The sequence below is a fragment of the Streptomyces paradoxus genome (assembly GCF_014202475.1).
Taxonomy (GTDB): domain Bacteria; phylum Actinomycetota; class Actinomycetes; order Streptomycetales; family Streptomycetaceae; genus Streptomyces; species Streptomyces paradoxus.
Window position 1 is genome coordinate 282516 of sequence record NZ_JACHGV010000002.1, and the last position, 57671, is coordinate 340186.

Sequence of the window (57671 nt, forward strand, 5' to 3'; positions counted from 1 at the left end):
CCCCGTCCCCACCTTCGGCCGCTGGACCGACCAGCCCATGGAGACCGGCAAGCGGGTCGACATGTTCCCGCTCCAGGAGTCCAGCGGCTTCGCCCTCGACCTCGCCCAGTACGCCGAGTTCATCCGCGCCCGGGGCACCCGCGTCGCCGTCATCTGCAACCCGAACAACCCCGACGGCGGCTTCCTTCACAAGCACGCCATCGTGCAGTTCATGGACGCCATGGCCGACCTCGACCTGGTGGTCATCGACGAGTCGTTCCTGGAGTTCGCGGACGCCGAGGCCGAACCGTCCGTCGTGCAGGAGGCGATGCTGCGGCCCAACGTCGTCGTGCTGCGCAGCCTCGGCAAGAACTTCGGCCTGCACGGCATCCGCTTCGGCTACCTCGTCGCCAACCCGGCGCTCGCGGGCCGCATCCGCTCGATGCTCCCGAAGTGGAACCTCAACTCCTTCGCCGAGCACGTCGTCTTCATGCTGAAGGAGCACGGCGCCGAGTACGCGCAGAGCCTCCAGCAGGTGCGCCGCGACCGCCTCGACATGGCCGGCCAGCTCTCCTCCCTGCCCGGGCTGACGGTCTACCCGTCGCAGGGCAACTTCCTCTTCGTACGCCTCCCCGTGGGTGCCGAGGGCACCGTCGTCCGGGACCGGATGCTCACCGAGCACCGGATCCTGGTCCGCGAGTGCGGCAACAAGATCGGCTCGTCCAGTCGCTTCCTGCGTCTCGTGGTGCGCCCCCAGGTGGACGTGCGTCGCCTGGTGTCCGGCCTGGAACAGGTGCTCTACGGGACGTCCAGGAGGGGAGCCGCCGTACCCGAGCTGGGCAATGGGACCAGCTACAGCTCGGGTACGGCGGCCGTGGACCGCCTGGTGAGCGAGACGAACGGGTCGGGCATGCGGGGGCTCGCGGCGCAGGCGGTGGGGATGGCCACGGCGCCTGCTGCCGCCGCGGTGGCCGGAGAGCCGGGCCTCGCCCCTGCTCCCGCGGCCGCGAGTCTGGGTGGGCAGGGACTCGCCGCTGCCCCTGCTCCCGCCCCGGCGCCTGCTCCGGCGCCCACTCCGGCCACCGGCATCGGCATGCCGCTCCCCGCCGCCGCGTCCGCCGCTCCGGCGGGTGGGGGCGGCGGGATGCCGATGCCGGCCGCGGCTCAGATGCCGCAGCCGCAGATGCCGCAGCCGGTGCCGCAGCCCGCGCCCCAGCCGATGGCCGCCCCGGCCCCGCCGCTGGCGCCCGCGGCACAGGCCCCGGCGCCGGTTCCCGCCCCCGCCCCCATGCCGACACCGACGCCGGCGCCCATGGCCGCGCCGTTCACCGGGCCCACACCGCCCGGTGTCCCGGCCCGGGGTGGGCTGACGGCCGCGCAGGTGCGGGGCACGAACGGGCTGACCCCGGCGCCTGCCACGGGGTGGCCCGCCGCGCAGAGCTGGCCCAACGCGGCGGGGATGGGTCAGGCCGGGTAGTCCGGGGGGTCAGTAGGCGACCGGCCAACCGCTGCTCCAGTTCAGCAGGTTGATGCCGAGCTTGGGCGTGCCGTTGTCGTTCCCGTCGTAGTAGTGGTAAACGATCAGGTCGCCGTCGGCGTCCTTCAGGATCGACTGGCCGCCGGGGCCGATGACGCTGCCGTGCGACTCCAGGACGGGGGTGCCGCCGTTGTTCATCAGGTCGACGCCGTTCTTGTCGCGGTACGGCCCGGTGACGCTGGAGGCGCGGCCGACCTTGACCTTGTACGTCGAACTCGTCCCGTTGCAGCAGGTGTCGTACGAGGCGAAGAGGTAGTAGTAGCCGCCCCGCTTGACGATGAAGGGCGCCTCCACGGCCTTGGTCCCGGTGGGGCGGGAGGCGAGCGAGTAGCGGGTGGTGTTGGAGGAGAGCTGCTTCCCGGTGGCGGGGTTGATCTGGATCATCTTGATCCCCGTCCACCAACTGCCGAACGACAGCCACCACTTGCCGTCGTCGTTCACGAAGAGGTTCGGATCGATGGCGTTGAAGTCGCTGACGGAGTTCGACGTGTAGACCGTGCCCTGGTCGGTCCAGCTGCCCGGCTGGCCGGTGCTGGAGGTGGCGAGGCCGATGGCGGAGGTGTTCGAGCCGAACTTCGAGACGGAGTAGTACATCAGGTACTTGCCGCCGTGGTACGAGATGTCCGGCGCCCACGCCTCCGGCACGGAGGAGTAGTTCCGCCACCAGCCCGGCCGGCCGGCGAAGGCGTCGCTGCCGTTGCGGAAGGCGGTGCGGTCGCCGGAGGCCTTGCTCGCGATGCCTCCGCCGGTGGCGTAGAGCAGGTACTGCCCGGACGAAGTGCGGATCATCGACGGGTCGTGGGTGACGACGTCGCCGGTGACGCGGCCCGGGTTGGGGTACGCGGACGCCGTACTCGGGATCAGTGCCAGGAGAGCGGCGGCGGGGAGGGCGAGCAGGGCGGTGCGCCGGCGGAGCGTACGGGGACTGCGGCTCATGCGGGTCCTCTCCTTGCGGTGGGGGTGAACGGTTGCCCGATATCTCGGACAACGATCGCAAGTTCGAACGGACCGTAGAATCGAACCCCTTGCGCGTCAATGGTCCGCGCAGCAACAGCCGTGCGGACCACGGAAGTTCGACCGGAACGCGGACGTGTCAACCGGTCGGGAGTCCCAGCCCGTAGTACCTGACGTGGTAGCCGTCCACGAACTCGGCCTCGCCGCCGACGATCAGGCCGGCCGGCTCGCTCACCCCGGCCGCCCTGGCCGTCGCCACGAGCATCTCCGCGAGGGCGCTGCCCTTGGGTTCGCCGGGGCCCCCGCGTCCACGCGCCACACCGGATCGTCGTCGCGCCAGACCGAGGCCGTAGCCGGGTGCTCGGCGACGGTGCCCCAGACGAGGGAGGCCGCGTCGACGCCGTCCGGGGCGAAGCAGCCGATCGACAGCCGGTCGCCGCACGCCACGTCGAAGAGGAGGGGCGCGCCGCCGCTGGTCCGCCCGGACCGGCCGGTGATCAGGACAGGACGGTCCGCCGTGCCGCCCCGGGCCCAGCCGAGCCCGTCCGCCAGGGCGTTCACCCCGTCCGGCGTCCAGCCGCCGGTGTCCGCGGCGAGGAGTCGCCGGGCGAGGTCCGCGAGCGATTGTTCTTCAGTGCTGCCCCGTTGTGCGTTCATGCGCTCATCGTGCCGTGGCCCTATCCCTCGATGTCGAGCGCGGTCCCGTACAGCCGGTCCACCTTCAGCCGGATGACGACGCGCCGCTCGTCGACCAGTTGCCGGAGGAAGGCGTCCTCGTCCTCCGGTTCGGCGCCGGCCGGGATCATCGCGAGCAGCTCCCGGCCGACCGTGTCCCCGGGGACCGTCGTGACGTCGGAGACCTCGGCGTCGCCCTCCGCGACGGCGAACGACCAGACGTCCCCGCCCTGTACGTGCAGCGCCGCACGAGGTTCGCGCCGCAGGTGCTTGACCTTGACACGGTCGGCCGTCGTCGAGAACCGCACGGTGCGCGATTCGGCGTCCCAGCTGTACACCATGGTGGTCAGGTGGGGGTGGCCACTGCGCTTGACGGTGGCGAGCGTGCCGAACTGCTGGGCGGAGAGCAGGTCGGAGAGGGCTGCGTCGGACAGGAGGCGAGGTGCCGGTCTCTGTGTCATGACATCGCCAACACCGGTCGGCCGCCTGTCATTTCGGGTCCAGCCCGGAAATCCACTCCGGCAGATGGATCTCCGCCCGCACGGTCTTGCCGGGCGGCTCGCGGTCGAGCACCTCCCAGCGGTCGGCGAGCGCGTCGACCAGGAGTGCCCCTCAATACTGGCGGGGCAGCGCGGCTGCCGAAGGGAAACGCCTATACGAGGCTGCGGTCGGCGTTCGTCGCGTGCGCGGTACGGCCGCGCAGGGTGAGGGCCGCGAAGCAGAGGAGGGCCAGGACCACCGCCGCGTTGAGCCAGGCGTAGCCCGCCTGGGCGACGACCACACCGGCCACCGCCGTGCCCAGGGCGGCCGCGGAGCTCATCACCAGGTCCGACAGGCCCTGGGCCGCCGCGCGCGCGGCGGCGGGGACGGAGTCGGTGAGCAGGGCGGAGCCCGCCACCAGGCCCGCCGACCAGCCGAGACCCAGGACGAAGAGGGCCACCATGGACTGCGTGTGGCTGGTGCCGGCGGTGGCGGCGAGCAGGGCGGCCACCGCGAGGAGCGCCACCGACAGGCAGATCGCGGTGATGCGGCCGACGCGGTCGGCGAGCCATCCCATGGCCGGGGAGAACGCGTACATGCCGAGGACATGGGCGCTGACCACCAGGCCGATCAGGTTCATGCCGGCTCCGTGGTGGGACATCTCCAGGGGCGTCATCGACATCACCGAGGCCATGGCGGTGTGCACCACGGCGACGGCGATCAGCGCGATGCGGCCCAGGGGCGTGGCGCGTACGGCCCGGAAACCGGACCAGACCGAACCGGAGCGGCCGGTGGCCGGGGTGTCCTGGGCGAGAGTGCGGGCGGTGAGGAGGGGATCCGGGCGCAGTCCGGCCACGATGATCACGGCGGCGGCGGCGAACGCGGCGCAGGCCCAGGCGAACGGACCGGCGGCCGCCGGTATGCCCCAGGCGGTGACGCTGCGGGACGCCGGGGCGGCCAGGCTCGGACCGAGCACCGCTCCGATCGTGGTCGCCCACACCAGCAGGGAGATGGCGCGGGCCCGCCGGTCGGGCGGGGTGAGGTCGGCGGCGGCGAAGCGGGCCTGGAAACTGGCGGTGGAGCTGCCGCCGAACGCGGTCAGGCCGATCAGTAGCAGGGGGTAGCTGGAGACAACGGCGGCGACCACGGTCAGGGCGGCGCCGGCCGCGCCGGCCAGGTAGGCCAGGGCAAGGCCGGGACGGCGTCCCCGGGCGCTCATCAGCGGAGTGAGCGGCACGGCCACCACCGCGGTGCCGACGACGGTCGCGGTCGCCGCGAGGCCGCCCAGCGCGTCGCCGCCGACCCGGGCGCCGACGACGGTCGCGAACGCGATGCCGATGCCGATGCCGATACCTCCGAGGACCTGGCTGGCGAGCAACACCGCGGTGGTCCGGCGCCGCAGGGCAGGCAGGGGTATGGCGGCTGTCCTCATGCGGCGAAGACCTTCCCTGGGTTGAGGATCCCCGCAGGATCCCAGACCTGCTTGATGCCGCGGTGCAGGTCCAGCACGGCCGGGCTCAGCTCCCGGGTCAGACCGCGCATCTTCAGCAGGCCCACGCCGTGTTCGCCGGTGACCGTGCCGCCGAGCTCGATCGCCTGATCGACGACCTCCTCGAACACCTCGCGGCCCCGGGCCAGCTCACGCTCGTCGCCGCGCGGCACGACCAGCATCGGGTGCAGGTTGCCGTCCCCGGCGTGGGCGAGGCCGGCGATGTGCACGTCGTGCCGCTCGGCGGTGCGCTCCAGGCGAGCGAGCATCTCGGGGACCTGGGTCCGGGGCACGCAGATGTCCTCGCTGAGCACCATGCCCTGACGTTCCAGCGCGGGGTAGACGAGACGGCGGGCGGCGAACAGGGCGTCCGCCTCGGCCGGGTCGCCGGAACGGGCGCTCCAGGCGGCCCCGGCGGCTTCGAAGCAGGCCAGCACCGTGTCGGCCTCCTCGACACCGGCCGCTCCGGGCGCGTCGCAGCGGGCCAGCAGCAGGACGTTGCCGCCGTCGGTGAGCCCCATGTTCTTCCACTCGTCGACGGCGCGCAGGCAGTAGCGGTCGACGAGTTCGAGGGCGCTGGGTACGACGCCGGAGGCCACGACATGGGCGACGGCCCGGCCGGCGCTCGGCAGGTCGTCGAAGTAGCCGACAACGGTGTGTTCCTGGGCCCGCTCACCCCGCAGCCGCAGGGTGATCTCGGTGACCAGTCCCAGAGTGCCCTCGGACCCCACCAGCAGGCCGGCGAGTTCGAAGCCGGCGGAGCTCTTGGCGGTCTGCCGGCCCAGCCGGACGACCTCGCCGCGGCCGGTGACCGCCTCCAGGCCGAGCACGTAGTCGCGGGTCACGCCGTACTTCACACAGCACACACCGCCCGCGTTGGTGGCGACGTTCCCGCCGATCGTGGACCACGGCGCACTCGCCGGGTCGGGCGGATACCACAAACCCTTGTCGGCACACGCGGCCCGCAGCCAGTCGTTCACGACGCCGGGCTGGACCACGGCCAGGCGTTCGTCCGGGTCGATGCGCAGGATGTGGTCCATCGCGGCGAAGGAGACGACGACGCAGCCGTCGACGGCGTTGGCGCCGCCGGACAGGCCGGTGCCGGCCCCGCGTGCGACCACCGGCACACCCCGTTCGGCGCAGTACGCCACCACGGCCGCGACCTCGGCGGTGTCGCGGGGCTGCACCACAGCCGATGGGAGGCCGAAGGGGGCCCCGGCGGCCTCGTCGTGGGCGAAGGACGCGAGCCGACCCGAGTCGGTGATCACCCGTCCGGCCGGGAGGAGCCCTGCGGGATCGAAAGGTGTCGTGGTCATCTCCGTGAGGCTCGCAGTGGGCCGGCCGGCGGTCAATTGGCCCTTCGTACACGCGCCCGGCATCCGCGCCATCGGGTGTACCAAGGGTCAATTGCCCGGCTGACCTGCCGTCGGGAAGCCTGTTTGACGCCAGGTCAGGCCGCAGCGGCCATCAGGAGGGTGAGTCAATGACGGCGGTACTCACGGGACTCGGAGGCTTCCTCCCACCCAGGGCGGTCACGAACGACGGCCTCTCGCGCACGCTGGACACGTCGGACGAGTGGATCCGCACCAGGACCGGTATCCGGGAGCGCCGGATGGTCTCCGACGGCCTGTCGACCGGGAGCCTGGCGGTGGAGGCCGGAGCCCGGGCCATGCGGTCGGCCGGGGTAAGCGGGGTGGACGCGGTGGTCGTCGCGACCACCTCGCCCGAGCGGCTCTGCCCGGCGGTGGCCCCGGAGGTCGCGTCCCGGCTGGGACTCGGCACGGTGGCCGCCTTCGATCTGACCTCGGCGTGCAGCGGGTTCCTGTACGGGCTCGCCACCGCGGCCGGTCTCATCGACTCCGGCACCGCCGACACCGTGCTCTTCATCGGTTCGGAGGCGTTCACCACGCTGGTGAACCAGGAGGACCGGGCCACGGCGCCCATCTTCGGCGACGGGGCGGGCGCGGTGGTGCTGCGCCGCGGCGAGCCGGACGAGCCCGGCGCGCTCGGCCCGTTCGACCTCGGCAGCGACGGCGCGCTGGCCGACCTGCTGGCCATCCCGGCCGGCGGTTCCCGGCAGCGCTCCGCCGACGCCGGGCTCGGGCACGGCACGGTGCCGGCCGCGGACTGGTACCTGCGGATGGAGGGCCGCCCCCTGTACACGCAGGCCGTCGAGCGGATGACGCAGTCGGCGCTGACGGTCCTCAAGCGCGCCGACTGGCCGGTGGCGGACGTCGACTGGTTCGCCGGCCACCAGGCCAACCTCCGCATCGTGCGGGCCGTCGCCGAGGAGCTGGAGCTCCCCGAGGAGCGGGTGGCGGTGAACATCGACCGGGTGGGCAACACCCTGGCCGCGTCGGTGCCGCTGCTCCTGAACGACTACGCCGCCCGCGGTGCGCTCCGGCCGGGCCAGCGGGTGCTGCTGTCCGCCTTCGGCGCCGGCCTGTCCTGGGGCTCGACCGTCCTGGTCTGGCCGGACATTCAGGCCGAGCCCGTCAACTGACCTTCGTTCCCCGACCGTTGCCGAACCGGCACCGTTGTCGTCCCAGCCCTGTCGATCCAGGAGGAAACCCCATGAGCTCCGTGCACGACTCTGTCGTCGAGGTCTTCGTCGCCCGCTTCGGTCTCGACCCCGAGACGGTGGTGGCCGACGCCAACTTCGACGACCTCGGCCTCGACTCGCTGTCCCAGATCGAGCTGGCCACCGCCCTGAAGAAGCGCCTGGGCATCGTGATCACCGACGAGGAGCTCTCCGAGATCTCCGTCGTCGGAGACATCGTCGCCCTGGTCGAGCAGAAGGGCGCCGCCGTCCGATGACCGGGTTCGCCGCCGCCATCACCGGGATCGGCATGGTCACGCCCGCCGGCATCGGGGTCAAGGAGAGCTGGGACCGCGTGGTCGAGGGCAGACCGACGGCGGCGCACCACTCCGATCTGGACGGCCTGCCGGTCACCATGGCGTGCAAGGTGCCCGACTTCGGCCCGGCCGCCCTCGGGCTGCGCGGCGCATGGCAGTGGGACCGCTACTCCCAGTTCGCCATCGCCGCCGCACGCGAGGCCCTGGACCAGGCCGGGCTCACCCCCGGCTCGTGGGTGGACAGCGCGCGGGTGGCGGTGATCGTCGGTTCGGGCGCCGGTGGCACCGCGACGCTGGAGGAGCAGCACAGGACGCTGATAGAGGAGGGGCCCTCGGAGGTCTCCCCGATGACGCTGCCGATGGGGCTGCTGAACATGGCGGCGGGCCAAGTGGCGATCGACATCGGCGCCAACGGGCCCTGCATGGCGCCCTGCACGGCGTGCGCGGCCGGGGCGAGCGCGATCGGCCTGGGCCGGGACCTGATCCGGTCGGGGCTGGCCGACATCGTCGTGGCCGGCGGCGCCGAGGCGCCCATCACGCCGCTGTACGTGTCCTCGTTCGCCCGGATGCGGGCCCTGTCCCGGCGGCTCGACAGCCCCGGGACCGCGTCCCGCCCGTTCGACGCGAGCCGTGACGGGTTCGTGCTCGGCGAGGGCGCCGGGATCGTCGTCCTGGAGTCCGAGGAGCACGCACGGGCCCGGGGCGTGGCGCCGGTGGCCCGGGTGATCGGGTACGGCGCCTCCGCGGACGCGCACCACGTGACGTCCCCGCACCCCGAGGGCAAGGGCGCCGAGCTGGCGGTACGGGCGGCCCTCGCGGACGCCGGGCTCACCGGCCGGGACATCGGCTACGTCAACGCCCACGGCACCTCCACCCCGCTCAACGACGTCATCGAGGCCGGCGTGATCCAGCGCGTGGCCGGAACGGACGTGCAGGTCAGCTCCACCAAGGGCGTCACCGGGCATCCGCTGGGCGCGGCCGGGTCCATCGAGGCCGCGTTCGCGGCGCTCACCGTGCACCACGGGGTGATCCCGCCGTCGGCGAGCACCACCGAGGTCGACCCGAGGGTGGAGGTGGACGTCGTGCACGGCGCGGCCCGCCGGGGCCGGGTGGACGTGGCCCTGAGCAACTCCTTCGGTTTCGGCGGCCAGAACGCCGCCCTGCTGATCGCCTCCGCCTGACCGTGGCCCGCACCCTCCGCCGGTCCCCGCGAAACGAACCGCAGGAAAGGATCTACAGATGACCCTGTCGGCCTCCGCCGACCTGTCCCGGCTGCTCTTCGACGGCAGGTACGAGCAGACCCACCAGGACCTTCACGACCTGCTGCTGGACCCCCTGTTCGACCCCCGCGAGGGGCTGACCATGACCGAGGCCGGGAAACTTGCCTACGAGCGGTCGCGGGCCGTGCACGCCGGGCTGGAGCGCCCGCGGGAGATCCTGGCCGACCCCTGGCGGCTGTTCGCGCTGGCCGAGTGGCCCTCGCTGGTGGACGTCTCCACGTTCTCGCTGCTGATGGTGCACTACAACCTCGCCTTCGGCACGGTCGTGGAGCACGGCGCCCGGGACGACCTGAAGGACCTGTTCGACGAACTCGACCGCCTGGACTCGTTCAGCCCGTACATGGCCACCGAGCTGGGCTACGGCAACAACGTGGCGGCCCTGCGCACCGAGGCGGTCTACGACGCCGAGACCGAGACGTTCGTGCTGAACACGCCCGACGCGCTCGCGCAGAAGTACATGTCGTACAGCGGGTTCCAGGACGTGCCGAAGCTGGCCATGGTGATGGCCCGGCTGAAGGCGGACGGCAAGGACCACGGCGTGTTCCCGTTCCTGGTCCGGATCAGCGACGGGAACGGGCTGTGCGAGGGCGTTCACGCGGCTCCGTGCCCGGAGAAGCCGGTGCAGGGCCTGGACAACGGCCTCACCTGGTTCGACCACGTGCGCATCCCGCGCCGCAACCTGCTCCACGGCGACATGGGCGGCTTCGACGAGAACGGCGTGTTCCGCCCGGCCTCCGGCAACCAGCGCAAGCGGTTCCTGCGCGCGATGAGCCGGATCCTGCCCGGGCGGCTCTGCGTCTCCAGCGCGGCGACCGGGGCAGGCAGGGCCAGTGTGTACATCGCCCTGCGCTACGCGGCACAGCGGCTCACCAACGCGCCGGGCCGCAACGACCTGCCGGTCATCGAGTACCGCAGCCACCAGCGCGCGCTGTTCACCGCGCTGGCGAAGACGTACGCGATGACGCTGCTGCTCAACCACGCCAAGGCAGAGTTCACGGGAGCCCCGCAGGACGCCGTGCCGGCCGAGCTCAACCACCTGGTGTCGATCACCAAGGCCCTGTCCACCTGGGAGATGACCGAGGTCATCGCCACCTGCCGGGAGCGCTGCGGAGCCCAGGGCATCTTCAGCGTCAACCGGATCGCGGACTACGGGTCGTTGCTCCAGGGCCTGGTCACCGCGGAGGGCGACAACCAGGTGCTGCTGGCCACCACGGCGGGGCAGATCATCGCGCAGGGCGGCGACGACGAGGAGCCGGGCACGGCGCCCGACCCGCAAGGCCGCGACCTGCGGGACCCGCGGTTCCTGGTGGAGGCCCTGCGCTACCGGGAGCAGGAGCTGCTCCGCACGGCCCGGGCGTCCATGGCGGACGACTCCCGGGACCGGACGTACTTCGAGGCGTGGAACGGCACCATCAACTCCGGCCTGGAGATGGCCCGGGTGCGCGGCGTGCGCACCGCCCTGGAGAGCTTCGCCGCCGCCGTGGACGAGGCGCGGGAGGAGACGGCGCGGGCGGCCCTCGGCCCGCTGGCCGCGCTGTACGGGCTGACCGAGGTGGGGCGGGACGCCGGCTGGTTCCTGGCGCGCGGTGCGCTGACGGCCGAGCAGGTGGAACGGCTGGATGCGGAGGCGGAGGCGCTGTGCGCGGAGCTCCGGCCGTACGCCGACACACTCATCGGCGGGTTCAACCTGACCCCGGAGCTGCTGCGGGCGCCGATCGCGGCGGACGACTACGTGGCCGCCTTCCAGCAGCGGACCGGCGCCTTCGGCCCGGCCGCCGCCCGCACACCCGATGGGAGCTGACACGGCGATGGCCCGGCACAGCTACTACTGCCCGATCCGCTGGTCGGACATGGACGTCTACGGGATCGTCAACAACGTCTCCTACCTGCGCTACCTGGAGGAGGCCCGGGTCGACTTCATCTTCCGGATGGCGCCGACCGAGGGAGATGCCTTCTTCCGGGACGGCTCGGTGGTCGTCGAGCACGCCATCCGCTACCGGCGGCAGCTGGTGCACCGGCACGAGCCGGTCGAGATCGAGATGTGGGTCTCCGACCTGCAGTCGGCGACGGTGGCCATCGACTACGCGGTCAAGGACGGCGACACCGTGTACGCCACCGCCTCGACCGTGATGGCGCCGTTCGACTACGCGGCGGGCCGGCCCCGGCGGCTCACCGACGAGGAGATCCGCTTCTTCGAGAAGTACGCCGACGGCACCCCGGCGGCAGGCTGACATGCGGCTGCTGCGGATCGGTCCGCCGGGCGAGGAGCGGCCCTGCGCCATGGGCCCCGGCTCGGTCGTCCGGGATCTGTCGGCGTGGGTGCCCGACTGGACCGGCGCGGCTCTGGACCCGGACGTGCTGCGGGAGCTGGGCCCCCGGCTGGAGCGGGAGGCCGGCGCGCTGCCGGCGGTCGACCCGGATGCCGAGCGGCTCGGTCCGCCCGTCCGCCCGGGCGGGCACCTGCTGTCGATAGGGCTCAACTACCGCATGCACGCCGCCGAGGCCGGCCTGGACCTGCCCGACGAGCCGATCGTCTCCAGCAAGGCGCCGACCACGCTGGTCGGCCCGTACGACGACCTGCTGTTGCCGCCGGGCGGGGAGAAGACCGACTGGGAGGTCGAGCTGGCGGTGGTGATCGGCCGGCGCGCCCAGTACCTCCCGGACCCCGCCGCCGCGCTCGCCCATGTCGCGGGCTACGCCACCGCCAACGACGTATCGGAGCGGAGCTGGCTGCTGGAGCGCGGCGGCCAGTGGGTGAAGGGCAAGTCGTTCGAGTCGTTCAGCCCGCTGGGCCCCTGGCTGGTCACCCCGGACGAGGCGGGCGATCCGCAGCGGCTGCGGTTGACCTGCCGGGTCAACGGCCGGCTGATGCAGGACGGGTCCACCGCCGACATGGTCCACGACGTGGCCCACCTCGTCTGGTACCTGAGCCAGTTCATGGTGCTGCACCCCGGCGACGTGGTGCTGACCGGGACGCCCGGCGGGGTCGCCCTGGGCCGCCCCGACCAGCCGTTCCTGCGGTCCGGTGACGTGGTGGAGGCGGAGGTGGCCGGCCTGGGGGCGCACCGTCAGCTGTGCCGCGCGGCCGTACCGGTGAAAACCGCGCTGTGAGACCGGCCGGCGCACCTGCCGGCCGGCCGGCCCCGGAAGGAGAGCGAGAGCAGATGACCGTCCAGCAGGAACTCACCGGCCAGGAGCCGGTTACGAGCGCAGGGGCGCGGGTGGCCGAACTGCACGCGGCCAAGGAGCTGGCGCGGCGCGGCCCCAGCGAGCGAGCGACCCGCGCGCAGCACGCCAAGGGCAAGCTGACCGCCCGTGAGCGCATCGACCTGCTGCTGGACGCGGGGTCCTTCACCGAGGTGGAGCAGCTGCGCCGGCACCGGGCCGTCGGTTTCGGGATCGAAGAACGCAAGCCGCACACGGACGGTGTGATCACGGGCTGGGGCACGGTCGAGGGCCGTACCGTGTTCGTCTACGCGCACGACTTCCGGATCTTCGGCGGGGCGCTCGGCGAGGCGCACGCCGAGAAGATCCACAAGATCATGGACATGGCCATCGCGGCCGGTGCGCCCCTGGTGTCGCTCAACGACGGGGCCGGGGCGCGGATCCAGGAGGGCGTCTCGGCCCTGGCCGGCTACGGCGGGATCTTCCAGCGCAATGTGCGGGCCTCCGGGGTGATTCCGCAGATCTCGGTGATCCTTGGGCCGTGCGCGGGCGGTGCGGCGTACTCGCCCGCGCTGACCGACTTCGTGTTCATGGTGCGCGGTACCTCCCAGATGTTCATCACCGGCCCGGACGTGGTGAAGGCCGTCACCGGTGAGGACGTCACGCAGGAACGGCTCGGCGGCGCCGACGCGCACGCCGAACTGTCCGGCGTGGCGCACTTCGTGCACGACGACGAGTGGACCTGCCTGAGCGAGGTGCGCTACCTGCTGTCCCTGCTGCCGTCCAACAACCAGCAGGTCCCGCCCTTCACCCCGGGCACGGACCCGGCCGACCGGCGCGGCGAGGCACTGCTCGACCTGGTCCCGGCCGAGGGCAAACTGCCGTACGACATGCGCCGGGTGATCGAGGAGGTCGTTGACCACGGCGACTTCCTGGAGGTCCACGAGCGCTGGGCCCCCAACATCCTGTGCGGACTGGCCCGGATCGCCGGCGAGGTGGTCGGCATCGTCGCCAACCAGCCGATCGCCCTGGCCGGGGTGCTGGACATCAGGGCCAGTGAGAAGGCCGCCCGCTTCGTGCGGATGTGCGACGCCTTCAACGTCCCGCTGCTCTCCCTGGTGGACGTGCCGGGCTTTCTGCCCGGGGTGGACCAGGAACACGGCGGGGTGATCCGGCACGGGGCGAAGCTGCTGTACGCGTACTGCGAGGCCACGGTGCCGCGGGTCCAGGTGATCCTGCGCAAGGCGTACGGCGGGGCGTACATCGTGATGGACTCCCGCTCGATCGGCACCGACCTGTCCTACGCCTGGCCGGCCAACGAGATCGCGGTGATGGGTGCCGAGGGCGCCGCGAACGTCATCTTCCGCAAGCAGATCGCGGAGTCCGACGACCCGGAGGCCCTGCGGGCCCGGATGGTCAAGGACTACCGGTCGGAGCTGATGCACCCCTACTACGCGGCCGAGCGCGGGCTGGTCGACGACGTGATCGACCCCGCCGAGACCCGGTCGGTGCTGGCCCGCACCTTCCGGATGCTGCGGACCAAGCACGCGGAACAGCCGTCCCGCAAGCATGCCAACACCCCGTTGTGACCTCGATTCCTGCCTCGGAGCACACCCATGACCATCACCTTCACCACCGAGCCGGCCGTACCGCTGTCCGCCGAGAAGCGGGCCGCCCTGCTCGATGCGCCCGCCTTCGGCGAGGTGTTCACCGACCACATGATCAGCATCGACTGGGACCGGGAGCGCGGCTGGCACGACGCCCGGCTGCACCCCTACGGGCCGCTCATGCTCGACCCGTCGGCCCAGGTCTTCCACTACGGCCAGGAGGTCTTCGAGGGCATGAAGGCCTACCGGCGCCCGGACGGCACGGTGGTGACCTTCCGCCCGTACGACAACGCGGCCCGGCTCAACCGCTCCTGCGCGCGGATGGCGATGCCGGAGCTGCCCGGGGAAACCTTCGTGGAGGCCCTGGAACTCCTGGTCACCACGGACCGGGACTGGGTCCCGGACCGCCCGGGGCACAGCCTGTACCTGCGGCCGTTCATGATCGCCACCCAGCACACCATCGGCTTCTACGGCCCTTCCGCCTCCTTCCGGTTCATGGTGATCGCCTCTCCGGCGGCCTCCTACTTCAAGGCCGGGGCGAAACCGCTCACGGTGTGGCTCTCGCAGGACTACACGCGGGCGGCTCCCGGAGGCACCGGCGAGGCCAAGTGCGGCGGCAACTACGCGGGCACCCTGGTGGCCCAGGCGCAGGCCCGCGAGAAGGGCTGCGACCAGGTGGTGTGGCTGGACTCCGCGGAACGCCGCTGGGTGGACGAGATGGGCACCAGCAACCTGTTCTTCGTCTACGGCGACCGGCTGGTCACCCCCGAGCTGTCGGGGACGCTGCTGGCCGGTGTCACCCGGAGCTCGGTGCTGGCGCTGGCGGCCGACCTCGGCTACCGGGCGGAGGAGGGCCGGATCAGCGTGGAGCAGTGGCGGGCCGACGCCGAGTCGGGCGCGCTGACCGAGGTGTTCTCCTGCGGCACCTCGTCGATGGTCACGCCGGTCGGCTTCGTCAGGAGCGTGGACGGCGACTGGACGATCGGCGGCGGGGTGCGCGGTCCGGTCACCTCGCGGCTGCACGAAGAGCTGACGGGCATTCAGACCGGCACCCTACCGGACCCGTTCGGCTGGGTTCACAAGATCGCCTGACCGGCGCCGGGCCGGGTCCGGGTCACCGTGGAGAAAGGGTGAGTGGGAATCATGAGCCGATCGGTCCTCGTGACGGGAGGCAACCGGGGCATCGGCCTCGCGGTCGCCCAGGCCTTCGCACAGGCCGGCGACGAGGTCGCGCTGACCTACCGTACGGGCGAGCCACCGCGGGCCGCGACTGAGCTGGGCTGCCTCGCCGTCCGGTGCGACGTCACCGACGCGGCGCAGGTGGAGCAGGCGTACAAGGAGGTGGAGACGGCGCACGGGCCGGTGGAGGTCCTGGTGGCGAACGCCGGCATCACCAGGGACCAGCTGTTGCTGCGGATGACCGAGAAGGACTTCGCGGACGTGCTGGACACCAACGTGACGGGCGTCTTCCGGGTGGTCAGGCAGGCCGCGGGGGAGATGGTGCAGGCGCGGCGGGGGCGGATCGTGCTGATCTCCTCGGCGGTCGGCCTGCTCGGCGCGGCCGGGCAGACCAACTACGCGGCATCCAAGGCCGGCCTGGTCGGCTTCGCCCGGTCCGTGGCCCGCGAGCTCGGCTCACGGGGTGTCACCTGCAACGTGGTGGCGCCCGGGTTCGTCGAGACGGACATGACCAAGGCGCTGAACGACAGGCAGCGCGCCGCCATGCTGGGCCGGGTGCCCCTCGGGCGCAGCGCCCAGGCGGAGGAGGTGGCGGCGGCGGTGCGGTTCCTCGCCTCCGATGACGCCGCCTACGTCACCGGCGCGGTCCTGCCGGTGGACGGCGGTCTGGGCATGGGGCACTGAGTGAAAGGACCCCTGAGACCGCCGTGCCGGGACGGGCGGGCGGAGCCAGGCGCTCAGTGGTGCTCGGAGACGAGCACCGCGCGAGTGCCTGGCTCCAGGGCCTGGAAGACATGCGGAACGTCGGCCGGATAGCAGATGTAGTCGCCCGGGTGGAGTTCGACCGGCTCGTCGGCGGTGCCCACCAGGGCCCGGCCCGTGCTGATCGCGACGTGCTCCACGACGCCGGGCATGTGCGGGGCGGAGGAGCGCTGCGGTCCGGGCTCGGCGGTGACGCTGTAGACGTCCCGCCGGGCTCCGGGCGGGGAGGCGGCGAGGAGGGTGGCCCGGTAGTTGCTCTGGGCCGATCCGATGGCCGGCCCCTCCCCCGCCCGGATCACCTGGACCTGCGGCCGGGAGACGGCCAGCAGCCGGGAGAAGGGGATCTCCAGGGCCACGCAGAGCGCCCACAGCGTCTCCAGGCTGGGATTTCCGGCGCCGGACTCCAGCTGGGAGAGCGTGGACTTGGCGAGCCCGGCCCGGCGGGCGACCTCGGTGAGGGAGAGCCCTGCCCGGACGCGTTCCGCCCGCAGGGACGCGGCGATCACTTCGATCGGTGGCTTGAGGGTGGGGGCGGCGTCGGACACGGCGTGTTCGCTCCAATGGTCATTCGTTCGGCTTGACGAACGTCGCTCAGTCCGTTCAGTATAAACGTCATGCGTTCGTTTTGGAGAACTCTGGACGGGGCTCTGTTGCGCGACATCGCGCTGGTCTGCCTGGCCGTCGGAGTGATCGGCCTGTCGTACGGCGCCATCGCGGTCACCTCCGGATTCGCCTGGTGGTTCCCCGTCCTGATGGGGGCGCTCGTCCTGGCCGCCTCGTCCGAGTTCCTGTTCGTCGGGATCATCGCCGCCGGGGGCAGCCCTATCGCCGCACTGCTGGCGGGGCTCCTGGTCAACGCCCGCCATCTGCCGTTCGGTCTGGCGGTACCCGATGTCCTCGGGCGGGGCTGGCGCGGAGCGCTCGGCACGCACCTGATGAACGACGAGACGGTCGTGTTCGCCATCGCCCAGGACGAGCCGGAGCGCAGACGGGCCGCGTACTGGCTCTGCGGTCTGGGCATTCTGGTCTGCTGGCCCGTCGGTGCCGCGCTGGGCGCGCTGCTCGGAAGTGTCGTGCGGGACACCGATGCCCTCGGCCTGGACGCCATGTTCCCCGCGGTGATCGTGGCGCTGATCCTGCCCGCGATGAAGGAGCGGACCCTGCCGCGGACCGCGCTGGCCGGTGCCGGGCTGGCGCTGGCAGTCACCCCGTTCCTGCCGGCCGGGCTGCCGGTCCTGATCGCTCTGGCCGCGCTGCCCCTGTTCACAGTCAAGGCGAAGGAAGGGGCCATGAGGTGAGCGACTCCATACCGATGCTGCCGGCACTGGTGGCGATGTTCGCCCTGGCGGCCGGGACCTTCCTGCTCCGCCTGTCGGGGCCCGCCCTGCGGGCCAGGGTCACCTTCCCTGAGCGCGCCGAGAAGCTGCTGGAGGTTTCGGCGGTCGTCCTGCTCGCCGCCCTGGCCGCCACGACCGCCCTCACCGAGGAGGACGCCTTCGCCGGCGCCGCGCGGCCGATCGGAGTCCTGGTCGGCGGCGTGCTCGCCTGGCGCAAGGCGCCGTTCCTCGTCGTCGTGCTGGCGGCGGCGGGCACGGCGGCGCTGCTGCGGCTCGCCGGCGTTCCCTGACACGACCCGCTCGCCCAGCCGCCCGCCGACACCGCTCGGCGGGCGTTTCGCATTCGGACCGGCAGAATTCTTCCGGCCCGGGGGTGTTTTACGGGCGGGGCGCCCGGTTTTTCTTCGCACTTCAACAAGACAGGCGAGGCAATCCGGCTGCTCTGGCGACTTTCCGGCTGCGGCCGTCTCAGATGATGGATCCGTCATTGCCCACGCCAGAACCGGTCGAGTAGCGTCGACCCAGACGATGACATTGCAAGGGTCGTCGGTTTCACGTACGCGTTGATTCGCCGCGTTCGAGTTACCCGTTCTGTCGATATTTTCGGGGGATTTCACGTGGATGAGGGCGTCGCCTCTTTTCCTCTGACCGACCTTCAGCACGCCTATTTCGTAGGGGAGCAGGGCGGAGCGGATGCTCCGGCACCAGCTCTCCTTTACCAGGAGTACCAGTTCAGGGCTGGTTCAACCCCTGACCCGCAGCGGCTCCACGAGGCTCTGGCCAGACTCCGGGAAACCCACCCGGCACTGCGCCTCCGGATTTATCCGGAGGGAATGCAGAATTACGCCGCCGACTCGGAATGCATTCCGCTGGTATCTGTGACCGACCTCACGGGGCACTCCCCCGAAAATGCTCTTCAGCGCCTTGAGAGGTTACGCTCGACACTTTCCGTCGATATTCCGCCGCACGCTGCGGGATGCCCCTTTCTATTCCGTCTCGTGTTGCTTCCCGACGGCACGTCCCGGCTTCAGACGGCACTCCGGCTCACGGTGTTCGACGGGGTCACGACTCCGCTGTTCTACGCCGAGATCGGGCGTTGCTACGCGGACCCCGACTACCGGCCGAGCCCTTCCGTGCAGTCCTTCCACGACTTCGTCGGCGAGCGGGAACAGGCCAAGGACTCCGAGGCGTTCCGGGGCGCTCTGCGGTACTGGGAGTCGCGGGTGGAGACCCTGCCGCCCGCCGTGGACCTGCCGGGACGCCCCGCCGGTGACACCGCCGGGGCGCCGTCGGTGCCGCTGCGGCGACGGGCCCACCGCCTGGAGCCGGACACCTGGCGGGCGTTCCAGCGGAACGCCGCGGCCATGCGGATGTCGCCGAGCGCCGCGCTCTTCGGTCTCTACACCGACTGCCTGCTGCGCTGGTCCGGCGGGCGCGCCGGCACGCTGACCGTGCTCGCCTCCCAACGGACTCCGGAGCCTGGCGGCGAGCCCTTCTGGGGATGCGCCGCGAGCACCGTGCTGGTCGGCGTGGAGGCCGGGGAGGGCTCCTTCGCGGAGCGCAGCCGCGCCCGCATGGGTGCCTTCTACACCGACCTCGCCGCCGTCGCGGTCTCCGGCGTGGAGGTGGGCCGGGCGATGAACCGGCGTACCGGAGGCACCGGCAATCCCGCGCCCGTCGTGTTCAGCTCGGCGCTGGGCCTGGCGAGCGGCTCGGCCAACGGCTACCTCCTCCCGCTGCCCGGTGCGCGGCTCGTCCACAGCGCCCTCAGCACCCCGACCGTGCGCCTCGACCACCAGGTGTACGAGGAGGACGGCGGGCTGGTCTGCAACTTCGACCACGACACCGCCGCCTACCCCGACGGTCTCGTGGACGACCTGGCCGAACACCACCACGCCCGGCTGCTGGCGCTCGCCGGCGACCTCCACGAGTGGAGCCGGACCGACCCCGCACCGCTGCCGCAGCCCCAGCTCGCCGACCGCATCCGCGCGAACGACACCGGCCTGGCGCTGCCCGGGGGCGAGTTGCACTCCTGCGTGGAGGAGTCCTTCGCCCGGCGGCAGACCGCTCCCGCCGTCCTGACCCGGGAGCGATGTCTGGACTGGCAGGAGATCGACCGGCGCTCCCGGGCGCTGGCCGCGCGACTGCTGAGGGCCGGCGTCGGCCGCGACCCGGAGCGCACCGACCTGGTGGCCGTGCGGCTGCCGAAGTCCCCCGAGCAGGTCATCGCCGTACTCGGCGTGCTGCGGGCCGGAGCCGCGTACCTGCCGATGTCGATGAGCTGGCCCGCGGCCCGCGTCGACACGGTGCTCGAACAGAGCGGGGCGGTGGCCCTGGTCGGATCGGCGGAGGGCTGCGCGACCCCGGTCCTCCCCGTCCCCGCGGACACCGAGGAACCTGAGGCCTTCGCACCAGTCGCACCGGCCGGCCCGGACCGTACGGCCTACGTCATCTACACCTCCGGGTCCACGGGCACCCCCAAGGGCGCCGTGCTCTCGCACCGGTCCGCCGTCAACACCCTGCGGGACCTGGCCCAGCGGTTCCGGCTCACCTCACAAGACCGGGTGCTCGCCGTCTCCTCGCTCGCCTTCGACCTCTCCGTCTTCGACATCTTCGGCCTGCTCGGCGTCGGCGGCAGCGTGATCATGCCCGAGGAGAGCGGCGTACCCGACCCCGAGGCGTGGGGGGCGCTGTGCCGGCAGCACGGCGCGACCGTGTGGAACTCGGTGCCCGCGCTGTTCGACCTCATGCTCGAGTACCTCGGCGACCGCGCGGCGGAGCTGCTCGGCTCGCTGCGCCTGATCATGCTGAGCGGCGACTGGGTGCCGGTGCCGCTGCTGGAGCGGATCGCCCAGGTGTGCCCCGGCGCCCGGGTCGTCGCCATGGGCGGCGCCACCGAGGCCGCCATCTGGTCCAACTACTTCTGGACCGAGGAACAGCCGGCGGGCTGGACGAGCGTGCCGTACGGGCATCCGCTCGCCAACCAAACCATGCACGTGCTCGACGCGAACCTCGCCGACGCACCCACCTGGGTCCCCGGGGACCTGTACATAGGCGGCACCGGCGTGGCCGCCGGCTACCACAACGCCCCGGGCCTGACCAAGGGCTCCTTCCTGCACCACCCCGCCACCGGGGAGCGGCTCTACCGCACCGGTGACCGGGCCCGCTACCGGCCCGGCGGCATCCTGGAGTTCCTCGGCCGCGAGGACGACCAGGTGAAGATCGGCGGGCACCGGATCGAGCTCGGCGAGCTGGAGACCCGGTTGGCGGGCCGGCCCGAGGTGGCCAGGGCGGTGGCGCTGGTCGCGGGCACCCGGTCCCAGCCGTATCTGGCCGCCTTCGTGACCCCGGCGCCCGGCACGCGGCCCGACCCGGACCGGCTGCGCGGCGCGCTCGCGGCCGAACTGCCCTCCTACATGGTTCCGGCCGCCGTCGTCACGGTGGACGCGATCCCGCTGAGCGCGAACGGCAAGGTGGACCGCCGCGCGCTGCTGGAGCGGCTGCCGGACGCACGCTCTCCGCGGAGCCGGTCGGGGGCGGCCCCGCCGCGCACCGCCACCGAGGCCGCGCTGCTCAGCCTGTGGCGTGACCTGCTGGGTCCGGACGTCCGCGGGGTCACCGACGACTTCTTCGAGCTCGGCGGCAACTCCCTGCTGGCGGTACGGCTGTTCCACCGCATCAGCACCACCTTCGGCAGCGCCCTGCCGCTCGGCACGCTCATGCGTGCCAGGACCGTCGCCGACCAGGCGGCGGAACTGGCGGCGGACACCGCGGCTGACGGCCCCGACGGCTGCGGCTCCGAGCTGGTCGCGCTGCGGGACGGCACGGGCGAGGACCGGCTGGTGCTGGTGCACCCCGTGGGCGGCGAGATCCTCTGCTACCAGGAGCTGTTGCACGCCCTCGACGGGAACCCGCGGTCCTCGGGGGCGCCGGTGTACGGTCTGCGGGCGCTGGGCCTGCTGCCGGGCGAGCCGTGCGCCCGCAGCGTCGCGGAGATGGCCGCGGGTTACCGGGACCGGCTGCTGCACGAGATGCCGGACGCCCGGATCCACCTGGCGGGCTGGTCGATGGGCGGGACGGTGGCCCTGGAGCTGGCCGAGCTGCTGGAGGCGGCGGGCCGCCCGGTGGTCTCCGTGACCACCGTCGACTCCTTCACCGGTGCCGCCGCGGGCGAGCCGGCCGCGGAGCGGCAGCGGGTGACCGGGTTCTTCTCGGACCTGGCGCGGGGCGCCGACGTCGGCGCGCTGGTGCCCGAGCGGGCGTCGGGGGCGGACCGGGCGTCCTGGCTGGCCGCGGCCCAGCAGGCCCTGTGCGCGGCCGGAGTCCTCGGGAGCCCCGTCGAGGGTGCGGAGCTGGAGCGGATCTACACGGTCTACGCCAACAACTACACGATCCTGTCGGCCCACCGGGCTCGCGGCGGCACCGTCGCCGACCGGCTGACGATGGTCCGAGCCCGCGACACCGGACGGGACGCGTTCCCCGAACTGGTGCCCCTCGACGAGGCACTGGGCGCCGGCGCGGACGGCGGCGGTGTCGACAGCGGCGGTGGGCACACGCCCCGGCAGCTCTGGCTCGACGGCGTGAACCACCACTCCGTGATCACCGGCGAGTCCGCCCGGACCCTGGCCGGGCTGCTGGCCGGGAGGCTGGCCGCCGCGCGTTTCTGACCGCCCGCCCGGCCCGTGCACCCGCCCGGTGCCGAAACGTTTCCCCTGCTCGGTTCCCTCTGTTCGTCCCCTGCCGGGCGCGCTCCTCGGCGTGCCCCAGGCCAGGACGCGCGCCGCGAACGAACCTTCCGACCCCTTGGAGGGCAGCCATGTTCGAAACGCCCTTGTCGCTCCTGCCCCGTCTCGTCTTCCCGTCCGGCCCGGCAGGCCCGGACCAGCCGTGGTGGAACACCCAGCGCGGCTCCGCCATGCCGTTCCACCGCTACCGCCGCACCCCTGCGGTGCGTGTCCCCGAACACCGCGACTGGCCCGGCCGCACCGTGGACCGCGCCCCGCTGTGGGCCTCGGTCGACCTCCGGGACGGCAACCAGTCCCTGGCCAACCCCATGGACATCCGGCGCAAGACCATGCTGTTCGACCTGCTGGTGCGGATGGGGTTCAAGGACATCGAGGTCGGATATCCCTCCGCCAGCGAGGCCGACTTCTCCTTCCTGCGCGAGCTGATCACCGGGGACCGGATCCCGGACGACGTCACCATCAGCGTCTTCACGCCGGCGCGCCCCGAGCTGATCGACCGCACCTTCGAGGCGATCGAAGGCGCGGACCAGGCGATGGTGCACCTGTGTCACGCCACCGCCTGCCTCTGGCGGGAGGTGGTCTTCCAGATGACCACCACCGACGTCGAGCGGATGGCGGTCATGGCAGCGGAGCACGTGCTGCGCCGCGCCGACGCGGCCGGCCGCACCCGGCTCCGCTTCGAGTACTCGCCGGAGACCTTCAACATCACCGAGCCGGAGTACGTCCTCGGCCTGTCGAACACCGTCGCCGCGCTGTGGGACGCCAGTCCGGACAGACCCGTGACCCTCAACCTGCCCACCACGGTCGAGACCGACCACCCGCACGTCTTCGCGGACCAGATCGAGTGGATGCACCGCAACCTGGAGCGGCGTGAGTCGATCATCCTGTCCGTGCATCCGCACAACGACCGCGGCACCGCCGTCGCCTCCGCCGAACTGGCCGTGCTGGCCGGGGCCGACCGGATCGAGGGCACCCTGTTCGGCAACGGCGAGCGGACCGGCAACGTCTGCCTCGCCACCCTCGCGCTCAACCTGTTCAGCCAGGGCGTCGACCCGCAGCTGGATTTCTCCGACATCGACGGCATCCGGCGGACCGTCGAGGCCGCGAACCAGATGCCCGTGCCCGCCCGGCACCCGTACGCCGGCGACCTCGTGTACACCGCGTTCTCCGGCACCCACCAGGATGCGATCTCCAAAGGGCTGCGGGCGATGGCCCGGCGGGCCGAGGAGGCCGGCGAGCCGGAGTCCCGGACCGCCTGGCAGGTGCCGTACCTGCCGATCGACCCCAAGGACGTCGGACGCGACTACGAGGAGGTCGTCCGCGTCAACAGCCAGTCCGGCCGGGGCGGGATCACCCATGTGCTGCGCGGCTCCTACGGCCTCGACCTGCCGCGCGAACTGAGCCGCGAGCTGGCCGAACGAGTTCAGCGGGCGGCCGACCGCGACGGTACGGAACTGAACTCCCGGCGGCTGTGGGAGATCTTCAGCACGGAGTACCTGGAGCCCGCGGACCCGTACCTGACGCTCAAGGACTACGAGGTGTCGCACGGCCCGGCGGGCAGCGACCTGCGAGCCCTGCTCACGGTACGGGGCGGGACCGAACTGGCCCTCTCCGGCAGCGGCGCCGACCCGGCCGTCGCGCTCGCCCGAGCCCTCACGGCCGCCGGCATACCCGCCGATCTGCTCGACCTGACGCAGCACCCGCTCACCGGCGGCGAGCACCCCCGCACCCCGGCGGGACCGGCCTCCCGCACGGCGTCGCGCACCGCCGCGTACGCGCAGCTGGCGGCCGGCGGGCGGACCTGGTGGGGCGTCGCCCTCGCCGACCGGCCGGACGGTGCCGTCCTCCAGGCCGTCGTATCCGTACTCAACCGCGTGCACGCCTGACCCGGCGCCCGCCCGTCCCGAGATCCCCTCGTAAGGAGAGACCGCATGCCCCTGGTCGGCTCGATCCTGCCGTTGCCCGAAACACCTCTGGTCCACCGCGAGTTCGAGGCACACGCCCGCAGCCGTCCCGACAGCACCGCTCTGACCTGCGGGGCGAGCACCCTCACCTTCGCCGAGCTGAACGCCCGTGCCAACCGCTTCGCGCACCGCCTGATCGCCGAGGGCGTCGGCCCCGGTGCACTCGTCGGCATCTGCCTCGACCGGAGCCCCGAGCTGATGGCCGCCATCCTCGGAGTCCTGAAGTCCGGGGCCGCCTACGTGCCGCTCGACCCCGCCTACCCGGCGGACCGGCTGCGGCTGATGACCGGGCAGCTCCACGAGCTCGGTCATGTGGTGGCGTCCTCGGCCACCGCCGAACTGGTCGGCCGGGAGGGGGCCAAACTGCTGGTGGCGGAGGAGACCGCCCGGGAGCTGGCCGGCGAGCCGACGGACCTGCCGTCGGCCGACCCGGACGTGCCGCTCACCGGCGACGACCTCTGTTACGTCGTCCACACGTCCGGCTCCACCGGCAGGCCCAAGGCGACAGCGGTACGCCACGAGGGCTGGTACAACCTGCTGCACTGGCTGCGCACGGCACACGACCTCGGCACCGGGTCCAGCGGCCTGACCGTCAGCTCGTTCGGCTTCGACATCAGTCAGCGTGCTCTGATGGCACCGCTGTTCACCGGCGCGCCGATCCATCTGCTGCCCAGCCGCGCCTTCGACCCGGCGATGGCGTACCGCCTGATCGCGGGGTACGGGGTGAAGACCCTGCACTGCGCGCCGAGCACGCTGTACGTCCTCATCGAGCAGGAGCAGGCGCTCGGCACGGACGCCCTCACCGGCGTCGACCACGTCTTCATCGGCGGCGAGCCACTGAACCCGGCCCGGGTCCGGGACTGGGCCGAGCGGAAGGGCAACACCACCGCCCTGTGGCACCAGTACGGGGTGGCCGAGTGCACCGACGTGGCGACCGCCCACCTGCTCAGCGACTTCGCCCGCTATGAGGGCGGCCCGGCCCCAGTGGGCACGCCCGTGCACAACACCGTGGTCCACGTCCTCGACGAGGAGGGGCGGCCGGTGCCGGACGGTGGGACCGGCGAGATCTGCATCTCCGGGCTGAGCGTGGGGGCCGGCTACCTCGGCGGTGACGGGGCCGGCCGGGAGTGGTTCACCGAACTGGCCACGCCCACGGGCCCGGTGCGCGCCTACCGAACCGGCGACCGGGGCCGGCTGACCGCGCAGAACGGCCTCGTCGTGGTGGGCCGCACTGACGCCCGGGTGAAGATCCACGGGATGCGGATCGAACTTGGCGACGTCGAGCACCAACTGCGCGCGAACCCGCGGGTGTCCGACGCGGCCGTCGTGGCGGTCCCGGACATCGGCGGCGGGCCTGACGGGGAGACGGTGCTGGTCGCCTACGTCGTACCCGCCGGGACCGGCCCGTCGGAGAAGTTCGACGGACAGGCACTGCGCGCTGAGCTGTTGCGGGTCATGCCGCGGAACATGGTGCCCCGGCGCCTGGTCCCCGTGGACTCCTTCCCTCTCAACCCGAACGGCAAGACCGACCGTAGGGAGCTCGCCGCGCGGGCGGCCGGCCACCCGCGGACGAGCGGCAGCTGAACAGGAGCCCCCTCATATGATCAAGTCGAAGATCCGCGACATCTGGAGCAGCGAGCTGCGGCTGGAGGAGTTCTCCGACGACGACGACTTCTTCGTCCTCGGCGGCCAGTCACTGGCCATGATGCGCATCCAGCGCGGCATCACCGCCGAGCTCGGCGTCGAGGTACCGATCGACCAGCTCTTCCGTGTTCCCACCGTCACCGCGATCGCCGATTACGTCGAGACCATGCTCGCGGCGAAGCCCACGGCTCAGCCCATCACCGAGGAGCAATGAAAACCGGTATGAGCAGCACAGAGATCCTGAGCCCGCCCGTCCGGGTCCCCTACCTCGCCACCGACCGGCAGGCGGTCTTGACCCACGACGGTGCCTGGGACGCGGCCATGGCCCGGGTGCAGCAGCTGTCCGACCGTGAGCTCGAGGTCTTCCGGCTGCTGGCGAAGGGGGCGGCGAACCGGACCATCGCCGCCCGGCTCGCCATCACCGAGCGCACCGCGAAGGCCCATGTGGCCCAGATCCTGGCCAAGTTACAGGTGGAGTCGCGGCTCCAGGCCGGCATCGTCGGTTTCGCCTGGGAGATCCTCAACTGGGACGGCCGCGGTGGTGCGGCGCACTCGGCGCGCTCCCTGTCCCCCTCCCCGCCGCACGGACTCCGGCAGTCCGCCTGACAGCGACGACGGCTTACGGGCTGCATCGCCGCGCGGGTGGCGTCCGGTGTCGCCGGGGCGGAACCGGTCGACAGGGTGACCTGGGTGGCTTCGTGCAACTCCAGGGGTTCTGGCTCGCTTTCCGTGAACCGGTCACGGTGGGTCATGCCGACCGCGCTTCCACCTCCACTGCACCCCCGCCGGCAGCACGCAGCCGCCGGGCGGGGGTGCACTGTCAGTAACCTCCGGACCCGCTCTTCACCGCCGCCCGCCGAACTCCCAGGCGTGCACCTCGATGCCCTCGTACCGCCCCGGCGTCAGCACGGCTCGCGCGGCCTCCGGGTCAGGGGCACGGACCAGTGCGGCCGTACCCACCCACGCGTCACCGTCGTCGGACAGCAGCGGCCCGTACGCGATCAGATCGTCCCGCAGGCCGCTCGGCACTTCGAGATCGGCACCCGCCCCCGCCCCGAAGCCGAGGACGAGGTACCGCGCCCCACCCGTCCGCCCGCCGGGAAACTCCCACATGGTCCGCCCCAGCAGATTGCGCCACCGCCGCAGCAGCACGTCCCGGTACACCCCGGCCTGGTAGTTGGGCTCGTCGAAGGCGAACGCGCGGGCGGCGGCGACATCCGGCAGGTCGACGATGTGCACACTGCCCGTGGGCGTCTCACCGTCATCCGCGAAAGTCGGCCCCCGGGCGATCAACTCCGCCTCGTACCGGTCCATATAGGCCCAGTGCGCCTCCCCCAGCTCCTCACGCAACGGCAGGGAGCGGGGCCGGTCGCGGTGACAGCAGAAAAACTCCATGGCTCATCCAACCTCGGTGGCTACTCTCGTGTCTTCCATCGTCGTGACCGCAGGAGAGCAGACCGTGCGCAGCGCCGCCGTAACGCCCGAGGGCGACCGCATCCGCTGGGTCGAACTGCCGGGGCAGGAACCGCCACGCGTCTACGTGCACGGACTGGGCGCCACCTCGCCCGCCTACTTCACGGAAGTCGCGGTCGATCCCCGCCTGGCCGGACACCGTTCCCTCCTGATCGACCTCCTGGGACACGGCATCAGCGACCGCCCGGCGCACTTCGGCTACACGCTGGAATCACACGCCGACGCCCTCGCCGACGCCCTGACGGCGGCGGGAGTCTCGGCCGCCGACGTGATCGCCCACAGCATGGGCGGCTCGGTGGCGATCGTCCTTGCGGCCCGTCATCCCCACCTGGTCTCGCGCCTGGTGCTCATCGACGCCAACCTGGACCCGATCCCGCGCGCGCCCGGCTCCCAGGGCAGCAGCGGCATCGCCGCGTACTCCGAGGAGGAGTTCGTGACGGGCGGCGGCTGGGAGGAGGTCCGCGACCGGGCCGGCCCGCACTGGTGGTCCACGATGCGCCTGGCCGGCCGCGAGGCCCTGCACCGCAGCGCGTTGCATCTCGTCCGCGGCACGGTCCCGACGATGCGGGAACTGCTGCTTGAGCTGAAGATCCCCCGCACGTTCCTGCTCCCGGAGTCCGACGGCCCGCTCCCGGGCACCGACGCCCTCACCGAGGCCGGCGTCTCCGTCGTCGCGGTCCCCGACTGCGGCCACAACATCATGCTGGACAACCCGGAGGCCTTCGTGAAGGCCACGGCCGCGGCACTGGCGCCGCAGGACTGACCGGCCCTCACCCACCGCGGCTCGGACCAGGAGCAGTGCTGCGCCCGCATGACGCGGGCACAGCACTTCGTGAGGTGACGTGACGTCAGTTGCAGGATCCCACGGTGAGGATGTTGTCGACGACGACCCTGCTTCCGACCTTCATGTAGGAGTACGCCTCGCCGCAGTAGCCGCGATTCTGGTAGACGGGCCCGGCGTAGGTGCTGAAGGTGCCGAAGTCCTCCTTGTGGGGCGTATCGGTGTAGTTGTCCTTCAGCCGGATCCCCATGTAGTGCGCCGCGCCGGTGTCGTTGAAGAACACGGCGCAGATCGGCTTGTCGTAGTACCGGTCGCCCGTGGTCTTGCCGTTGGTCCACGTGTAGGTGGTGCCGTAGGTCCCGTAGCGGGCAGCCCCGGTGGAGATGGTGTAGCCGGATCCGCACACGTTGGCGGCCGCCGCGGCGACTCCCGCCTCGGCCTCGATGATCCGCTTGGTCTCGGCCGACGCCTCCTTGGCGACCTTGACGCCCTTGATGTCCACGGTCTGGATCGCAGCGCTCGCCTTCGGGCCGGACTGGTCCACGGCCGACGCGGTGGGCGTCATCGCTGTCGCGGCAAGCAGGACGGCACAGACGCCACCCAGACGCATTCCGGTCTTCACATTTTCCCCCTATGAGTGACAGTCAGATGATCTGGTCGCACAGACCGTAGCGCATCGCACACGCAAGCGGGCAAAGGTTTTTGCACGTCAGACCGGACGGGCGGGAATCAGCCAACGTACTGAGCCCCGCCCCCCGGCCTTCCCGTCCGGCTCCCCGGAAAGTTCACAGATCAGGAGACGGTGCGCCCTGCCCTGCGCTCTCCTGAACATGACCTTGTTTTTGCCATGTACCCGATCAGTGCTTATTTCTGATGGTCCCTGCGTCTACAGTGACCACGCACTCAGGCGACCCGGTCTCATCACCCGGTCCCCATGTGCCGCTCGGGGGGAGCACGTGCTGTTGACCACGGCACTCGTATGACCAGGTTCCCCCCGTCGCGTCGAAACGGGGGAAGGAACAGGAATGTCTGACACCTGCTGCGCGGGCCGCCACTGTGGCCTGGGCCATATCGGCCATCGAGCACGCCGCGCACAGCGCTTCTGAGCCGTAGAGAGCCTGGCTCATTCTTCGTCCGAGCACAGCGACGGTCGACGACTTTCACAGAAACCCGACAGAGCGATGGGCACGCCGATGTGCCGCTCGCCTCTGCGGTCGCGGTCCCTTCCGCCCCCTTCAACGCATCCACGCACGTGCCGGGGCTCCATTGCGCCCGCGCACGAGCGATCCCCCACCTCTCACTCATGGAGACGTTCTTTGAGACGGGCCAGAAGGCACACGTACGCGCGCGTTCCCATCAGTTGCGCCATCGCCACCGCGATTGCGTTCGGAACCGCGATCCAGGCGCAAGCCGCCCCCCAGCAGGCACCGACGCCACCCCCGAACGCCGCCGAGGGCTGGTCCGGCTCCGCCGCGCCCCGCGTGAAGGCGGACGAGAACGGCGACAAGGACCGCGTTCCCGCCAAGAAGCGGGACAAGGTGCTCGGCAGCGGCTACGCCACGTCCTCCGACACCTCGTGGACCACCATCGGTGACGCCACCGGCTTCCACCTCATGACCGCCGCGGAGGCCGACGGCTACCGCTGGAAGACCGCCGCGACCCTCGTCGAACCCGGGTTCTCCGACACCGACACCTGGATCGGCAACGCCTGCGTCACCGCCTCCGGTGACCGCGCCCTGGTCGCCTACGCGCCGCGCACCTTCACCAACAAGCCCGACCTCATGGCCCGGGGCGCCTTCACGGCTGCCGTGGATCTGAACTCGGGCGAGGTCACGAAGCTCCCGTTCCAGGCGAGCCTCGCCTACTTCTCGCCCGGCTGCGGCGACGGCGAGCAGGCGGTGCTCTCGCAGTTCACCGACGAGAACACGTCGGACAGGAACGAGACCCGCCTGATCACCGTCGACGCCCGTACGGGCAAGACGAAGAAGACCACGGTGAAGGGCCAGATCACCTCCGCGGTCCCGACCCGAGGCGGCATCGTCGCCGCGCAGGGCAACGCGATCGTCCGGGTCACCGCGGGCGGGAAGACAGAGCTGGTCACGCGCACGGAGAACACGCCCTTCAGCCTGTCCGTCACCAAGGGCGGCGGCATCGCCTTCCTGGACCGCACGCACGACGCGCGGGCCGCGAAGAAGGTGCTGGCCCGCGCCGCCGCCGCGAAGCCCGCCGAGGCCGCGTCCGCCGGCAACACGTCCGAGGTCAAGTACCTGACCGGCGAGCAGCTCAAGGGCAAGGCCGTCAAGGCCAGGACGGTCGCCGAGGGCAACCTCACCGGCATGGACCTCACCCGCGCCGCCGACGGCACCACGATCGTCACCGGCACGGCGAAGAACGTCGGCACCCTGCCCAAGGACGTGCGGAACCCGGGCGGAATCGACAAGGACGCCACCGCCTCCACCCGAGCCCGGTCCGTCGTCAGCGCCGCGTGGGCCGACGGCAAGGACACCCGCATCCGCCCCTCGGAATACGACACGGCACGCACGGCCCGCATCGAGATGAGCCACCTGCCCACCGGCAGCGAGCCCGTCTTCGAGGCCAACCCGGCCGCGTCCCCGGTCAATCCGGACCCGGCCGAGGGCGAGAACCGGTCCCCGGCGCTCGGCACCGCTCCCTCCAAGAGCGGTGGCACCGTGGGCGGCAAGAAGACGGCGCTGCTGAACATCGCGGAGCCGGAGTCGGAGCGCACCTGCGCCGTGGAGCGGGGCAACCCGCAGAAGCAGGCCTTCCAGCCGAAGCCGCGGCAGATCGAATGGGCCGTCAACCGGGCCATCGAAGGCACGATGGACAAGCACGTGGCCCGTGCCGCCAACTGGAAGAACATGGGCATGGGGGCCTACTCGCCGCAGGCCCTCATCGGCGGCCTCACCCCGCTCTCCGGCGGCGGGCGCATACCGGCCCAGGTGTTCCTCGGCATCACCGCCCAGGAGTCCAACATGTGGCAGGCCACCCGCTTCGCCGCACCGGGCACCACCGCCAACAGTCTCATCGGCAACTACTACGGCCTCGTCCACAACGAGCACGGCGAGGTCGACGACCCCTGGGCCATCAACTGGCGTGCCGCGGACTGCGGTTACGGCATCACGCAGGTCACCGACGGCATGCGGCTGCCCGGCAAGCCGTACCAGAACGGCGAGGTCCGGCCGTCCAAGCCGCGCGCGTACCAGGACGCCGTCGCGCTGGACTACACCGCGAACGTCGCGGCCGGTGTGAACATCCTCGCCGAGAAGTGGAACCAGACCCGCAAGGCCGGCCTCACCGTCAACAACGGTGACCCGAAGGCCATCGAGAACTGGTTCTTCGCCCTGTGGGCCTACAACTCCGGGTTCTACGAGCAGGCGGACGCGGGCAAGAACGGGGGCAAGTGGGGCGTGGGCTGGGCCAACAACCCGGCAAGCCCCACCTACAAGCCCAACCGGACCCCGTTCCTGGAGAACGAGAACGGTGGGGACGACTACTCCCACGCCGCCAAGCCGCAGTTCTGGCCGTACCCGGAGAAGGTCATCGGCTGGGCCGCGCGCCCGCTGGAGGCGCTGGAGGCGCCGGGCACCCTCGTCCACGGTTTCCGGCCGGCCTGGTGGACCGAGCCCATGTTCCGCACCCTGGCCAAGCCGCCGGTCGCACTGTTCTGTGACGGCTCCAACGAGTGCGACCCGGACAAGATCAAGGAAGGCGCGTCGAACGACTCGCCCGCTACGGGTCCCTGCCAGCGTTCGGACTTCCGGTGCTGGTGGAACAAGAAGGTCGAGTGGAAGAACTGCGAAGCCGGTGCCTGCGGCAACGAGATCTTCCGCTTCAACAGCACCTACCCGGAAGAGGCGGACGGCAACTCCCACCCGCCCCGTTGCGACTCCGACATCCCGGGAACCACGTACATCGTCGACAACGTGAACTCCGGTCAGCGGATCGCGGGCAAGGACGGCAGACGCTGCTTCGACACCGGCAAGTCGGCCGGCTCGTTCAAGTTCGACTTCGCCACGCCCTCGGCCAAGATGGACACCCATCAGCTCGGTGTCGGGTACGGGAACCACATCTGGTTCTCCACCACCCGTAAGGGCAGTTCCCCGGGGACGGATCAGCGGCTGAAGGCCACCGGCACCTGGACCGGCCCCAGCGCGGTCAAGGGCTGGACCCGGGTCCTGGTCCACATGCCGAACGTGGCGGCACGGTCCCAGCAGGCGACGTACTCGGTGTCGGGCACCGACTCCAAGTCTCCGCAGCGTGTCGCTCCGCAGCGCATCCGCAGCAACGAGTGGCGGTCGCTCGGCGTCTTCAACTTCACCGGAACCCCGTCGGTGTCCCTGTCCAACATCACCGAAGAGGCTCCGGGCGTCGACATCGCCTGGGACGCCATCGCCTTCCAGACGCTCGGCGCCAACCCGACGCACGTGGTCGGCATGGGTGACTCCTTCGCCTCCGGCGAGGGCGCCGACAACGAGGGCGGCAAGGACTACTTCCGGGAGACGGACTACAAGGAGGATCTCGGCAACAGCGAGATCGTCAACAAGTGCCACCGCTCCAAGCAGGCCTGGATCCGGCAGGCGACCCTGCCCGGCAGGTCCCAGTCCATCGGAAAGATCTCCGACGACTACGGCAACGTCGACCTGAGCTTCATCGCCTGCTCGGGCGCCCGCACCTACAACGTCTGGTCGGGCGGCAAGGGGCAGCAGAACTCGCTGCCGCAGATGGACCTCGGTTACCTCGACCAGAACACGGACATCGTGACCATCGCCATCGGCGGTAACGACTCCCTGTTCACGGACGTGTTCAACGAATGCGTCTGGAAGGCCGGACTGAGCCTCTGCCAGAACGCCGAGATCGAGAAGCGGAACCCGGACACGGGCGACAAGACCGGCGAGATGACCGGTCCGCTCAAGGACTTCATGCCCAACTGGCTCGCCAACGAGGTCAAGCCGAGGATCGTCAAGGTCCTCAACCAGATCAAGTCCCGTGCGCCGCAGGCCAAGGTCTACCTCGTGGGCTACCCGCCGCTGCTGTCCGGGAACGGTCAGTGCATCCCGGGTATCGGTACCGAGGAGGCGCCGTGGCTGAACGACGAGGTCGCTCCGAAGCTGAGCCAGGAGATGAAGGCCGCCGCGACGTCGGCGGGAGCCACGTTCGTGGACCCCGCGTCCGACTTCAAGGACAAGGCGATCTGCGGTGACCCCGAATCCATCCACGGTATCGTCACGGACGGCCGGTCCGAGGCGGACAACGATTCGCCCAACCCGTCGATGAAGTCGTTCCACCCGAAGATCGCCGGCGCCCGGCTCTACGCCAACGCCCTGGAGCGCGCCCTGTAGTACCTGAGGGACCGGCCACCCCGTGGTCGCCGTCCGCACACATCCGTGGGCCCCGACACACTCGTGTTGGGGCCCATCGGCCTGCGAGGAGCGAGGAGTTCCGTGATTCGGTACGTACGCCACGCCAAGGGCGCCCTGACCGTCGCCGCCGCCACCGCGGCCTGTCACGCCGTCATGTCCGGCGGCTACGCGTGGGCACGCGACAGCGCGGCCGCGAGTGGAGACACACTGTTCTCCGGCGCCTTCGAGTTCCTTTTCACCACGGCCGCTTCGTGGGCACTCATGCCCCTGCTGCTGTGGTTCGGCATGCTGGTGCTGCGGGAGACCGGCAACACCGTGTTCGTCCTCGTCGGCGGGCTGGTCTGGGTGGTGCTCTCCGGATACTTCATAGACGACATCGACCGCGTGGGCGGGCACATACCGATTCCGGCCCTCGCCGCATACGTTGTTCTCGGTACAGCGGTGGCCGGGGCCGGCCCCGGCCACCGGCCGGACGACGCGTAGGACCACGAAGGGGCGGCCTCACCGGACCACGGGCCCGGTGAGGCCGCCCCCCGTTCACATCATCACGACTTCTTCGGGCACTGCTTCCACGCCAGGTGGTACACCGTGCTGATGTCCCCGTCCGTCGAGTCCATCGTCATGAAGCTGACCTTGTCGGCCGACTGGGTGCCGGCGTTGACACGGATTTCGGTGTTGATGTTGAAGTTGCGCTGGACTCCGCAGGGTGCGTAGACCAGTTGGGCCCAGTCCGTCTCGTCGGTGGCCTGCCAGTTGTCGTTGAGGGGGCCGCTGAAGGGGTGGTTCCTGTACACCGTGCTGGGCGAGCCCTGGAAGTAGTACGAGGCCCGCTGGGTGGCGCTCGCGCCCCGCTGCAGGGAGGCGAATCCCCGGTAGTCCGCGCTCGCGATGGCGTAGGTGAAGCCGCCGGGGACGTGGACCTTCAGGTTGAGCTGGCAGTTCCTGCGGAACGCGGTCGGGTCGGAGCTTCCGCCGGCCTGGGCGAGGTAGTCGCTGTAGGTCACCGTGAAGGCGGTGTTGTCCTCGGAGACGGCGACCGCTGCCGTGCCCTGCGGACAGCCCGAGCCGTTCACCGTGGCGACCTGGATGATGATCTTGTCCGGGGGCGGGTCGTCGAACCCGGAGGACGGAGCTTGTGCGGGCAGTGCGCTGGTGAGGAGCGCGGCTACCGCGCCGCTCAGAAGCAGGCCACCGGCCATGGTTCTCCCATCCGTTCGTGGGGGGTGGATTGAATGAGCATGCACATGTCAAAGCGACAAGTACACGCACCCCCGGCCTGTGACCATTCCATGAAGGAGATGTGAAGAGCGGGAGCGGTCGCATCGTACGCAGGACGGCAGGGGCCGGCCAGGTCGCTGTCCGGCCATTCACACTGGCGGGAATTCACCCGGTACCGGCAGGCGCATAGGGTGCGTTGCACCAGTGCGTCAGACCGAGGACATCCCGAGGACGGAATGAGGATCCCGCACAGCGCCGCGAACGGCCGCCACCCCTCAGGGGTTCTCCCAGGCCGCCGGTTCCGCCGCCAGCCGCTCCACCGGCTCCGGCAGCGCCCCGGCCGCGAGGTCGGCGATCGTCACGCCCTCCAGGATCCTGCGGACATTGGCCCGCAGGGCGATCCACAACGGCAGCAGCGGCTCGGCCGTGCCGGAGTAGGCGAGGCCGGTCGGCCGCTCCCCGCGCACGGACACGATCGGGCCGTCGACGGCCCGGATCACGTCCGCCACCGTGATCTCGGCGGCCTCCCGGGCCAGCCGGTAGCCGCCGCCCCCGCCGCGCCGGCTGTCGACGACGCCCCCGCGCCGCAGATCGCCGAGGATCCCCTCCAGGAACTTGTGGGGGATGTCCTGCGCGGTGGCGACGGCCTCCGCCTTGACCGGCCCCTCCCCCTGCCGGACGGCCAGCTCCACGACCGCTCGTACCGCGTAGTCCGCACGTGCCGAGATCCTCATAGGACCATTGTGGCCGTCACCCTGTAGACATGGAGCACACGCACCCCGCACCACATCGAGCACACGCACCCCGTACGACAAGCACACGCACCACGTAACGCATGGCACAACAGGAGGCGCTCCCTTGGAGCTCAGCAGGCGTACCTTCCACGCTCTGGCCGGCACGGCGGCGCTCGGCTTCGCGCTGACCGGCAGTGGGTCGCCGACCTCCGCCCACCCGGCACGCACCGCGCCCACCGGCCCGCCGCCCCCGGTGCCGAGCGCGGACGGCAGGCCGCACGAGATCGGCTTCGACCACCACTCGCTGGTCGTCGACGGCCGCCGCCTGGTCCTCTGGTCGGGCGAGATGCACCCCTTCCGGCTGCCGAGCCCCTCGCTGTGGCGGGACGTGCTGGAGAAGATGCGCGCCCACGGCTTTAACGCGGTCAGCGTCTACGTCGCCTGGAACCACCACTCCCCCGCCCCCGGCCGGTACGACTTCACCGGCGTGCGCGACCTGGACCTGTTCCTGCGGACGGCCGCCGAGACGGGGATGTACGTGATCCTGCGCCCCGGGCCGTACATCAACGCGGAGGTCGACGCCGGCGGCTTCCCCGGCTGGCTGACCGCCACCGAGGGCCGGGCCCGGACCTCCGACCCGACGTATCTGCGCTACGTCGACGAGTGGCTGACCGCGGTCAACGCCATCGTCGCGGGGCGCCTGTTCACCCGGGGCACGGGCACGGTGCTGCTCTACCAGATCGAGAACGAGTACGACGCGCACGTCGACGAGCCGTCCGGGCGCGCCTACATGTCGTACCTGTACGAGAAGGTCCGCGCCGACGGCATCGACGTGCCGCTGTTCCACAACGACAAGGGGCCGGGCGGCCACTGGGCCCCGGGCTCGTTCGGCACCGGCGGCGAGAAGGGGCGCTGGCTGTACGGGTTCGACGGGTACCCGGAGCCGGACGAGGTGCCGCCGGACTGGGGGTCGTTCGGGACGGGCGGCAGGAAGGGCGGCGCCACGGCCAGCCCGAGGACGCCCGGGTTCGTGCCCGAATTCGGCGGGGGCTGGTTCGACCCGTGGGGCGGGTCCTGGTTCGACGGCAAGGGGTACGCCGAGGCGCGCCGGACCCGGGACGCGGCGTACGAGCGGCGCTTCTACCTCACCAACCTCGCCAACGGCATCACGCTGCACAACGTCTACATGACCTACGGCGGCACCTCCTGGGGCTGGCTGCCCGCGCCGGCCGTCTACACCTCGTACGACTACGGCGCCGCGTTCGACGAGGCCCGCAACGCCACCCCGAAGCTCGCCCCGATGCACCAGATCGGGCAGTTGCTGCGGTCCGTGCCCGACCTCGCCCGGCTGAACCGGGCGAAGTCCGTGCGGGCGGCCGACGAGCGGATCAAGGTCTATCCCCTGGCCAACCCCGACACCGGGGCCCGCTTCTACGTGCTGCGCAACGACACCGGCGAGGCGGTCTCCGCGCCGCTTCCGGACGCCGGGATCGACGTGCCGGTCATGGTCCCGGCCCGCGACGCCAAGCTGATCGCCGCGAATCTGAGGCTCGGGCGGCGGACGCTGGTGCACGCCACCGTGCAGCCGATGCTGAGCCTGACCGCCGGACGGCAGGACATCGCCGTGTTCGCGGGCCGGCGGGGTGATCTCGCGCAGGTCGTGCTGGAGTGCCCCGACGAGCCGACACCCATGCGGCTGGACGCGGAGCCCGCGTGGTCCTGGAACCTCAACAAGCTGAACATCACCGCTCCGCTCGGCGCCGGCGGGCTGAGCCGGGTGCGGGTCGAGGGCGACGGGGTGGACACGCCGATGCTGGTGCTGTTCGCCGACGACGCCACCGCCCTGCGGCTGTGGCCCTACGAGACCCCGTCCGGCCCGCTCCTCGTCTACGGTCCCGCCCTGCTGCGCTCGGCCGAGCTGCGCGGCTCCACGGTCCACCTCACCGGCGACACCACCGGCGCGACCGGCCTGGAGGTGTGGGGGCCGCGCGGGATCACCCACGTCACCTGGAACGGGCGCCCGGTCCCCACCCGGATCAGCGCCTCCGGAAGTCTGCTGGCGCTGCGGCCGCTGCCCGGGGTGACCCGGCCGGCGCTGCCCGCCCTGGACGGCTGGCGGCGACGGGCCGGGAACCCGGAGGCCGAGCCGGACTTCGACGACTCGGACTGGACGACGGCCGACAAGGAGACCACGTTCAGCACCACGCCCGTGCCCGACGGGCAGCCCGTCCTGTTCGCCGACGACTACGGCTTCCACTACGGCGACGTCTGGTACCGCGGCGAGTGGACCGGCGGCAACGGCGTCGAGTCCGTGTCCCTCGCCTACAGCACGGGCACGCAGGGCCTGCTGATGGCCTGGCTGGACGGCGAGCCGCTGGGCACGCACCGGATGCCCGTGCCGGACAAGGACCGGGCGCGGCAGGGGACGTGGACCGCGAAGGCCGGCTTCGGCCTGCCCAAGCGGCTGCGCGAGAAGCTCCGTGACGCAGACCCGGAGCAGCGGCACGTGCTGTCCGTGCTCGTCCGGCGGATGCAGCACGACATGGACGGCGAGGCGCGCGATACGCACAAGGCCGCGCGCGGACTGACCGCCGTCACCTTCGAGGGCGGCTCCCCCGAGGTGACGTGGCGCATCCAGGGCGCCGCCGCACCGGATCCCGTGCGCGGGCCGATGAACAACGGCGGGCTGCACGGCGAGCGCGAGGGCTGGCATCTGCCCGAGTACGACGACGGGGACTGGAAGGACGCCGAGCTCCCCGCGGCCGGCCGGCGGCAGGGCGTCACCTGGTACCGGACGGACTTCCGGCTGGACGTCCCCCCGGGCGTCGACGCCTCGGTCGGGCTCGTCCTCGACGACGATCCGGACCGGGCCTACCGCGTCCAGATCTTCGTCAACGGCTGGAACATGGGCCAGTACATCAACGACGTCGGCCCGCAGCACACCTTCGTCCTGCCGAACGGCATCCTGCGCACACGGGGCGCCAACACCCTGGCTCTTGCGGTGCTGTCCGACGGGACCACCCCCTCCGGGCCGGGCGAGGTGCGGCTGACGCTGCTGGGCGCGGCGGCGGGCGGGGTGCCGGTCAGACCGGTGTGACCGGATCGATCCGTCCCCGTGCCTTGCCTTCTCCGCCGCCGGCTCACGGTGTTGGCCCTTCAGGGCTGCCGGCAGGGAGGGGAATCCCGTGCGGAGAAGGCGTTTCATCAGCGGGTTGGCGGTGCGGGGGCGGGGCTCGGACTCGCCACGGCGGGTGCCGGGCCGGCGGGCGCCGCGTCCGGCCGGAGCGGCGACGCACCCCGCGAGTGGGAGGCGGTCACCGCCCCGGAGGCCGCCCCGGCGCATCGAACGCTGACCCGGGCCGTCAGGCCAGCCGGATCACGTTCCAGGACAGCGGCTCCAGGACGGCGTTCAGCGTGCCGTCCCGGAGAGCCGTGCCCTCGACCGGGTGGGGGGCGACCCGCTCGGGGTCGTCGAGGGTGTTGCGGGCGTCGGGGTCGGCGTCCGCGAGGGCGCTGTGCCCGACGACCCGCGTCAGCCCGAGGGCGGACAGGGCGACTTCGAGCGGCAGGGCGTCGGTGCGGCTGCGGTTGACCGCGAAGACGGTGACGGTGCCGTCCTCGGCGCGCACGGCGGTGGCGTGCAGCAGGTCGGTCTCGCCGTACTTCCGCGTCTCGTACGTCGGCGAGTCCACGCGGACGTCGAGGACCTGGCCGCGGCCGTACCGGGCCGCCTGCGCGAACGGGAAGAACGTGGTCTGCCGCCAGGCCGGGCCGCCGGGCTCGGTCATGATCGGTGCGATGACGTTGACGAGCTGGGCGAGGCAGGCGACCGTGACGCGGTCGGCGTGCCGGAGCAGGGCGATGAGGAGCGAGCCGAAGACGACCGCGTCCGTCACGCTGTAGTTGTCCTCCAGCAGGCGCGGGGCCTCGGGCCAGTCGTCCTGCTCGAAGGTCCTGGCGCGGGCCTCCCACTCGGGCAGGTACCAGACGTTCCACTCGTCGAAGGAGAGGTTGATCTTCTTCTTCGACTTCAGGCGGGCGCCCACGTGGTCGGCGGTCGCGACGACGTTGTCGATGAAGGACTCCATGTCGACGGCTGAAGCCAGGAAGGAGTCGAGGTCGCCGTCCTCGGGCCAGTAGTAGGCGTGCAGCGAGATGTAGTCGACGAGGTCGTAGGTCTCCTTCAGGACCGTCGCCTCCCACTCGGCGAAGGTCGGCATGGACTGGCTGGAGGAGCCGCAGGCGACGAGTTCGACGCCGGGGTCCATCTGGCGCATGGCCCGGGCCGTCTCGGCGGCGACCCGGCCGTACTCCTCGGCCGTCTTGTGGCCGGTCTGCCAGGGGCCGTCCATCTCGTTGCCGAGGCACCACAGCCGGATGCCGAAGGGGTCCTTGTCGCCGTGGCTCGCCCGGAGGTCGGACAGGGCGGTGCCCTCGGTGTGGTTGGCGTACTCCTGGAGTTCGAGGGCTTCGGCGACGCCGCGCGTGCCGAGGTTGACGGCCATCATCGGCTCGGCCTGGGGGCCGATCTTGCGCAGGAAGTCGATGTACTCGGAGAGGCCGAAGCGGTTGGACTCCGTCGAGTGCCAGGCGAGGTCGAGGCGGCGGGGGCGGTCCTCGGCGGGGCCGACGGAGTCCTCCCACTTGTAGCCGGAGACGAAGTTGCCGCCGGGGTAGCGGACGGCGGTGACGCCGAGTTCCCTGACGAGTTCCAGGACGTCCTGGCGCAGGCCCTTGTCGTCGGCGGTGGGGTGGTCCGGTTCGAAGACGCCGGTGTAGACGCAGCGGCCGAGGTGTTCCACGAAGCTGCCGAAGAGGCGAGGGTTGACCTCGCCGACCGTGAATGCGGGGTCGAGGGTGAAGCGGGCCTTTTGCATTTTCGCCTTTCGGGGTGGGTGGTTCTCTTTCGTGGGCGGGTGCGGGCCTGTGGGGGTTGTTCGCGCCCACGCGGCGGAGCCGCACATGGAGCACAGCCCGCGCCCCTTCGGGCGCTGTTTACTGGCCCGCCAAGCCCGTGTGGGCCACGCCCGCCACTATCTGCCTCTGGAAGAAGACGAAGACGGTGATCAGCGGCAGGCCCGCCATCAGGCCGCCGGCCATGAGCTGGGCCCATTGGATGCCGTAGGAGTTCATCACGGTGGCGATGCCGTTCGGCATGGTCATCAGGTCGGGGTTGTTGGTCACCATGTACGGCCAGAGGAAGTTGTTCCACGAGGCGATGAAGGTGAAGATGCCGACCGCCGCCAGGGAGGGGCGGGACAGCGGGAGGACGATGGTGAAGAAGACGCGCCAGCGGCCGGCGCCGTCGATGAAGGCGGCCTCCTCCAGTTCGCGCGGGATGCCCTGGAAGAACTTGTAGAGGATGTAGACCATCGCGGCGGGTGCGCACTGCGGCAGGATCATGCCCCAGTAGGTGTCGACCATGCCCATCTGCTGGACGGTGGTGAAAAGCGGCACGCCGAGGACGGCGGGCGAGATCATCAGACCCGCCATGACCAGGCCCATCAGGACGCCCTTGCCGCGGAACTCGGTGCGGGCGAAGCCGTAGCCGGCCAGGGCGCTCACCAGCAGGACGACGGATGTCACGCAGACCGAGACGACCAGGGAGTTCACGAACCAATTGGTGATGTTGCCGGAGTCGAACAGGGCCTTCCAGGCCTGGCCCGTCCAGTCCTCGGGGAGCCAGTGCGGCGGGACCTCCACCGCCTCGGTCTCGGACTTGAGCGAGGTGAACAGGCCCCAGGCGAAGGGGGCGAGGAAGACGGCCGACACGGCCGTGCCGAGGAAAGTGAGCAGGATCTGGCCGGGCGTCCACGCCTTGGTGGTCATCGGGCGCTCTCCTCACGGTTGCGCAGCAGCCACATCCGGGCGAGGGCGACGGCCGCGATGATCACGAAGAAGATGACGGAGATGGCGGAGGCGTAGCCCACGCGGTAGCTGGTGAAGCCCTCTTCGAGGGTGAACTGCACGAAGGTGCGGGTGGACTCCTCGGGGCCGGGGCCGAAGTCCATCATCACCACGGCCTGGTCGAAGACCTGGAGCGAGGCGAGGATCTGCAGGGCGATGACGAGGCCGGTGATGCTGCGGAGCATCGGCAGGGTGATGTGGACCATGCGGTGCCAGGCGTTCGCCCCGTCCAGCCGGGCGGCCTCGTAGAGGTGGCCCGGGATGCCCTGGAGCGCGGCGAGGTAGAGCAGGAAGCTGAAGCCGACCGTCCACCACAGGGTCGTGATGACGATGGCGAGCATGGCGTACGACGTGTCGGTCAGCCAGGGCGTGTCGAGGCCGAAGACGTGGTTGACCATGCCGGTGCCGGGGTTGAACAGCCACTGCCAGAGGTTGCCCGCGACGGTCGACGGCAGCAGGAACGGGGCGAAGAAGCACAGCCGCCACAGCCACTTGCCGCGTTCGATGTGATGCGCCAGCATCGCGAGGAGGAAGGCGAGGACCGTGATGCACGGCACGACCAGGAGCGTGAAGTACGCGCTGTGGCCGAGGGAGTCCCACACCAGGGGGTCCCGGAGGGCCTCGCGGTAGTTGTCGAGGCCGACGAAGCTCGCGCCCTCGCCGGTGATGTTGGCGTCCGTGAAGCTGAGGTAGACGCCCCTCAGGAGCGGCCAGATCACGAACAGGGCGAAGAGGAGCAGGAACGGGGCCACGAACCAGCCGCCGTGCTGGAAGCCCTGACCGCGACGCAGGGTGGCGCTCGCGGCGGCGGTCTTCGCGCGTGCGGGTGCGGGGGCGGCGATGGCCCGGGCGATGGCGTGCGCGCCGGTCTGGGGGCTGGTCGTCATGCGGCCGCGCCTCCTTCCGCGGCGGTCATGCCGTCCATGGGGTTCTTCATGGCCAGCAGCTGGGTGAGTGCGCCCTTCATCCGGCGGGCGGCGTTCTCGGGCCGGGTGGAGCCCATCGTCGAGGCGGCGACGATCGGGCCGACGCGCTGGGCGAGGATGCCGGTGGAGCCCGCGAACCACACCTTCGGCTCGGTGGCCTGGTGGTTCATGGCGGAGACGTATGCGCTCTGCGGGTCCAGCTTCTGGTACGCCGCTGTGGACAGCGTGGGCGTGTACGCGGGGATGTGGCCGCCGGCCGCCCACTGCCGGGCGTGGGTGACGACGTAGGCGGCGAGCCGGTGGGCGGCCTCGTTGGTGGCGCCGCCGCGGCCGGACTGGTGCGGCAGGACGAAGGCGTGCGACTCGGCGTGCGTGGCCTGCTTGCCGAAGACGGGCGGCAGCGGGGTCGCGCCGTAGTCGAGCTTCGCGCCGGAGTAGACCGGGACCGACCAGTTGCCCTCCCAGACGAAGGGGGAGCCGTTGATGAACTGTTCGGCGCCGGCGGGGCCCGCGAAGCCCGGGTCGGCGTAGCCGTCGGTGAGGTGCCTGCGCAGGAACGTGAGGACCTGGACGGCCTTGTCGGTGTCGAAGGTGACCTCGGTGTTCGCGGCGTTGAACCAGGTGCCGCCGAGCTGGGTGTAGAAGGCGACGAAGAACCACCACTGGAAGTTCTGGTCGTTGGCCCACAGGCCGATGGTCTGGAGCCCTTTCTTCGTGGCCCGCTTGGCCTCCTTGAGGACGTCGAACCACTCGTCGGCGGAGGTGACCGGCACGATCCGGCCGTCGGCGCCGAGCAGCCCGGCCTTCTTCAGCACGTCCTTGCGGTAGAAGCAGAGCTGGACGTGGATGTCGAGGGGGAGGGCGTAGAGCTTGCCGTCGACGACGGCGCGCTTCCACAGGGCGGGGTTGAAGTCCTCTTGGCGGACGCCGTACTTGGCCAGCAGGCCGACGTCCCAGGGGTCGAGGAGGCGGCCGGGCGAGAAGCCGGTGACGCGGCCCAGGTGCATGACGCCGAGGTCGGGGGCGCGGTTGCCCGCGGCCGCCATGGCGAGCTTGGTGTAGAAGGGGTTGCCCCACTGGAGGGTGGAGTCCTTGACGGCGATGTCCGGGTTGTCCTCACGGAAGGCGTCCAGCATCGCGATCATGTTGGAGCCGTCGCCGCCGCTGAAGAGGTTCCAGTAGCGCACGCGCGGGTGCGCGCCGGCGGCGAGTGCGTCGGCTCCGGTGCCGAGCGCGGCGAAGCCGAAGCCGCCGGCGACGAGGAGTCCGCCGAGCCCGCCGAGAAGCTGCCTGCGATTCAGGTCAGGTCGTCCCATGCCCTGCCCTTACGATCGATGACGGAGATCCGTTCGATATTTCGGATAGCGCTCGTTACTTCGAACGGGACCGTAAATTCGAAGCGCTTGCACGTCAATGGTCCGGCCAGACTTCGGTCGGGACTTTTCCGGACAGGAACGGTCGTTCCCCTTTGAACATCGGACGTCGGATCGCATGACGCGCACACTTTCGGGCGCGTAGTCTCGGGGACGCCGACAGGCCGTCGGCCGGCGGCGAGAAGGGGGAGCGATGGACATCGCGGGCGCGCGGGTCAGGGCCGCCCGAATCGCCGCCGCGCTCAGGCGCTCACGCAGTGGCTCGGCCATGCGCGGCCTGGCCGCCGAGCTCGCCACCGCGGTGCGGAAAAGACCCGAGTACCCCACCGACGTACGGGCCTTGTGCCGGGCGCTCTGCGAGGAGATGAGCAGGCGGCGCGGCGGACGGCCCGTCGAGCTGCGGTTCGAGCGCTTCCCGGACGAGATCGAAGTGACCGGCCTGTGGGTGGAGTTCCAGGACTTCGACCTGGTCATCGTCGAGGAACGGGCCGAGGACGTGCAGCAGCTGGTGATCCTCGGGCACGAGCTGTGGCACCTGCACGCCGGGCACGGGCATCACCACGGGGCGGGTGCGGCGGCGGCCCACGCGTTCGCCGACCGGCCGGGGTGGGAGGACGTCGCGCTGGCCGTGGCCGCCCGCAACGGCTCCCGGGAGCGGGACGAGGCCGAGGCCGACGCCTTCGGGCACCGGCTGGCGGCGGGGTGCCGGTCGCTGCTGCCGGGTGGGCGGGAGCCGGACGTACCCCTCGAACCCGTGCAGCGGTCGCTGTACTACCGGGGGCCGCGAGGAGGTGCGGCACCGTGACGTCGGTGGCGCTGACCCCGGCCGAGTTCGTCAACCAGTTCTACCCGAACTTCTGGTGGATCCCCGCGGGGGTCCTAGCCGCCGCCCTGGCCATCAAGCTGCCGAGCATCATCCGGCTCTGGAGGGACCCGATGCTGCGCGCGGTCGGCGGGCTGCTGCTGCTCGCCTGCGCGGTGTTCGTCTTCGTGGCGCCGTCGACCATCGCCCGGGTCAACCGGCTCACCGGGGTGGCGAACTTCTCCGGCCCCTGGGTCTACTCGCTGCTCACCGCGTTCTGCGCCTTCTGCCTGCTGCTGATCATTTCCTGGCGCAACGGTCTGTCCGACCGCTCGGACCGCACCCGGCGCGCGATGCGCGGGGTCGTGGCGGTCTACTCGGGCGTGATCGTCGCGATGTGGGTGCTGTTCGCCCTCGCGGACGTGCCGGTGGAGCGGCTGCGGGATCTCGACACGTACTACGCGAACACCCCGTACATGCGCGAGGTGATCGTGCTCTACCTGCTCGCGCACACCGTGGCCGCGCTGGTCACCAACGGGCTGATCTGGAACTGGGTCCGCACCGACGGGCTCGACTCGCTGCTGCGCTGGGGGCTGAAGTTCCTCGGCGTGGGCTACGCGGCGCAGTTGCTCTTCGACGCCGCCAAGATCAGTGCCGTGGTGGCCCGTTGGTCCGGACGGAACGTGGACTGGCTGAGCACGGCCGTCGCCCCGCCGCTGGCCTGCCTGTCCGCCGTGCTCATCGCGGTCGGCTTCATCCTCCCGCACGCCGGGCAGTACCTGCACGGCCGCTGGCACGTCCGGCTCGCCCTCCACGAACTGCGGCCGCTGTACCAGCTGATGAGGACGGTCAACGGCACCGGGGTCCCGTTCCTGCTGCGCGCGACGCCGGAGCTGCGACTGGTCCGCCGGGAGACGTTCATCCGCGACGTGCTGCTGCCGCTCGCCCGGCACATCGACGAGGACCGGCGCGAACGGCTCCACGACGCAGCCCTCGCCCTCGGCCACCCGCCCGGCCTGGCGAAGACACTCGCCGCCACCGCGGCGATCCTGGACGCGGCCGACGCCAGGAACCGGACACGGGAGGACGACGGCACCGGTGCCCGTGACACCACGGACCTGCTGCGCGAGATCGGCGCCGTGTCCCGGGCCCTGCGCCGCGCGGAGGACCTGAGGGCGATCCGCGCCCTGGCGCGTGACCACACGGACGGCAGGTCGCTCACCGGCTGACCACGCCCGTCGTGCCCGGCGGAATGCACGGACGAGACCCGCACGGGGGCCGCGGACGGTACGTGAAGGTACGGTGAGAGCCGTCCGGAACGAGGCCCGTATGGCTCGAAACCGGTGCCGGCGGACGGGTGTTGTGTGCCGCGCGGCTGTGGCCGGACGCCGGGGAATGCCCTCAGGGCGGAGGAGCCTTCATGGCTGAGTGCGGGGAGTCGCATGTCGCGTAGAGCTGTCGTCATCGGTGCGGGGCTGGCCGGCATGCTGGCCGCGGCGGCCCTGTCCGCCGTCGCGGACGAGGTGGTCGTGCTCGACCGCGACGATCTGCCCGAGGGGCCGGAGCACCGCAAGGGCCTGCCGCAGGGACGTCACGCCCATCTCCTCATGGCCGGCGGCCTGGCCCCCATGGAGGAGCTGGTGCCGGGCGTGAGCATGCGCAAGCACCTGCTCGCCGCCGGTGCGCACGAGATAGCGCTCGGCTCGGGCATGGTCGCCCTCACGCCCGAGGGCTGGTTCCGGCGCTGGCGTCACCCCGGACCGCGGATGCTGACCTGCACCCGGGCGCTGCTCGACTGGGCGGTGCGGGGCGCCGTGCTGGACAGCACCGGGGTGGTCGTCCGCAAGGCGCGGGTGCTGGAGCTGACGGGCTCGCGGCAGCGGGTGACCGGGGTGCGCCTCTCGACCGCCGCCGGGGAGGAGGACCTCGCCGCCGACTTCGTGGTGGACGCGAGCGGACGCGGCTCGCGGATCGTGACCTGGCTGGCGCGGCTGGGCGTGGACGACGTGCGCGAGAAGACGGTGGACGCCGGCCTGGTGAACGCCACCCGGCTCTACCGCACTCCCGAGGGGGCCGGGAGTTTCCCCCTGGCCATGGTGCAGGCCGATCCGTATCAGGGGCGGCCCGGCCGCAGCGGCATGGTGCTGCCGATCGAGGGCGACCGCTGGATGGTCAGCCTCGCCGGCACGCGGGGCGGCGGCGAACCGCCGTCCGACCCGGACGCGTTCCTCCGGTACACCCTGGACCTGCCCGACCCCATCGTGGGCCGGCTGATCTCCGGCGCGGAACCGCTCACCGAGGTCCATGTCAGCCGCAGCACCAGCAATCACCGCCGGTACCTGGAGAAGGTGCGCTCCTGGCCCGACCGCCTCGTCGTCCTCGGTGACGCGCTGGCCACGTTCAACCCCGCCTACGGGCAGGGCATGTCGGTGGCGGCGCTGGGCGCCCGGGAGCTGGACCGCGAGCTGAGGCGGTCCGGCCTCGGCGAGCCCGGGCTCGCCCGGCGTGTGCAGCGGCGGGTGGCCAGGCCGGTGGAGGCCGCGTGGACGATGGCGGTGAGCCAGGACGTCTGGTACCCCGGGACGCGCGGGGGCTCGCCCGGGGTCGTCGACCGTATGGTCACCGCCTACACCCGCCGCATGATCCGCACGGCGACCGGTTCGTACACGGCGGCGTCGGCGGTCTGGGACGTGATGAGCATGACGACCGGGCCGACGCGGCTGCTACGGCCCTCGACGGTCCTGGCCACGCTGAGCGGGCCGCCGTTGCCGGCGGCGGTGGGGGCGCCGCTGACGGAGGACGAGCGGGCGGTCCTGCGGCGGCTGGACCGGACGGGACGCTGAGAGCGGGGCGGCCCGGCCCGGGCCGCTCCCCGTCTCCGCACGCGCGGACGCCCCGGCCCTTCCCGCGGTCCGGTCAGCCGGCGAACGCGGGCTGCGCCAGTCCCTTGCCCGCCCTGGGCACCACGAAGAGGGAACCCGCGAGCGCGGGCGGCCCGGTCAGCCCGGCACGGGCCGTGGTGATGTACAGGTCGGTCAGGTCGGGCCCGCCGAACGCGCAGGCCGTCACCAGTGGCACCGGCAGTTCGATCACCCGGTCCAGCCGGCCGTCCGGCGTGTACCGCCGCACCGCCGAGCCCTGCCACAGGGCGACCCACACGCACCCCTCGGCGTCCACGGTCAGCCCGTCCGGGAAGCCCGCGCTCTCCTCGATCCCGGCGAGGGTCCGCCGTCCGGAGACGCGCCCGTCCGCGTGGTCGAAGACGTCGACCCGGCGGGTCGGGGAGTCGATGTAGTACATGAGCCGCCCGTCGGGGCTCCACCCCGTGCCGTTGCTGACGGCGACGTCGTCGAGCACGACGTCCACGGTGCCCTCGCCGGTGACGCGGGACAGCGTGCCGCCCCCCGGCGCCTCGTCGTAGCGCATCGTGCCCGCCCACAGGGCGCCGTCGGGCGCGACGGCGGCGTCGTTGGCGCGGCGGCCGGGGACCGGCTCGTGGTGGAGCCAGCGGAAGCCGTCGTCCGGGCCGAGGAGGCCGATCCCGTCGCGCAGGTTCAGCACCAGACCGCCGCCGGCGCGCGGCTTGACGGCGCCGATGTGCTGTTCCGTGCGGCGGACCGTGCGGTGCCCGGTGGCCGGGTCGTAGGTGTGCAGGCGGGAGCCGAGGATGTCGATCCACAGCAGCCGGCCGGCCGCCGCGTCCCAGGTGGGGCCCTCGCCGAGCTCGGCCTCGGCCCGCACCGCGACCTCGTACGGCGCCGTCATGCCACGCCCCGGTGACCGAGGCGCTCGGACAGCTCGGCGGCGCCCTTGACGGCGAGCTGCTCCAGCTCGGGGCGGCGCTCCTCGCTCCAGCGGATCATGGGCACGGAGATCGACAGGGCGGCGACGACCTGCCCGGTGCGGTCGCGGACCGGCGCGGCCACGCAGGACACGTCCGGGTTGGACTCGCGGTTCTCCACGGCGAGGCCCCGCTCACGGATCTCGGCCAGGGCCTCGCGCAGCGCGCCCGGGTCGGTGATGCTGTTGGGGGTCATCGCGACCAGCCGGGCGTTGTCCGGGATGCGCGCGGTGAGCTCCGGCTCGGGAAGGGAGGCCAGCAGCATCTTGCCGACGGAGGTGCAGTGGGCGGGCAGCCTGCGCCCGGCCGCCGACACCATCCGCACGGCGTGCGTGGAGTCGACCTTGGCGATGTAGATGACGTCCGTGTCCTCCAGGATCGCCACGTGCACGGTCTCGTCGCAGGTCTCGGCGACGGACCGGGCGACCTGCTGTCCCTCGGCCGCGAGGTCGAGCTGCTCGGAGTACCGGGCACCGAGCTGGTACGGCCGTACGCCGAGCCGGTAGCGTCCTGGCTGACCGGGCATCGGGACGATGTACTTCCGGGCGGCGAGCGTGGTCACCAGCTCGTGCACGGTGGTGCGCGGCAGCTGGAGCTTGCGCACGATGTCGGGGGCGGAGAGCGTGCCGTCCCCGTCGAGGAAGAGCTCCAGAATGTCGAGAGCCCGGGTCACGGCTGGTACGAGGCGTCCCACGACCGGCCCCCTCCCTATATGTCTCAGGCGCCTGTGTTCGATATTTCAACAGGCGATCGGCATGACGAACACAGGCTAGCCATAGAGGTATGTCCGGGCAATGGGCGGAGGCCCTGCGAGCGGAATCCCACGAGCGCCCCACATGCGCGTGGTGTGCCCATTAAAGTGCCCGGTGTGCGACACGTCACAGGTGTCGCAGAGGTGGGGGATTTCTGTGCGTGACATGACCATGGGCTCGAACGTGTCCTTAACGGCCCTGAGCGAGAACATCGGCTCCGCGATCGTCAGCCTGGGCTGGTCCAGCCCGACCGGGGAGGGCGACGCCGACGTGTCCGTCCTGCTGCTGGACGGGAACGGCAAGGTACGCAGCGATGCCGACTTCTACTTCTACAACAACCCGGTGGCCGCCGACGGCAGCGTGCAGCTTCTCGGCAAGGAGCCGACGGGAGACGGCAGCGAGGACCGGATCAGCTTCGACCTGACCGCGGTACCGGCGGAGGTGGAGCGGATCGTCGTGGCCGCGAGCCGCTACGAAGGGGCGCGCTTCGGCGAACTGGACGGCCTGAAGGTGACGCTGGCCGACGCCGTGGGCGAGAGCCTCCTCCGGTTCGTCATCGAGGACGCCGGCCAGGTGAGCGCGATCATCTTCGGTGAGCTGTACCGGCGGGGCGAGGAGTGGAAGTTCCGGGCTGTCGGTCAGGGGTACGAGAGCGGGCTGGCGGGGCTGGCGACGGACTTCGGCGTCGACATCGAGGACGACGAGGCGGAGTCCGCGACGGAGGCGGCGCCGGAGCTCATCGTGAGCTCCCCCGGTACTCCACCGCAGGCGACGCTGGAGGCGGTCCCCGCACCGCGCCCGCCGGCCGAGGAACAGGCCCCGCCGAAGAAGCGGGCCGGTCGGCCCCGCACCGCGAAGAAGCGGGTCACACCATGCAAGGCGCCCGTGAAGAGTCTGGCGGAGAACGAGTCCTGGAGACAGGCCCGGCTCTTCCCGGTGTCTGCGCTCAAGAACGACCGGGACCGGGAGACGCGGGCCACGTCGGTGCTGTTGTCGGTGATGGCCCAGGTGCCGCGGTTCGGCCGGCGCGTCACCGCTCCCTTCGGCGCGCCGTCCGGCCGCATGGAGACGTTCACCGAAGTCTCCCTGCCGCACGGGGACACACCACGGCGCCCCGACGGAGTCATTCGCGTCGAGCGCGCGGGCAAGCTGTGGACGGCCCTCGTCGAGACCAAGACCAACGGCAATCCCCTGAAGTCCGACCAGGTGCAGGCGTACATGGACATCGCGGCCCGGCGTGGCTACGAGGCCGTGATCACCCTGTCGAACGACGTGGCGCTGGAGGGCAGCCCCCTGGTCGACGTGAAGATCGACCGGCGCCGCAAGCACCAGGTGGCGCTCTGGCACCTGTCCTGGGCCGAAGTGGCCCACCAGGCCCAGATGCTGATCCGGCACGAGGGTGTCGGCAACGCGGCGCGCACCTGGTTGCTCCAGGATCTGCTCCATTACCTCCAGCACGACAACTCCGGTTGCCACGGCTTTCAGAACATGGGCGCAGCATGGGTGCCCGTGCGCAACGGGATCAACGACGAGACCCTCTGCCAGGGCGACCCCCGCGCCCTGGAGGTCGTGGAAAGCTGGGAGCGGCTCATCCGGCAGGTGTGCCTGCGGCTCGGGGGCGAGCTGGGGCAGAAGGTGCTGCCCGCCCAGCGTTCCCGGCGAGGTACCGACCCCGGGGCCCGCCGCGCCCGCTTGGCGGACCAGCTGTGCCTGGAGGGCAGGCTTCAGGCCGAGTTGCGGGTCGAGGGGGCACCCGGCCTGCTGACCATCAGCGCCGATCTGCGGACCGCCAAGCTGCGCACGTCCGTGGAGATCCCGGCGCCCGAGCAGGGCTACCCACTGACCTGGGCCAAGCGCCTGGTCCGTCGTCTCGCCGAGGCGCCGGCGGACCTGCACGTCGAGACTCTTGTGGAGGGCGATGCGGGCGGCCCGCGGGGCACGCTGGAGCGGTTGCGTCCCGAACCGGGGGATCTGCTGCCGAAAGACGGCTCGACCCGCATCACCGGGTTCCGGCTGTCACTCTTCAAGGGCATGGGAAGCGGCCGCGGCAGCGCGGAGTCCGGGTTCATCCGGAGCGTCGACGACGCCGTGCACCGCTTCCACACCTCGGTGGTGGCCCACTTGGACGCTCCCGCATCCGGGCGGACCGCGGCGAGGGAGCGGGCCACGGTATGACGCCGGGGCGGCGCCGCTACCGGGCACGCCGCCCTCCCATCCCTCCCAGCTCCCCCCGCAACCGCTGCGCCCGCAGCACCAGTTCCAGTTCGAAGCGGCGGTCGGGGTCGTCGATCTCGTCGCCCCAGAGTTCGCGGATCTGGCGCAGGCGGTAGCGGACCGTCTGGGGGTGGACGCCCAGGCGGGTGGCGACCTCCGGGGCGCCGCCTCGGGTTTCCAGCCAGGCCAGGAGGGTTTCGGCGAGGCGGCGGGCGTGGGTGGGGCCGCAGTGGGTGAGGGGGGCCAGGCACCTCAGGGCCAGGTCGTCGATGAGCTCCTCGGGCTGGAGGAGGACCAGGGCCTCGGTGTGCTCGGTGCAGTAGAGGACCTCGCCGGAGGGCAGGAGGTCCCGTTCCATCAGGCGGACCGCGGCCTCCGCCCAGCGCAGGGACTTGGCCGCCTCGGTGAGCGGGACCGGTGGGCCGATCGCGCCGGACCAGCCGGCCAGGGCCCGGTGCATGAGCTCGGACCGGCCCGCCGCGTCCGGCTCGGGCACGACCATGCGGGGCTGCTCGTACTCCATGTCCAGCAGGACGCCCTGGCCGACCGCGGGGGCCATCGCCTCGCGGGCCGGGCGGAGCAGGACGCCGACCGCGACCTTGGCCGGTAAGGGCCAGCCGATCCGGGCGGCGCGTTCGGTCAGGGCCTCGGAGGGGTCGCCGCGGTGGTGCTCGGCGAGGAGGAGTTCCATGAGGCGGCGTTGCAGGCGCAGGCGTTCCCCGGCCTGGCGGGCGGCTGCCTCGGCATAACCGCGTACGGACTGGTCGACCAGGCCGTCGAGGTACTCGTAGCCCGCGTCGACGAGTTCGTACATGGCCGGGGGCGGGATCTCCACGCGCTGGCCGATGTCGGCGAAGCGGCGCCAGGCCAGGCGTACGCCCATGCGGTAGATGGCCTGGAGGGAGTCGAGGGAGCGGCCGTTGAGGCCCTCGCCGCGGCCGAAGTCCTGGAAGACGCCGGGCGGGACGGTCGGACGCCCCTCCGAGTGCTCCAGGTGCTGCACGAAGACCTCGATGGCACGGCGGATGCCGACCAGGGCCATCGGCTCGCCGGAGTCGTCGAGGACGACGGGCAGGTGCGGGTACTCCCGCTGGATCTCGCAGAGGATCTCCTCGGCGAGGGCGGGCGCCTCGGCCATGGCGATCGCGGCGAACCGGCGTACCTGGAAGCGCGGTACCTCGTGCCAGGCCGAGCGCGTCGAGAGGGCGGCTGCGGTGCGGGCGGCCGTCACGGTCAACTCCCCTGCCCTGTTTGCTCGTACGTGATCAGGGGGGTGTTCGGTTGGTCGGGTGTGGCTTCGAGCAGCGCGACGACGCCCAGCGCGGCGCCCACGGCGAGGGCGGCGGCGAGCGCGACGGTCAGCGCGGCAGCGAGCAGTCTCGACATCGCAGGGTCAGCCTCTCTGTCCGGATTCGTCCGGAGATCGTCCGGAGGTTTCCCCACCTCGGCGTCCCGTCCCTGCCTGTCGCGCCCAGTCTCGACAAGCATTGACACCCCGTCAAGAGCCGCCTACGGTTCCCGGCCCAACCGCACGTGCGCATTCCGCCGCCGTGCCGGCCCTCTCGTACGTCGAGCCGTCCCAAGCCACTGGAGTGCCCGGATGCGCCGTACAACCTCTCCCTTTTCCCTGGTCCTGCTGGGTCTCGGTACGTTCCTGCTGGTGCTGGCGCCCCTGCTCGCCTGGTACGTGGAGCCCCGTGCAGCGGTGAACCCGATCGACATCGACACCACCGCCGTCTACACCGGCCGGGGCAGCGTTTTCGACACTGACCGGATCGAGACGGTTCCCGACCGGAAGATCACCGTGACCCAGCGGGTGCGGGGCAACGTCGAGGACAGCGAACGCAGCGGCAACGCCGTCTGGGACGTGACGACCACGGTCGACACCGACAAGTCGCTGCCGGCCGCCGATCCGCACGACGCGCTGGACTTCGTGCCGCACCGCTGGGTGATGGACCGGAAGACCACACGGCCCGTGCACTGCTGCGGGGAGAAGCCCTACATCGAGGGCGAGGCGTATCTGAAGTTCCCCTTCGACGTGCAGAAACGCTCCTACCAGTGGTGGGACAACACGCTCGGCGACACGGTCGTCCTGCGCTACCGGGGCACCGCGAAGGTCCAGGGCTACACGGGCTACAAGTTCACCGGCTCCGTGCCGCCGACGAAGACCGGCACGCGCATGGTGCCCGGCAGCCTCGTGGACCAGCCGAACCGGCCGCAGGTGCTGGCCGAGGAGTGGTACTCCAACCACGGTTTCGAGCTGGTGGTGGACCAGGCGACGGGCCGTGTGATCTACGCGCAGACGGGCCCGAAGCGGACCCTGCGGGCGCCCGGCGGGAAAAAGGACGCGGCGGTGCTGCTGGACAGCCGGAAGGTCTCATTCACGACCGCGACGCAGAAGGAAGCCGTGCGGCAGGCGAAGCGGGACAGCGGGCTACTGCGGACGGTGGGCACGACGCTGCCGATCGGGGCGGCGGCGGGGGGCTTCGTGCTGGCGGTGGCGGGTGGCGTTCTCGTGGCGCGTGGGCGGAAGGAGCCGGAGAGCCCCGTTCCGGCCGATACGTCCGGTACGCCCCAGCCCACCCTCACGATGTGATGTGACGTCAGCTCCAACAAAGCCGGAAATTGTCACGCCGGTGAGTAGCCGTGGCGAACGTCCGGGCGAAAACTGTCCAACCCCACCCGAGCACATCCCGTCCACACTCCCCTCCCAGGAAGAGCTCAGGCTCCGCACAGACCGACCCCCTGTGACGACCACACCCCCCCCACGTTTCCCCACGCTGAGTTCCGCACCCCGACACGAGTTGGAGCACCCATGCCCCAGCACGTACCGTCCCGGCTGCGTGCCGCGCTCCCCAGTGCGTCGCAGCACCTCTCGGCGCTCCCCCCACATCCGCGCCGGATCGTTTTTCTCGCCCATCGTGATCTGGACAACCCCTCCGCCGGCGGCTCCGAGCTGCTGGTCGACCGACTCGCCGACGGACTGACCCGGCTGGGGCACCAGGTGACCCTGCTGTGCGGAGGGCCGGCTTCCCCCAAGCTCTCGGCTTCGCTCGAGCAGGGTGGTGCCCCCATCCGCGACTACCGGGTCGTCTCCGCCGGCGGCCCCTACGGCCACTATCTGCGCGCCCGGTCGGCCTTCACCCGGCAGATCGGCGACTGCGACCTGCTGGTCGAGGTGTGCAACGGCATGCCCTACCTGGCGCCGCTGTGGCACCGGGGGCCGACGCTGACCCTGGTCAACCACGTCCACACGGACCTGTGGCCGATGCGCTTCGGCGGGCCGCTGGCCCCGGCGGCGCGGATCGGCCGAAGACTCGAACACTGGGCGCTGACCGGGGCGCAGCAGCGGAGCCTGCTCGTCGCCGTGTCCTCCTCGACCGCGCACGCGCTGCGGGCGATCGGCGTCGAGCGGGACCGGATCCGCGTCGTGCACAACGGAGTCGAGGAGCCGGGGCCGAGGGCCGAGCGCTCACCGGAGCCGTTGTTCGTCGCCGTCGGGCGGCTCGTCGAGTACAAGCGGATCGATCTGCTGCTGCGGCTGTGGGAGCGGGTACGGCCGGTGACCGGCGGGCGGCTGGTGATCGTCGGGGACGGGCCCGAGCGGGGCCGCCTGGAGCAACTGGCCGGGCCCGGCGTCGAGTTCACGGGATATGTGTCCGAAGCAGAGAAACACCGGCTGCTGTGCGCGGCCTGGCTGCTGCTGCACCCTTCCGCGGTGGAGGGGTGGGGGCTGGTCGTGACGGAGGCCGCGGCGCGCGAGACACCCGCCGTCGCCTTCGACGTGCCGGGGCTCAAGGACTCCGTGGTCGACGGGGAGACGGGGGTCCTCGCGCAGGGCGAGTCCTCCTTCGCCGCGGCATGGTGCGCGCTGGCCCTCTCCGGGCGACGGCGGGAGTTGATGGGGAAGGCGGCGCGGGAGCGGGCTGCGCAGTTCCGGTGGGACCGGACGGTGCGGCAGTTCAGGGCGGTCGCCACGGAGGCGGTGAGGAGCTGGGCCCCGTGAAGCCGCCCACGCGCCCGCGCGGCGGACCCGCAGATGTCTCAGCCTCGCGCCCCTCTGTGCGCGACCCCTCGTTCCGGAGATCTCTCGCCCTGTTCCGTGCCTTCCTGCACGAGCAGGACGACCCAGAAGCCTGCTACTCGCTGCTCGCCCGCGACGCCGTCGACCAGGTCGAGTCCTACGACGGGCCGGTCGCCGGGCGTACCGTGCTCGACGTCGGCGGAGGCGGCGGGTACTTCACCGAGGAGTTCCGGCGGCGCGGGGCGAACGCGTTCCTCTTCGAGCCCGACCTGGCCGAACTCGGTGAGAAACCCCCCGACTCGGCCGTCGTCGCGGACGGGTACCTGCTGCCCCTGCGGGACGGCGTCGCCGACGTCACCTTCTCCTCCAACGTGCTGGAGCACGTGGCCGACCCGGAGACGTTCCTCAGTGAACTGGCCCGGGTGACGCGGCCCGGCGGGCTGATCTACGTGTCGTTCACCAACTGGCTGTCGCCGTGGGGCGGGCACGAGTGGGCCCCGTGGCACTACCTCGGCGCCGAACGGGCCCGGGCCCGCTACCTGCGGCGGACCGGCATGCCTGCCAAGCACACCCTCGGCGAGAACCTGTTCGCCGTGCACATCGGCTCCACCCTGCGGCAGGTGCGCGCCCGGGACGACGTCACGGTCGTCTCGGCACGCTCCCGCTACTGGCCGTTCCTCGCGGAGGCCGTCGTCAAGGCGCCCGGCATCCGCGAGTTCGCCACCTGGAACCTCCTCCTCATTCTGCGGCGGTGTCCTGCATGACGACCACGGTTCAGGCTCCTCCCCCGGCAGCCGTCCCCACCACCGCGACCGCCGCGGGCCCGCCCGACGGCCCGCGGTCGCGGCGCTGGCTGATGGGCTTCTGGGCCGTGATGTTCGTGTTGTTCCTCGCGGTGCGGCCGGGGCGGCAGACCTTCGACACCAAGCTCGGTGTCACGGTCGATCCGGGCCAGTTCCTCGCCGATCTGGGCCAGTTGTGGCACGACCGGGCCGGGTTCGGCGGGATCCAGGACCAGTACATCGGCTATCTGTGGCCGATGCTGCCGTTCTACTGGCTGTGCGACCTTCTGCGGCTGCCGGTGTGGCTGGCGGAGCGGCTGTGGCTGTCGCTGATCGTGTCCGTCGCCTTCTGGGGGGCGCTGCGGCTGGCGGAGCGGCTGCGGGTGGGGAGCGGGGCCTCCCGGCTGCTGGGTGCGGTGGCGTACGCGCTGTGGCCGGTGTTCACGACCGTGATCGGGTCGACGTCGGCCGCCGCGCTGCCGGGGGCGTTCCTGCCGTGGGTGCTGCTGCCGCTGACGAACGAGCGGTACGCCGCCCGGGTCGCGGCCCTGCGGTCGGCGCTGCTCGTGCCGTTCATGGGCGGAGTGAACGCGTCGGCGACCCTGGCGTCGCTGCTGCCGGTCGGGCTGTACCTGCTGTCCCGGCCGCCCGGCCCGCGGCAGCGCAAGCTGATCGTCTGGTGGGCACCCGCCGTGATCGTGGTGACGGCCTGGTGGTGGGTGCCGCTGCTGCTGCTCGGCGTCTACGGCGAGAACTTCCTCCCCTATATAGAGACCTCGCAGACGACGACGGACACCATGGCGGCGACCGAGGCGCTGCGCGGGGCCGGCAACTGGGTCGCCTATCTGCACCTCGGTGAGGCGTGGCTGCCGGCCGGCTGGGCCGTGGCCTCCTCCGTCGTCGTGATCGTGTGCTCGGCGCTCGCCGCCGGACTCGGCCTCGCCGGGCTCGCCCGGCGGGACATGCCCGAGCGGCGGTGGCTGGTGCTGACGGTGCTCGTGGCCGCGGCAGTGCTGCTCGCCGGGTACGGCGGGGCGTTCGGGGCGCCGTTCCACGGCGTCGTGCAGGGCTGGCTGGACGGGTGGCTGTCGCCCTTCCGGAACATCTACAAGTTCCAGACCGGTGTGGCGCTGGCGCTCGTGCTGGGTCTGGCGCATCTGGTGGGCGTGGCCTCCGAGCCGCGCGGGGCCCGGCAGGTGCGCGGCCGGCGCCTCGCCCCGCTGATCGCGGCCGTGCTGATCCTGCCGGGGCTGCTGTGGCCCTACCTCAACGGCTCGATCCTCAACCCGGGTTCCTTCCAGAAGCTCCCCGCCTACTGGCAGGCCACGGCCGACTGGCTGGAGAAGTACTCCCCCGACTCGCGTGCCCTGGTCGTCCCGGCGACCGCGCACGGTGTGTACACCTGGGGCTCGCCCATCGACCAGCCGCTCGACGTGCTCGCCGAGTCGCGCTGGGCACAGCGCGACTACGTGCCGTTCGGCACGCCCGGCAACCGGCGTGCCATGGACGCCGTCGAGCAGGCGCTGATGTCCGGCGCCGAGGTGCCGGGCCTGGCCGACTACCTGAGCCGGGCGGGGCTGTACTACGTCGTCGTACGCAACGACCTCGATCCCGACCAGATCGGCTACGTGCCCACCACGACCGTCAAGCGCACCCTGGAGCAGTCGGGGTACGAGCGGGTGACGGGGCTCGGGCCGGTGATGACCGGCGGGCGGATCGCGCAGGACGCGCCGCTCCAGGTCGAGGGGCTGTACCCGCGGCAGCGGGCCGTGGAGATCTACCGTCCGACGGGCGACGACGTGATCCGCCC

At 71.6% G+C, this 57671-nt stretch carries 47 protein-coding genes and 1 pseudogene (2 of these 48 cut by a window edge); 29 read left to right on the forward strand and 19 right to left on the reverse strand.

The window, feature by feature from the left end:
- Positions 1 to 1456: the 3' portion of a pyridoxal phosphate-dependent aminotransferase gene (locus tag HNR57_RS06275; RefSeq protein WP_184557402.1), read on the forward strand. It extends 326 nt beyond the left edge of the window; the window shows 1456 of its 1782 coding nt (coding positions 327-1782); its start codon lies beyond the left edge, outside the window; its stop codon occupies positions 1454 to 1456.
- Positions 1457 to 1465: 9 nt separating this feature from the next.
- Here the strand turns inward: HNR57_RS06275 and HNR57_RS06280 are convergent, their stop codons facing one another.
- The 6 genes and pseudogenes from HNR57_RS06280 to HNR57_RS06300 form a co-directional block, all read right to left on the reverse strand.
- Positions 1466 to 2452 (reverse strand): arabinan endo-1,5-alpha-L-arabinosidase, encoded by a 987-nt coding sequence (locus HNR57_RS06280; RefSeq protein ID WP_184557405.1) that lies wholly within the window; start codon positions 2450 to 2452, stop codon positions 1466 to 1468.
- A gap of 249 nt (positions 2453 to 2701) precedes the next feature.
- Positions 2702 to 3127, reverse strand: coding sequence for a hypothetical protein (locus HNR57_RS06285; RefSeq protein ID WP_184557407.1), 426 nt, complete (start codon positions 3125 to 3127; stop codon positions 2702 to 2704).
- A gap of 20 nt (positions 3128 to 3147) precedes the next feature.
- Positions 3148 to 3606 (reverse strand): PPOX class F420-dependent oxidoreductase, encoded by a 459-nt coding sequence (locus tag HNR57_RS06290; RefSeq protein ID WP_184557410.1) that lies wholly within the window; start codon positions 3604 to 3606, stop codon positions 3148 to 3150.
- A 28-nt stretch (positions 3607 to 3634) separates the two neighbouring features.
- Positions 3635 to 3757, reverse strand: a pseudogene (locus HNR57_RS39415) (ATP-binding protein); the annotation flags it as partial.
- Positions 3758 to 3797: 40 nt separating this feature from the next.
- Complete coding sequence (locus HNR57_RS06295) at positions 3798 to 5057, reverse strand: MFS transporter (RefSeq protein ID WP_184557413.1); 1260 nt, start codon at positions 5055 to 5057, stop codon at positions 3798 to 3800.
- Positions 5054 to 6430 carry an FAD-binding oxidoreductase gene (locus HNR57_RS06300; RefSeq protein WP_184557416.1) on the reverse strand — a complete coding sequence of 459 codons (1377 nt, stop codon included), beginning with the start codon at positions 6428 to 6430 and terminating at the stop codon, positions 5054 to 5056. Before HNR57_RS06300 ends, HNR57_RS06295 begins: the two co-directional genes overlap by 4 nt.
- 167 nt (positions 6431 to 6597) lie before the next feature.
- Here HNR57_RS06300 and HNR57_RS06305 point away from each other — a divergent pair, with 167 nt between their 5' ends.
- The 9 genes from HNR57_RS06305 (at position 6598) to fabG (ending at position 15885) form a co-directional block, all read left to right on the forward strand.
- Positions 6598 to 7617 (forward strand): beta-ketoacyl-ACP synthase III, encoded by a 1020-nt coding sequence (locus tag HNR57_RS06305; protein WP_184557418.1) that lies wholly within the window; start codon positions 6598 to 6600, stop codon positions 7615 to 7617.
- A 71-nt stretch (positions 7618 to 7688) separates the two neighbouring features.
- Positions 7689 to 7931, forward strand: coding sequence for an acyl carrier protein (locus HNR57_RS06310; protein WP_184557421.1), 243 nt, complete (start codon positions 7689 to 7691; stop codon positions 7929 to 7931).
- Positions 7928 to 9151 carry a beta-ketoacyl-[acyl-carrier-protein] synthase family protein gene (locus tag HNR57_RS06315; protein ID WP_184557424.1) on the forward strand — a complete coding sequence of 408 codons (1224 nt, stop codon included), beginning with the start codon at positions 7928 to 7930 and terminating at the stop codon, positions 9149 to 9151. The genes HNR57_RS06310 and HNR57_RS06315 overlap by 4 nt, the downstream gene beginning before the upstream one ends.
- Before the next feature lie 58 nt (positions 9152 to 9209).
- On the forward strand, positions 9210 to 11051 hold the full coding sequence (locus HNR57_RS06320; protein ID WP_184557428.1) for an acyl-CoA dehydrogenase family protein: 1842 nt from the start codon (positions 9210 to 9212) through the stop codon (positions 11049 to 11051).
- Between the two features lie 7 nt (positions 11052 to 11058).
- Positions 11059 to 11481: an acyl-CoA thioesterase gene (locus tag HNR57_RS06325; protein ID WP_184558843.1), complete on the forward strand. Its 423-nt coding sequence runs from the start codon at positions 11059 to 11061 to the stop codon at positions 11479 to 11481.
- A 1-nt stretch (position 11482) separates the two neighbouring features.
- The gene (locus HNR57_RS06330) at positions 11483 to 12361 is read left to right on the forward strand and encodes a fumarylacetoacetate hydrolase family protein (protein ID WP_184557431.1); all 879 of its coding nucleotides are present in this window, start codon (positions 11483 to 11485) and stop codon (positions 12359 to 12361) included.
- Between the two features lie 53 nt (positions 12362 to 12414).
- Positions 12415 to 14004 (forward strand): acyl-CoA carboxylase subunit beta, encoded by a 1590-nt coding sequence (locus HNR57_RS06335; protein ID WP_184557434.1) that lies wholly within the window; start codon positions 12415 to 12417, stop codon positions 14002 to 14004.
- A gap of 27 nt (positions 14005 to 14031) precedes the next feature.
- Complete coding sequence (locus HNR57_RS06340; RefSeq protein WP_184557437.1) at positions 14032 to 15114, forward strand: branched-chain amino acid aminotransferase; 1083 nt, start codon at positions 14032 to 14034, stop codon at positions 15112 to 15114.
- 51 nt (positions 15115 to 15165) lie between these two features.
- Positions 15166 to 15885 carry a 3-oxoacyl-[acyl-carrier-protein] reductase gene (gene fabG / locus HNR57_RS06345; protein ID WP_184557439.1) on the forward strand — a complete coding sequence of 240 codons (720 nt, stop codon included), beginning with the start codon at positions 15166 to 15168 and terminating at the stop codon, positions 15883 to 15885.
- 53 nt (positions 15886 to 15938) lie between these two features.
- On the opposite strand, the gene HNR57_RS06350 is transcribed toward fabG, so the two are convergent.
- On the reverse strand, positions 15939 to 16508 hold the full coding sequence (locus HNR57_RS06350) for a helix-turn-helix domain-containing protein (RefSeq protein ID WP_184557443.1): 570 nt from the start codon (positions 16506 to 16508) through the stop codon (positions 15939 to 15941).
- A 69-nt stretch (positions 16509 to 16577) separates the two neighbouring features.
- On the opposite strand from HNR57_RS06350, the gene HNR57_RS06355 reads away from it, so the two are divergent.
- The 7 genes from HNR57_RS06355 (at position 16578) to HNR57_RS06385 (ending at position 26259) form a co-directional block, all read left to right on the forward strand.
- On the forward strand, positions 16578 to 17261 hold the full coding sequence (locus tag HNR57_RS06355) for an AzlC family ABC transporter permease (RefSeq protein WP_184557446.1): 684 nt from the start codon (positions 16578 to 16580) through the stop codon (positions 17259 to 17261).
- Positions 17262 to 17275: 14 nt separating this feature from the next.
- Entirely contained in the window at positions 17276 to 17590 is a 315-nt protein-coding gene (locus tag HNR57_RS06360) for an AzlD domain-containing protein (protein WP_184558845.1), read from the forward strand.
- A gap of 327 nt (positions 17591 to 17917) precedes the next feature.
- Positions 17918 to 21967 (forward strand): non-ribosomal peptide synthetase, encoded by a 4050-nt coding sequence (locus HNR57_RS06365; protein WP_184557449.1) that lies wholly within the window; start codon positions 17918 to 17920, stop codon positions 21965 to 21967.
- Positions 21968 to 22116: 149 nt separating this feature from the next.
- Positions 22117 to 23931, forward strand: coding sequence for a 2-isopropylmalate synthase (locus HNR57_RS06370; protein WP_184557452.1), 1815 nt, complete (start codon positions 22117 to 22119; stop codon positions 23929 to 23931).
- Positions 23932 to 23976: 45 nt separating this feature from the next.
- Positions 23977 to 25593 (forward strand): amino acid adenylation domain-containing protein, encoded by a 1617-nt coding sequence (locus tag HNR57_RS06375; protein WP_184557455.1) that lies wholly within the window; start codon positions 23977 to 23979, stop codon positions 25591 to 25593.
- A gap of 16 nt (positions 25594 to 25609) precedes the next feature.
- A complete protein-coding gene (locus HNR57_RS06380; protein ID WP_184557458.1) occupies positions 25610 to 25867 on the forward strand; it encodes an acyl carrier protein in 258 nt (85 codons plus the stop codon).
- Positions 25868 to 25875: 8 nt separating this feature from the next.
- Positions 25876 to 26259 (forward strand): helix-turn-helix domain-containing protein, encoded by a 384-nt coding sequence (locus HNR57_RS06385; RefSeq protein ID WP_221342151.1) that lies wholly within the window; start codon positions 25876 to 25878, stop codon positions 26257 to 26259.
- A 237-nt stretch (positions 26260 to 26496) separates the two neighbouring features.
- Here HNR57_RS06385 and HNR57_RS06390 read toward each other — a convergent pair whose 3' ends face one another.
- Positions 26497 to 27048 (reverse strand): YciI family protein, encoded by a 552-nt coding sequence (locus tag HNR57_RS06390; protein ID WP_184557464.1) that lies wholly within the window; start codon positions 27046 to 27048, stop codon positions 26497 to 26499.
- Between the two features lie 64 nt (positions 27049 to 27112).
- Between HNR57_RS06390 and HNR57_RS06395 the strand changes: the two genes are divergently transcribed.
- Positions 27113 to 27889 (forward strand): alpha/beta fold hydrolase, encoded by a 777-nt coding sequence (locus tag HNR57_RS06395; RefSeq protein WP_184558847.1) that lies wholly within the window; start codon positions 27113 to 27115, stop codon positions 27887 to 27889.
- Between the two features lie 85 nt (positions 27890 to 27974).
- Here the strand turns inward: HNR57_RS06395 and HNR57_RS06400 are convergent, their stop codons facing one another.
- A complete protein-coding gene (locus tag HNR57_RS06400; RefSeq protein ID WP_246554315.1) occupies positions 27975 to 28472 on the reverse strand; it encodes a hypothetical protein in 498 nt (165 codons plus the stop codon).
- A gap of 751 nt (positions 28473 to 29223) precedes the next feature.
- On the opposite strand from HNR57_RS06400, the gene HNR57_RS06405 reads away from it, so the two are divergent.
- The gene (locus HNR57_RS06405) at positions 29224 to 33267 is read left to right on the forward strand and encodes a GDSL-type esterase/lipase family protein (RefSeq protein ID WP_246554318.1); all 4044 of its coding nucleotides are present in this window, start codon (positions 29224 to 29226) and stop codon (positions 33265 to 33267) included.
- 102 nt (positions 33268 to 33369) lie between these two features.
- Positions 33370 to 33771: a hypothetical protein gene (locus HNR57_RS06410; protein ID WP_184557469.1), complete on the forward strand. Its 402-nt coding sequence runs from the start codon at positions 33370 to 33372 to the stop codon at positions 33769 to 33771.
- A gap of 62 nt (positions 33772 to 33833) precedes the next feature.
- Here HNR57_RS06410 and HNR57_RS06415 read toward each other — a convergent pair whose 3' ends face one another.
- Complete coding sequence (locus tag HNR57_RS06415) at positions 33834 to 34487, reverse strand: DUF4360 domain-containing protein (RefSeq protein ID WP_184557472.1); 654 nt, start codon at positions 34485 to 34487, stop codon at positions 33834 to 33836.
- Between the two features lie 294 nt (positions 34488 to 34781).
- Positions 34782 to 35240, reverse strand: coding sequence for an RrF2 family transcriptional regulator (locus tag HNR57_RS06420; protein WP_020272842.1), 459 nt, complete (start codon positions 35238 to 35240; stop codon positions 34782 to 34784).
- Between the two features lie 124 nt (positions 35241 to 35364).
- Here HNR57_RS06420 and HNR57_RS06425 point away from each other — a divergent pair, with 124 nt between their 5' ends.
- Positions 35365 to 38337 carry a glycoside hydrolase family 35 protein gene (locus HNR57_RS06425; protein WP_184557475.1) on the forward strand — a complete coding sequence of 991 codons (2973 nt, stop codon included), beginning with the start codon at positions 35365 to 35367 and terminating at the stop codon, positions 38335 to 38337.
- 265 nt (positions 38338 to 38602) lie between these two features.
- On the opposite strand, the gene arfA is transcribed toward HNR57_RS06425, so the two are convergent.
- The 4 genes from arfA to HNR57_RS06445 form a co-directional block, all read right to left on the reverse strand.
- Positions 38603 to 40117, reverse strand: a complete 1515-nt coding sequence (gene arfA, locus HNR57_RS06430) for an arabinosylfuranosidase ArfA (RefSeq protein WP_184557478.1) — start codon at positions 40115 to 40117, stop codon at positions 38603 to 38605.
- A gap of 118 nt (positions 40118 to 40235) precedes the next feature.
- The gene (locus HNR57_RS06435) at positions 40236 to 41069 is read right to left on the reverse strand and encodes a carbohydrate ABC transporter permease (protein ID WP_184557481.1); all 834 of its coding nucleotides are present in this window, start codon (positions 41067 to 41069) and stop codon (positions 40236 to 40238) included.
- A complete protein-coding gene (locus HNR57_RS06440; RefSeq protein WP_184557484.1) occupies positions 41066 to 42034 on the reverse strand; it encodes a carbohydrate ABC transporter permease in 969 nt (322 codons plus the stop codon). The genes HNR57_RS06435 and HNR57_RS06440 overlap by 4 nt, the downstream gene beginning before the upstream one ends.
- A complete protein-coding gene (locus HNR57_RS06445) occupies positions 42031 to 43389 on the reverse strand; it encodes an extracellular solute-binding protein (RefSeq protein WP_184557487.1) in 1359 nt (452 codons plus the stop codon). Before HNR57_RS06445 ends, HNR57_RS06440 begins: the two co-directional genes overlap by 4 nt.
- 250 nt (positions 43390 to 43639) lie before the next feature.
- On the opposite strand from HNR57_RS06445, the gene HNR57_RS06450 reads away from it, so the two are divergent.
- The 3 genes from HNR57_RS06450 to HNR57_RS06460 all read left to right on the forward strand — a co-directional run bounded on the left by HNR57_RS06450 (position 43640) and on the right by HNR57_RS06460 (position 47091).
- The gene (locus HNR57_RS06450) at positions 43640 to 44251 is read left to right on the forward strand and encodes a toxin-antitoxin system, toxin component family protein (protein WP_184557490.1); all 612 of its coding nucleotides are present in this window, start codon (positions 43640 to 43642) and stop codon (positions 44249 to 44251) included.
- Complete coding sequence (locus tag HNR57_RS06455) at positions 44248 to 45477, forward strand: DUF6545 domain-containing protein (protein ID WP_184557493.1); 1230 nt, start codon at positions 44248 to 44250, stop codon at positions 45475 to 45477. Before HNR57_RS06450 ends, HNR57_RS06455 begins: the two co-directional genes overlap by 4 nt.
- A gap of 213 nt (positions 45478 to 45690) precedes the next feature.
- Positions 45691 to 47091: an NAD(P)/FAD-dependent oxidoreductase gene (locus tag HNR57_RS06460; RefSeq protein ID WP_184557496.1), complete on the forward strand. Its 1401-nt coding sequence runs from the start codon at positions 45691 to 45693 to the stop codon at positions 47089 to 47091.
- 73 nt (positions 47092 to 47164) lie between these two features.
- Here HNR57_RS06460 and HNR57_RS06465 read toward each other — a convergent pair whose 3' ends face one another.
- On the reverse strand, positions 47165 to 48013 hold the full coding sequence (locus HNR57_RS06465) for an SMP-30/gluconolactonase/LRE family protein (protein WP_184557498.1): 849 nt from the start codon (positions 48011 to 48013) through the stop codon (positions 47165 to 47167).
- Complete coding sequence (locus HNR57_RS06470) at positions 48010 to 48783, reverse strand: IclR family transcriptional regulator (RefSeq protein ID WP_184557501.1); 774 nt, start codon at positions 48781 to 48783, stop codon at positions 48010 to 48012. The genes HNR57_RS06465 and HNR57_RS06470 overlap by 4 nt, the downstream gene beginning before the upstream one ends.
- 223 nt (positions 48784 to 49006) lie before the next feature.
- Here HNR57_RS06470 and HNR57_RS06475 point away from each other — a divergent pair, with 223 nt between their 5' ends.
- Entirely contained in the window at positions 49007 to 51016 is a 2010-nt protein-coding gene (locus HNR57_RS06475) for a TerD family protein (protein ID WP_184557504.1), read from the forward strand.
- A 16-nt stretch (positions 51017 to 51032) separates the two neighbouring features.
- Here HNR57_RS06475 and HNR57_RS06480 read toward each other — a convergent pair whose 3' ends face one another.
- The gene (locus HNR57_RS06480; RefSeq protein ID WP_184557507.1) at positions 51033 to 52286 is read right to left on the reverse strand and encodes a PucR family transcriptional regulator; all 1254 of its coding nucleotides are present in this window, start codon (positions 52284 to 52286) and stop codon (positions 51033 to 51035) included.
- Positions 52287 to 52288: 2 nt separating this feature from the next.
- The gene (locus HNR57_RS06485) at positions 52289 to 52441 is read right to left on the reverse strand and encodes a hypothetical protein (protein ID WP_167533774.1); all 153 of its coding nucleotides are present in this window, start codon (positions 52439 to 52441) and stop codon (positions 52289 to 52291) included.
- Positions 52442 to 52655: 214 nt separating this feature from the next.
- Here HNR57_RS06485 and pgfA point away from each other — a divergent pair, with 214 nt between their 5' ends.
- The 4 genes from pgfA to HNR57_RS06505 all read left to right on the forward strand — a co-directional run.
- Positions 52656 to 53651, forward strand: coding sequence for a cell envelope lipid trafficking protein PgfA (gene pgfA, locus HNR57_RS06490; protein ID WP_184557510.1), 996 nt, complete (start codon positions 52656 to 52658; stop codon positions 53649 to 53651).
- Positions 53652 to 53870: 219 nt separating this feature from the next.
- The gene (locus tag HNR57_RS06495; RefSeq protein ID WP_184557513.1) at positions 53871 to 55061 is read left to right on the forward strand and encodes a glycosyltransferase family 4 protein; all 1191 of its coding nucleotides are present in this window, start codon (positions 53871 to 53873) and stop codon (positions 55059 to 55061) included.
- A 56-nt stretch (positions 55062 to 55117) separates the two neighbouring features.
- Positions 55118 to 55843 carry a class I SAM-dependent methyltransferase gene (locus HNR57_RS06500; RefSeq protein WP_184558851.1) on the forward strand — a complete coding sequence of 242 codons (726 nt, stop codon included), beginning with the start codon at positions 55118 to 55120 and terminating at the stop codon, positions 55841 to 55843.
- Positions 55840 to 57671 carry the beginning of an alpha-(1->3)-arabinofuranosyltransferase gene (locus tag HNR57_RS06505; protein ID WP_184557516.1) on the forward strand. It continues 2341 nt past the right edge of the window, so 1832 of the gene's 4173 nt are visible here — the first part of the coding sequence; it begins with the start codon at positions 55840 to 55842; the stop codon falls past the right edge of the window. The genes HNR57_RS06500 and HNR57_RS06505 overlap by 4 nt, the downstream gene beginning before the upstream one ends.

Excerpts from the sequence above, each read along its gene's own strand:
- HNR57_RS06280 (WP_184557405.1), bottom strand. The coding sequence starts at position 2,452 with ATGAGCCGCAGTCCCCGTACGCTCCGCCGGCGCACCGCCCTGCTCGCC.
- HNR57_RS06285 (WP_184557407.1), bottom strand. The coding sequence starts at position 3,127 with ATGAACGCACAACGGGGCAGCACTGAAGAACAATCGCTCGCGGACCTC.
- HNR57_RS06290 (WP_184557410.1), bottom strand. The coding sequence starts at position 3,606 with ATGACACAGAGACCGGCACCTCGCCTCCTGTCCGACGCAGCCCTCTCC.
- HNR57_RS06295 (WP_184557413.1), bottom strand. The coding sequence starts at position 5,057 with ATGAGGACAGCCGCCATACCCCTGCCTGCCCTGCGGCGCCGGACCACC.
- HNR57_RS06300 (WP_184557416.1), bottom strand. The coding sequence starts at position 6,430 with ATGACCACGACACCTTTCGATCCCGCAGGGCTCCTCCCGGCCGGACGG.
- HNR57_RS06305 (WP_184557418.1), top strand. The coding sequence starts at position 6,598 with ATGACGGCGGTACTCACGGGACTCGGAGGCTTCCTCCCACCCAGGGCG.
- HNR57_RS06310 (WP_184557421.1), top strand. The coding sequence starts at position 7,689 with ATGAGCTCCGTGCACGACTCTGTCGTCGAGGTCTTCGTCGCCCGCTTC.
- HNR57_RS06315 (WP_184557424.1), top strand. The coding sequence starts at position 7,928 with ATGACCGGGTTCGCCGCCGCCATCACCGGGATCGGCATGGTCACGCCC.
- HNR57_RS06320 (WP_184557428.1), top strand. The coding sequence starts at position 9,210 with ATGACCCTGTCGGCCTCCGCCGACCTGTCCCGGCTGCTCTTCGACGGC.
- HNR57_RS06325 (WP_184558843.1), top strand. The coding sequence starts at position 11,059 with ATGGCCCGGCACAGCTACTACTGCCCGATCCGCTGGTCGGACATGGAC.
- HNR57_RS06330 (WP_184557431.1), top strand. The coding sequence starts at position 11,483 with ATGCGGCTGCTGCGGATCGGTCCGCCGGGCGAGGAGCGGCCCTGCGCC.
- HNR57_RS06335 (WP_184557434.1), top strand. The coding sequence starts at position 12,415 with ATGACCGTCCAGCAGGAACTCACCGGCCAGGAGCCGGTTACGAGCGCA.
- HNR57_RS06340 (WP_184557437.1), top strand. The coding sequence starts at position 14,032 with ATGACCATCACCTTCACCACCGAGCCGGCCGTACCGCTGTCCGCCGAG.
- fabG (WP_184557439.1), top strand. The coding sequence starts at position 15,166 with ATGAGCCGATCGGTCCTCGTGACGGGAGGCAACCGGGGCATCGGCCTC.
- HNR57_RS06355 (WP_184557446.1), top strand. The coding sequence starts at position 16,578 with ATGCGTTCGTTTTGGAGAACTCTGGACGGGGCTCTGTTGCGCGACATC.
- HNR57_RS06360 (WP_184558845.1), top strand. The coding sequence starts at position 17,276 with ATGCTGCCGGCACTGGTGGCGATGTTCGCCCTGGCGGCCGGGACCTTC.
- HNR57_RS06370 (WP_184557452.1), top strand. The coding sequence starts at position 22,117 with ATGTTCGAAACGCCCTTGTCGCTCCTGCCCCGTCTCGTCTTCCCGTCC.
- HNR57_RS06375 (WP_184557455.1), top strand. The coding sequence starts at position 23,977 with ATGCCCCTGGTCGGCTCGATCCTGCCGTTGCCCGAAACACCTCTGGTC.
- HNR57_RS06380 (WP_184557458.1), top strand. The coding sequence starts at position 25,610 with ATGATCAAGTCGAAGATCCGCGACATCTGGAGCAGCGAGCTGCGGCTG.
- HNR57_RS06385 (WP_221342151.1), top strand. The coding sequence starts at position 25,876 with ATGAGCAGCACAGAGATCCTGAGCCCGCCCGTCCGGGTCCCCTACCTC.
- HNR57_RS06390 (WP_184557464.1), bottom strand. The coding sequence starts at position 27,048 with ATGGAGTTTTTCTGCTGTCACCGCGACCGGCCCCGCTCCCTGCCGTTG.
- HNR57_RS06400 (WP_246554315.1), bottom strand. The coding sequence starts at position 28,472 with ATGACGCCCACCGCGTCGGCCGTGGACCAGTCCGGCCCGAAGGCGAGC.
- HNR57_RS06415 (WP_184557472.1), bottom strand. The coding sequence starts at position 34,487 with ATGGCCGGTGGCCTGCTTCTGAGCGGCGCGGTAGCCGCGCTCCTCACC.
- HNR57_RS06420 (WP_020272842.1), bottom strand. The coding sequence starts at position 35,240 with ATGAGGATCTCGGCACGTGCGGACTACGCGGTACGAGCGGTCGTGGAG.
- arfA (WP_184557478.1), bottom strand. The coding sequence starts at position 40,117 with ATGCAAAAGGCCCGCTTCACCCTCGACCCCGCATTCACGGTCGGCGAG.
- HNR57_RS06435 (WP_184557481.1), bottom strand. The coding sequence starts at position 41,069 with ATGACCACCAAGGCGTGGACGCCCGGCCAGATCCTGCTCACTTTCCTC.
- HNR57_RS06440 (WP_184557484.1), bottom strand. The coding sequence starts at position 42,034 with ATGACGACCAGCCCCCAGACCGGCGCGCACGCCATCGCCCGGGCCATC.
- HNR57_RS06445 (WP_184557487.1), bottom strand. The coding sequence starts at position 43,389 with ATGGGACGACCTGACCTGAATCGCAGGCAGCTTCTCGGCGGGCTCGGC.
- HNR57_RS06450 (WP_184557490.1), top strand. The coding sequence starts at position 43,640 with ATGGACATCGCGGGCGCGCGGGTCAGGGCCGCCCGAATCGCCGCCGCG.
- HNR57_RS06460 (WP_184557496.1), top strand. The coding sequence starts at position 45,691 with ATGTCGCGTAGAGCTGTCGTCATCGGTGCGGGGCTGGCCGGCATGCTG.
- HNR57_RS06465 (WP_184557498.1), bottom strand. The coding sequence starts at position 48,013 with ATGACGGCGCCGTACGAGGTCGCGGTGCGGGCCGAGGCCGAGCTCGGC.
- HNR57_RS06475 (WP_184557504.1), top strand. The coding sequence starts at position 49,007 with ATGACCATGGGCTCGAACGTGTCCTTAACGGCCCTGAGCGAGAACATC.
- HNR57_RS06485 (WP_167533774.1), bottom strand. The coding sequence starts at position 52,441 with ATGTCGAGACTGCTCGCTGCCGCGCTGACCGTCGCGCTCGCCGCCGCC.
- pgfA (WP_184557510.1), top strand. The coding sequence starts at position 52,656 with ATGCGCCGTACAACCTCTCCCTTTTCCCTGGTCCTGCTGGGTCTCGGT.
- HNR57_RS06495 (WP_184557513.1), top strand. The coding sequence starts at position 53,871 with ATGCCCCAGCACGTACCGTCCCGGCTGCGTGCCGCGCTCCCCAGTGCG.